At 70.5% G+C, this 53598-nt stretch carries 60 protein-coding genes and 1 pseudogene (1 of these 61 only partly in view); 48 read left to right on the top strand and 13 right to left on the bottom strand.

Features of this window, described 5'->3' with window-relative positions; all coding sequences use genetic code 11:
• From rplX to glmM, 24 genes are all read left to right on the top strand, one after another.
• Window positions 1-273, top strand: the 3' portion of a protein-coding gene (gene rplX, locus ACZ4UB_RS25420; protein ID WP_330332032.1) for a 50S ribosomal protein L24. It extends 51 nt beyond the left edge of the window; 273 of the gene's 324 nt are visible here — the last part of the coding sequence; the start codon falls outside the window, past its left edge; the stop codon is at window positions 271-273.
• A complete protein-coding gene (rplE, locus tag ACZ4UB_RS25415) occupies window positions 273-824 on the top strand; it encodes a 50S ribosomal protein L5 (protein WP_030388859.1) in 552 nt (183 codons plus the stop codon). The genes rplX and rplE overlap by 1 nt, the downstream gene beginning before the upstream one ends.
• Before the next feature lie 5 nt (window positions 825-829).
• Complete coding sequence (locus ACZ4UB_RS25410) at window positions 830-1015, top strand: type Z 30S ribosomal protein S14 (RefSeq protein ID WP_003956452.1); 186 nt, start codon at window positions 830-832, stop codon at window positions 1013-1015.
• Between the two features lie 223 nt (window positions 1016-1238).
• A complete protein-coding gene (gene rpsH, locus ACZ4UB_RS25405; RefSeq protein ID WP_007265911.1) occupies window positions 1239-1637 on the top strand; it encodes a 30S ribosomal protein S8 in 399 nt (132 codons plus the stop codon).
• Window positions 1638-1657: 20 nt separating this feature from the next.
• The gene (rplF, locus tag ACZ4UB_RS25400) at window positions 1658-2197 is read left to right on the top strand and encodes a 50S ribosomal protein L6 (RefSeq protein ID WP_354383003.1); all 540 of its coding nucleotides are present in this window, start codon (window positions 1658-1660) and stop codon (window positions 2195-2197) included.
• 2 nt (window positions 2198-2199) lie between these two features.
• Window positions 2200-2583 (top strand): 50S ribosomal protein L18, encoded by a 384-nt coding sequence (gene rplR, locus ACZ4UB_RS25395; protein ID WP_030026334.1) that lies wholly within the window; start codon window positions 2200-2202, stop codon window positions 2581-2583.
• A 42-nt stretch (window positions 2584-2625) separates the two neighbouring features.
• The gene (gene rpsE / locus ACZ4UB_RS25390) at window positions 2626-3231 is read left to right on the top strand and encodes a 30S ribosomal protein S5 (RefSeq protein ID WP_354383004.1); all 606 of its coding nucleotides are present in this window, start codon (window positions 2626-2628) and stop codon (window positions 3229-3231) included.
• Window positions 3231-3413, top strand: a complete 183-nt coding sequence (gene rpmD / locus ACZ4UB_RS25385) for a 50S ribosomal protein L30 (protein ID WP_053682614.1) — start codon at window positions 3231-3233, stop codon at window positions 3411-3413. Before rpsE ends, rpmD begins: the two co-directional genes overlap by 1 nt.
• Window position 3414: 1 nt before the next feature.
• On the top strand, window positions 3415-3870 hold the full coding sequence (gene rplO / locus ACZ4UB_RS25380) for a 50S ribosomal protein L15 (protein WP_053682613.1): 456 nt from the start codon (window positions 3415-3417) through the stop codon (window positions 3868-3870).
• A 186-nt stretch (window positions 3871-4056) separates the two neighbouring features.
• Window positions 4057-5370, top strand: coding sequence for a preprotein translocase subunit SecY (secY, locus tag ACZ4UB_RS25375; RefSeq protein ID WP_468073437.1), 1314 nt, complete (start codon window positions 4057-4059; stop codon window positions 5368-5370).
• On the top strand, window positions 5370-6017 hold the full coding sequence (locus ACZ4UB_RS25370; protein WP_354383006.1) for an adenylate kinase: 648 nt from the start codon (window positions 5370-5372) through the stop codon (window positions 6015-6017). The genes secY and ACZ4UB_RS25370 overlap by 1 nt, the downstream gene beginning before the upstream one ends.
• Window positions 6018-6179: 162 nt before the next feature.
• Window positions 6180-7031 carry a type I methionyl aminopeptidase gene (map, locus tag ACZ4UB_RS25365; RefSeq protein WP_330332037.1) on the top strand — a complete coding sequence of 284 codons (852 nt, stop codon included), beginning with the start codon at window positions 6180-6182 and terminating at the stop codon, window positions 7029-7031.
• A 253-nt stretch (window positions 7032-7284) separates the two neighbouring features.
• A complete protein-coding gene (infA, locus tag ACZ4UB_RS25360; protein ID WP_003956442.1) occupies window positions 7285-7506 on the top strand; it encodes a translation initiation factor IF-1 in 222 nt (73 codons plus the stop codon).
• 73 nt (window positions 7507-7579) lie between these two features.
• Window positions 7580-7693: a 50S ribosomal protein L36 gene (gene rpmJ, locus ACZ4UB_RS25355; protein WP_003956441.1), complete on the top strand. Its 114-nt coding sequence runs from the start codon at window positions 7580-7582 to the stop codon at window positions 7691-7693.
• Between the two features lie 199 nt (window positions 7694-7892).
• Window positions 7893-8273, top strand: coding sequence for a 30S ribosomal protein S13 (gene rpsM / locus ACZ4UB_RS25350; RefSeq protein WP_008739674.1), 381 nt, complete (start codon window positions 7893-7895; stop codon window positions 8271-8273).
• Window positions 8274-8339: 66 nt separating this feature from the next.
• A complete protein-coding gene (rpsK, locus tag ACZ4UB_RS25345; protein WP_006376016.1) occupies window positions 8340-8744 on the top strand; it encodes a 30S ribosomal protein S11 in 405 nt (134 codons plus the stop codon).
• Window positions 8745-8880: 136 nt separating this feature from the next.
• Entirely contained in the window at window positions 8881-9903 is a 1023-nt protein-coding gene (locus ACZ4UB_RS25340) for a DNA-directed RNA polymerase subunit alpha (RefSeq protein ID WP_283521070.1), read from the top strand.
• Window positions 9904-9985: 82 nt separating this feature from the next.
• Window positions 9986-10459: a 50S ribosomal protein L17 gene (gene rplQ, locus ACZ4UB_RS25335; protein WP_354383007.1), complete on the top strand. Its 474-nt coding sequence runs from the start codon at window positions 9986-9988 to the stop codon at window positions 10457-10459.
• Window positions 10460-10569: 110 nt separating this feature from the next.
• On the top strand, window positions 10570-11421 hold the full coding sequence (truA, locus tag ACZ4UB_RS25330; protein WP_354383008.1) for a tRNA pseudouridine(38-40) synthase TruA: 852 nt from the start codon (window positions 10570-10572) through the stop codon (window positions 11419-11421).
• Between the two features lie 33 nt (window positions 11422-11454).
• On the top strand, window positions 11455-13083 hold the full coding sequence (locus ACZ4UB_RS25325; RefSeq protein WP_354383009.1) for an ATP-binding cassette domain-containing protein: 1629 nt from the start codon (window positions 11455-11457) through the stop codon (window positions 13081-13083).
• 67 nt (window positions 13084-13150) lie between these two features.
• A complete protein-coding gene (locus ACZ4UB_RS25320; RefSeq protein WP_468073434.1) occupies window positions 13151-14398 on the top strand; it encodes a glycosyltransferase family 87 protein in 1248 nt (415 codons plus the stop codon).
• Window positions 14399-14635: 237 nt separating this feature from the next.
• Window positions 14636-15079, top strand: coding sequence for a 50S ribosomal protein L13 (gene rplM, locus ACZ4UB_RS25315; protein WP_354383011.1), 444 nt, complete (start codon window positions 14636-14638; stop codon window positions 15077-15079).
• Window positions 15080-15123: 44 nt separating this feature from the next.
• Window positions 15124-15645, top strand: coding sequence for a 30S ribosomal protein S9 (rpsI, locus tag ACZ4UB_RS25310; protein ID WP_330332043.1), 522 nt, complete (start codon window positions 15124-15126; stop codon window positions 15643-15645).
• A 135-nt stretch (window positions 15646-15780) separates the two neighbouring features.
• The gene (gene glmM, locus ACZ4UB_RS25305) at window positions 15781-17139 is read left to right on the top strand and encodes a phosphoglucosamine mutase (RefSeq protein WP_467963972.1); all 1359 of its coding nucleotides are present in this window, start codon (window positions 15781-15783) and stop codon (window positions 17137-17139) included.
• 6 nt (window positions 17140-17145) lie between these two features.
• Here glmM and ACZ4UB_RS25300 read toward each other — a convergent pair whose 3' ends face one another.
• A complete protein-coding gene (locus ACZ4UB_RS25300) occupies window positions 17146-18120 on the bottom strand; it encodes a DUF389 domain-containing protein (protein ID WP_468073432.1) in 975 nt (324 codons plus the stop codon).
• Between the two features lie 38 nt (window positions 18121-18158).
• Entirely contained in the window at window positions 18159-19262 is a 1104-nt protein-coding gene (gene coaA, locus ACZ4UB_RS25295; protein WP_468073430.1) for a type I pantothenate kinase, read from the bottom strand.
• A 289-nt stretch (window positions 19263-19551) separates the two neighbouring features.
• Between coaA and ACZ4UB_RS25290 the strand changes: the two genes are divergently transcribed.
• The 8 genes from ACZ4UB_RS25290 (at window position 19552) to ACZ4UB_RS25255 (ending at window position 27956) form a co-directional block, all read left to right on the top strand.
• Window positions 19552-20337, top strand: a complete 786-nt coding sequence (locus ACZ4UB_RS25290; protein ID WP_468073428.1) for a hypothetical protein — start codon at window positions 19552-19554, stop codon at window positions 20335-20337.
• A gap of 150 nt (window positions 20338-20487) precedes the next feature.
• On the top strand, window positions 20488-22338 hold the full coding sequence (gene glmS, locus ACZ4UB_RS25285) for a glutamine--fructose-6-phosphate transaminase (isomerizing) (RefSeq protein ID WP_468073426.1): 1851 nt from the start codon (window positions 20488-20490) through the stop codon (window positions 22336-22338).
• A gap of 19 nt (window positions 22339-22357) precedes the next feature.
• Window positions 22358-22726, top strand: coding sequence for a holo-ACP synthase (locus tag ACZ4UB_RS25280; RefSeq protein ID WP_468073424.1), 369 nt, complete (start codon window positions 22358-22360; stop codon window positions 22724-22726).
• A gap of 57 nt (window positions 22727-22783) precedes the next feature.
• Window positions 22784-24211: an NAD(P)H-hydrate epimerase gene (locus ACZ4UB_RS25275; protein WP_468073422.1), complete on the top strand. Its 1428-nt coding sequence runs from the start codon at window positions 22784-22786 to the stop codon at window positions 24209-24211.
• A gap of 420 nt (window positions 24212-24631) precedes the next feature.
• Window positions 24632-25771: an alanine racemase gene (gene alr / locus ACZ4UB_RS25270; RefSeq protein ID WP_468073420.1), complete on the top strand. Its 1140-nt coding sequence runs from the start codon at window positions 24632-24634 to the stop codon at window positions 25769-25771.
• Window positions 25772-25858: 87 nt separating this feature from the next.
• The gene (locus ACZ4UB_RS25265; RefSeq protein ID WP_468073418.1) at window positions 25859-27031 is read left to right on the top strand and encodes an alpha/beta fold hydrolase; all 1173 of its coding nucleotides are present in this window, start codon (window positions 25859-25861) and stop codon (window positions 27029-27031) included.
• The gene (tsaE, locus tag ACZ4UB_RS25260; RefSeq protein ID WP_354383021.1) at window positions 26991-27536 is read left to right on the top strand and encodes a tRNA (adenosine(37)-N6)-threonylcarbamoyltransferase complex ATPase subunit type 1 TsaE; all 546 of its coding nucleotides are present in this window, start codon (window positions 26991-26993) and stop codon (window positions 27534-27536) included. The genes ACZ4UB_RS25265 and tsaE overlap by 41 nt, the downstream gene beginning before the upstream one ends.
• Window positions 27537-27764: 228 nt before the next feature.
• Complete coding sequence (locus tag ACZ4UB_RS25255) at window positions 27765-27956, top strand: hypothetical protein (RefSeq protein WP_468073416.1); 192 nt, start codon at window positions 27765-27767, stop codon at window positions 27954-27956.
• 65 nt (window positions 27957-28021) lie between these two features.
• On the opposite strand, the gene ACZ4UB_RS25250 is transcribed toward ACZ4UB_RS25255, so the two are convergent.
• Complete coding sequence (locus tag ACZ4UB_RS25250) at window positions 28022-28582, bottom strand: hypothetical protein (RefSeq protein ID WP_468073414.1); 561 nt, start codon at window positions 28580-28582, stop codon at window positions 28022-28024.
• A 116-nt stretch (window positions 28583-28698) separates the two neighbouring features.
• Here ACZ4UB_RS25250 and tsaB point away from each other — a divergent pair, with 116 nt between their 5' ends.
• Genes tsaB through ACZ4UB_RS25230 form a run of 4 tightly spaced genes read left to right on the top strand, consistent with a single transcriptional unit; the run spans window position 28699 to window position 31307 of the window.
• Window positions 28699-29361: a tRNA (adenosine(37)-N6)-threonylcarbamoyltransferase complex dimerization subunit type 1 TsaB gene (tsaB, locus tag ACZ4UB_RS25245; protein WP_468073412.1), complete on the top strand. Its 663-nt coding sequence runs from the start codon at window positions 28699-28701 to the stop codon at window positions 29359-29361.
• Window positions 29362-29405: 44 nt separating this feature from the next.
• On the top strand, window positions 29406-29900 hold the full coding sequence (gene rimI / locus ACZ4UB_RS25240) for a ribosomal protein S18-alanine N-acetyltransferase (protein ID WP_468073553.1): 495 nt from the start codon (window positions 29406-29408) through the stop codon (window positions 29898-29900).
• Window positions 29893-31032, top strand: coding sequence for a tRNA (adenosine(37)-N6)-threonylcarbamoyltransferase complex transferase subunit TsaD (gene tsaD / locus ACZ4UB_RS25235; protein WP_468073410.1), 1140 nt, complete (start codon window positions 29893-29895; stop codon window positions 31030-31032). The genes rimI and tsaD overlap by 8 nt, the downstream gene beginning before the upstream one ends.
• Window positions 31029-31307, top strand: coding sequence for a hypothetical protein (locus tag ACZ4UB_RS25230; RefSeq protein ID WP_468073408.1), 279 nt, complete (start codon window positions 31029-31031; stop codon window positions 31305-31307). The genes tsaD and ACZ4UB_RS25230 overlap by 4 nt, the downstream gene beginning before the upstream one ends.
• A gap of 156 nt (window positions 31308-31463) precedes the next feature.
• On the opposite strand, the pseudogene ACZ4UB_RS25225 reads toward ACZ4UB_RS25230, so the two are convergent.
• A pseudogene (locus tag ACZ4UB_RS25225) lies at window positions 31464-31550 on the bottom strand (IS200/IS605 family transposase); the annotation flags it as partial.
• A gap of 126 nt (window positions 31551-31676) precedes the next feature.
• On the opposite strand from ACZ4UB_RS25225, the gene ACZ4UB_RS25220 reads away from it, so the two are divergent.
• Window positions 31677-32837: an RNA-guided endonuclease InsQ/TnpB family protein gene (locus ACZ4UB_RS25220; RefSeq protein WP_468073406.1), complete on the top strand. Its 1161-nt coding sequence runs from the start codon at window positions 31677-31679 to the stop codon at window positions 32835-32837.
• A gap of 139 nt (window positions 32838-32976) precedes the next feature.
• On the top strand, window positions 32977-33720 hold the full coding sequence (locus ACZ4UB_RS25215; protein WP_468073404.1) for a hypothetical protein: 744 nt from the start codon (window positions 32977-32979) through the stop codon (window positions 33718-33720).
• Here the strand turns inward: ACZ4UB_RS25215 and ACZ4UB_RS25210 are convergent.
• A complete protein-coding gene (locus ACZ4UB_RS25210; protein ID WP_468073402.1) occupies window positions 33644-34834 on the bottom strand; it encodes a THUMP-like domain-containing protein in 1191 nt (396 codons plus the stop codon). The two genes, ACZ4UB_RS25215 and ACZ4UB_RS25210, sit on opposite strands and share 77 nt — an antisense overlap.
• Before the next feature lie 136 nt (window positions 34835-34970).
• Here ACZ4UB_RS25210 and ACZ4UB_RS25205 point away from each other — a divergent pair, with 136 nt between their 5' ends.
• From ACZ4UB_RS25205 to ACZ4UB_RS25195, 3 genes are all read left to right on the top strand, one after another.
• Complete coding sequence (locus ACZ4UB_RS25205; RefSeq protein ID WP_354383029.1) at window positions 34971-35864, top strand: polysaccharide deacetylase family protein; 894 nt, start codon at window positions 34971-34973, stop codon at window positions 35862-35864.
• A complete protein-coding gene (locus ACZ4UB_RS25200) occupies window positions 35861-36757 on the top strand; it encodes a polysaccharide deacetylase family protein (protein ID WP_468073400.1) in 897 nt (298 codons plus the stop codon). The genes ACZ4UB_RS25205 and ACZ4UB_RS25200 overlap by 4 nt, the downstream gene beginning before the upstream one ends.
• Window positions 36758-36834: 77 nt before the next feature.
• The gene (locus ACZ4UB_RS25195) at window positions 36835-37617 is read left to right on the top strand and encodes a GNAT family N-acetyltransferase (protein WP_468073398.1); all 783 of its coding nucleotides are present in this window, start codon (window positions 36835-36837) and stop codon (window positions 37615-37617) included.
• Between the two features lie 19 nt (window positions 37618-37636).
• On the opposite strand, the gene ACZ4UB_RS25190 is transcribed toward ACZ4UB_RS25195, so the two are convergent.
• From ACZ4UB_RS25190 to ACZ4UB_RS25175, 4 genes are all read right to left on the bottom strand, one after another.
• Window positions 37637-39025, bottom strand: coding sequence for an FtsW/RodA/SpoVE family cell cycle protein (locus tag ACZ4UB_RS25190; protein WP_468073396.1), 1389 nt, complete (start codon window positions 39023-39025; stop codon window positions 37637-37639).
• A complete protein-coding gene (locus ACZ4UB_RS25185; protein WP_468073394.1) occupies window positions 39013-40245 on the bottom strand; it encodes an LCP family protein in 1233 nt (410 codons plus the stop codon). Before ACZ4UB_RS25185 ends, ACZ4UB_RS25190 begins: the two co-directional genes overlap by 13 nt.
• An 83-nt stretch (window positions 40246-40328) precedes the next feature.
• A complete protein-coding gene (locus ACZ4UB_RS25180; RefSeq protein WP_468073392.1) occupies window positions 40329-41690 on the bottom strand; it encodes a sensor histidine kinase in 1362 nt (453 codons plus the stop codon).
• The gene (locus tag ACZ4UB_RS25175; protein WP_354383035.1) at window positions 41683-42375 is read right to left on the bottom strand and encodes a response regulator transcription factor; all 693 of its coding nucleotides are present in this window, start codon (window positions 42373-42375) and stop codon (window positions 41683-41685) included. Before ACZ4UB_RS25175 ends, ACZ4UB_RS25180 begins: the two co-directional genes overlap by 8 nt.
• A gap of 222 nt (window positions 42376-42597) precedes the next feature.
• Here ACZ4UB_RS25175 and groES point away from each other — a divergent pair, with 222 nt between their 5' ends.
• Together groES and groL are read left to right on the top strand one after the other, a co-directional pair.
• Window positions 42598-42906: a co-chaperone GroES gene (groES, locus tag ACZ4UB_RS25170; protein WP_008739621.1), complete on the top strand. Its 309-nt coding sequence runs from the start codon at window positions 42598-42600 to the stop codon at window positions 42904-42906.
• A gap of 133 nt (window positions 42907-43039) precedes the next feature.
• A complete protein-coding gene (gene groL / locus ACZ4UB_RS25165; RefSeq protein WP_468073389.1) occupies window positions 43040-44665 on the top strand; it encodes a chaperonin GroEL in 1626 nt (541 codons plus the stop codon).
• Between the two features lie 88 nt (window positions 44666-44753).
• Here groL and ACZ4UB_RS25160 read toward each other — a convergent pair whose 3' ends face one another.
• The 3 genes from ACZ4UB_RS25160 to ACZ4UB_RS25150 form a co-directional block, all read right to left on the bottom strand.
• Window positions 44754-45443 carry an ester cyclase gene (locus ACZ4UB_RS25160; RefSeq protein WP_468073387.1) on the bottom strand — a complete coding sequence of 230 codons (690 nt, stop codon included), beginning with the start codon at window positions 45441-45443 and terminating at the stop codon, window positions 44754-44756.
• Window positions 45444-45518: 75 nt separating this feature from the next.
• Entirely contained in the window at window positions 45519-46292 is a 774-nt protein-coding gene (locus tag ACZ4UB_RS25155) for an SDR family NAD(P)-dependent oxidoreductase (RefSeq protein ID WP_468073385.1), read from the bottom strand.
• 70 nt (window positions 46293-46362) lie between these two features.
• Complete coding sequence (locus tag ACZ4UB_RS25150; protein WP_468073383.1) at window positions 46363-47052, bottom strand: MOSC domain-containing protein; 690 nt, start codon at window positions 47050-47052, stop codon at window positions 46363-46365.
• A 79-nt stretch (window positions 47053-47131) separates the two neighbouring features.
• On the opposite strand from ACZ4UB_RS25150, the gene ACZ4UB_RS25145 reads away from it, so the two are divergent.
• Window positions 47132-48037 (top strand): LysR family transcriptional regulator, encoded by a 906-nt coding sequence (locus ACZ4UB_RS25145; RefSeq protein WP_468073381.1) that lies wholly within the window; start codon window positions 47132-47134, stop codon window positions 48035-48037.
• A 158-nt stretch (window positions 48038-48195) separates the two neighbouring features.
• On the opposite strand, the gene ACZ4UB_RS25140 is transcribed toward ACZ4UB_RS25145, so the two are convergent.
• A complete protein-coding gene (locus tag ACZ4UB_RS25140; RefSeq protein WP_354383041.1) occupies window positions 48196-48537 on the bottom strand; it encodes a WhiB family transcriptional regulator in 342 nt (113 codons plus the stop codon).
• Between the two features lie 379 nt (window positions 48538-48916).
• On the opposite strand from ACZ4UB_RS25140, the gene ACZ4UB_RS25135 reads away from it, so the two are divergent.
• The 4 genes from ACZ4UB_RS25135 (at window position 48917) to ACZ4UB_RS25120 (ending at window position 53486) form a co-directional block, all read left to right on the top strand.
• Window positions 48917-49528, top strand: a complete 612-nt coding sequence (locus ACZ4UB_RS25135; protein ID WP_003948568.1) for a response regulator transcription factor — start codon at window positions 48917-48919, stop codon at window positions 49526-49528.
• 359 nt (window positions 49529-49887) lie between these two features.
• Window positions 49888-50517 (top strand): sigma-70 family RNA polymerase sigma factor, encoded by a 630-nt coding sequence (locus tag ACZ4UB_RS25130; RefSeq protein WP_330332074.1) that lies wholly within the window; start codon window positions 49888-49890, stop codon window positions 50515-50517.
• A gap of 176 nt (window positions 50518-50693) precedes the next feature.
• Window positions 50694-52199, top strand: a complete 1506-nt coding sequence (gene guaB / locus ACZ4UB_RS25125; protein ID WP_468073379.1) for an IMP dehydrogenase — start codon at window positions 50694-50696, stop codon at window positions 52197-52199.
• A 162-nt stretch (window positions 52200-52361) separates the two neighbouring features.
• On the top strand, window positions 52362-53486 hold the full coding sequence (locus tag ACZ4UB_RS25120) for a GuaB3 family IMP dehydrogenase-related protein (RefSeq protein ID WP_330332076.1): 1125 nt from the start codon (window positions 52362-52364) through the stop codon (window positions 53484-53486).
• The last annotated feature ends 112 nt before the right edge of the window (window positions 53487-53598 follow it).

Genomic DNA, 53598 nt, shown 5'->3' with positions numbered 1-53598 from the left:
GGCAAGCAGGGCAAGGTCATCGTGGCCATCCCTACTGAGAACCGCGTCCTGGTCGAGGGTGTCAACCGGGTCAAGAAGCACACCAAGGCCGGCCAGACCGCTGGTGGCTCGCAGACCGGTGGCATCGTGATCACCGAGGCGCCGATCCACGTCAGCAACGTTCAGCTGGTCGTGGAGAAGGACGGCCAGAAGGTCGTCACCCGCGTCGGCTACCGCTTCGACGACGAGGGCAACAAGATCCGCGTTGCCAAGCGGACGGGTGAGGACATCTGATGGCTACCACTCCGCGTCTCAAGACGAAGTACCGCGAGGACATCGCGGGCAAGCTGCGTGAGGAGTTCTCCTACGAGAACGTCATGCAGATCCCCGGCCTCGTCAAGATCGTCGTGAACATGGGTGTCGGCGACGCCGCCCGTGACTCGAAGCTGATCGACGGTGCCATCAAGGACCTGACGACGATCACCGGTCAGAAGCCGGCCGTCACGAAGGCCCGCAAGTCCATCGCGCAGTTCAAGCTGCGCGAGGGTCAGCCGATCGGCTGCCACGTCACCCTCCGTGGTGACCGCATGTGGGAGTTCCTGGACCGTACGCTGTCGCTCGCGCTGCCGCGTATCCGTGACTTCCGTGGTCTGTCGCCGAAGCAGTTCGACGGCCGTGGCAACTACACCTTCGGTCTCACGGAGCAGGTCATGTTCCACGAGATCGACCAGGACAAGATCGACCGTACCCGGGGTATGGACATCACCGTGGTCACCACGGCGACCAACGACGACGAGGGCCGCGCCCTCCTTCGTCACCTCGGCTTCCCCTTCAAGGAGGCGTAAGCGAGATGGCGAAGAAGGCTCTCATCGCGAAGGCTGCCCGTAAGCCCAAGTTCGGTGTGCGTGCGTACACCCGCTGCCAGCGCTGCGGTCGTCCCCACTCCGTGTACCGCAAGTTCGGCCTGTGCCGCGTGTGCCTTCGTGAGATGGCTCACCGTGGCGAGCTGCCGGGCGTGACCAAGAGCTCCTGGTAATTCCCTCTCGTCCTTAGGGACTTGGGAATCACCAGAGACTCTCGGTAAGCACCTGGCCGGTGGGTGCCCCGCTCCGCATGCCGTAGGCTTGTGGGGTTGGGCGCCCGCCGTCCATAACGACTTACTACGCCGTAGGTCCCCGCACCGCACCCGTCCCGCCACTGAGTGGGGAGAGGGATGGCGCATACAGGAAACCCCGGCGAGAGAGGCCGAAGGCCGATTCATGACCATGACTGACCCGATCGCAGACATGTTGACTCGTCTGCGTAACGCTAACTCGGCGTACCACGACACCGTCGTGATGCCGCACAGCAAGATCAAGTCGCACATCGCGGAGATCCTCAAGCAAGAGGGTTTCATCACCGGCTGGAAGGTCGAGGACGCCGAGGTCGGCAAGAACCTCGTCCTCGAGCTGAAGTTCGGGCCGAACCGTGAGCGCTCCATCGCGGGCATCAAGCGGATCTCGAAGCCCGGTCTGCGCGTGTACGCGAAGTCCACCAACCTGCCCAAGGTGCTCGGCGGCCTGGGCGTGGCGATCATCTCCACGTCCCACGGTCTGCTCACCGGCCAGCAGGCAGGCAAGAAGGGCGTAGGTGGGGAAGTCCTCGCCTACGTCTGGTAGTCGGGAACGGAGGAAAAGCAATGTCGCGAATCGGCAAGCTCCCCATCCAGGTTCCCGCCGGTGTGGACGTCACCATCGATGGCAGCACGGTTGCCGTGAAGGGCCCCAAGGGCACCCTCACCCACACCGTCGCCGCGCCCATCGGTGTCGTTAAGGGCGAGGACGGTGTCCTCACCGTCACGCGCCCCAACGACGAGCGTCAGAACAAGGCCCTGCACGGCCTGTCCCGCACGCTGGTGGCGAACATGATCACCGGCGTGACCGCGGGTTACGTCAAGGCGCTCGAGATCAGCGGTGTCGGTTACCGCGTCGCCGCGAAGGGCTCCAACCTGGAGTTCCAGCTTGGTTACAGCCACCCGATCCTGATCGAGGCGCCCGAGGGCATCTCCTTCAAGGTCGAGTCGCCCACCAAGTTCACGGTCGAGGGCATCGACAAGCAGAAGGTCGGCGAGGTCGCCGCCAACATCCGCAAGCTGCGGAAGCCCGACCCGTACAAGGCCAAGGGTGTCAAGTACGCCGGCGAAGTCATCCGCCGCAAGGTCGGAAAGGCTGGTAAGTAGCCATGGCATACGGTGTGAAGATCGCCAAGGGCGACGCGTACAAGCGCGCTGCCAAGGCTCGCCGCCACATCCGCATCCGCAAGAACGTCTCGGGTACGGCGGAGCGTCCGCGCCTCGTCGTGACGCGTTCCAACCGCAACATCGTTGCTCAGGTCATCGACGACCTCCAGGGTCACACCCTGGCGTCCGCGTCGACCCTGGACGCTTCGATCCGCGGTGGCGAAGGCGACAAGAGCGCTCAGGCCCAGGCTGTCGGCGCGCTCGTCGCCGAGCGTGCCAAGGCTGCGGGTGTCGAGACCGTCGTGTTCGACCGCGGTGGCAACCGATACGCCGGGCGCATTGCCGCTCTGGCTGACGCCGCCCGCGAAGCCGGGCTGAAGTTCTAAGCCCCGGTTCCGGGACTGGACGTAACAGAGAGAGGTAATCCAATGGCTGGACCCCAGCGCCGCGGAAGCGGTGCCGGTGGCGGCGAGCGGCGGGACCGGAAGGGTCGCGACGGTGGCCCTGCCGCCGAGAAGACCGCTTACGTTGAGCGCGTTGTCGCGATCAACCGCGTCGCCAAGGTTGTCAAGGGTGGTCGCCGCTTCAGCTTCACCGCGCTGGTCGTGGTGGGCGACGGTGACGGCACTGTAGGTGTCGGTTACGGCAAGGCCAAGGAAGTTCCCGCGGCCATCGCCAAGGGCGTCGAGGAAGCCAAGAAGAGCTTCTTCAAGGTCCCGCGTATCCAGGGCACCATCCCGCACCCGATCCAGGGCGAGAAGGCGGCCGGCGTTGTCCTGCTGAAGCCTGCTTCCCCCGGTACCGGTGTTATCGCCGGTGGCCCGGTGCGCGCCGTTCTGGAGTGCGCCGGCGTTCACGACATCCTGTCGAAGTCGCTCGGCTCCGACAACGCGATCAACATCGTGCACGCGACCGTTGCAGCGCTCAAGGGCCTGCAGCGTCCCGAGGAGATCGCGGCTCGCCGTGGTCTGCCGCTCGAGGACGTCGCCCCGGCGGCTCTCCTTCGTGCGCGTGCTGCGGGAGCGGGTGCGTAATGGCCCGTCTCAAGATCACGCAGACGAAGTCGTACATCGGCAGCAAGCAGAACCACCGCGACACGCTGCGTTCGCTCGGGCTCAAGCGCCTGAACGACGTCGTCGTCAAGGAGGACCGCCCCGAGTTCCGCGGAATGGTGCAGACCGTCCGCCACCTCGTGACGGTTGAGGAGGTTGACTAAGATGGCTGAAAACAGCCCGCTGAAGGCCCACAACCTCCGTCCCGCCCCCGGCGCCAAGACCGCGAAGACCCGTGTCGGTCGTGGTGAGGCGTCGAAGGGTAAGACGGCCGGTCGTGGTACGAAGGGCCAGAAGGCCCGTTACCAGATCCCGCAGCGCTTCGAGGGCGGGCAGATGCCCCTCCACATGCGCCTGCCGAAGCTCAAGGGCTTCAAGAACCCGTTCCGCACCGAGTTCCAGGTCGTGAACCTGGACAAGCTCGGCGCTCTCTACCCCGAGGGTGGAGAAGTCACGGTGGCCGACCTGGTCGCCAAGGGCGCGGTTCGCAAGAACAGCCTCGTCAAGGTCCTGGGCCAGGGCGAGATCTCCGTGGCGCTGCAGGTTTCGGTTGACGCCGTCTCCGGCTCCGCCAAGGAGAAGATCGCTGCCGCTGGCGGCACCGTCACCGAGCTCGTCTAAGACGAACCCAGTGATTTATAGCTAGAAACCCGACCGGGGATGCCTCACATATGGGGCATCCCCGGTTGGTCGTTCCTAGGCGGGCCTTCTCGCCGGTATGGTGGCCTGCACCTTTGCTTTGTCGTATTCGTCGATCCCTCAGACCGTCACCTCTGACGCAGTAGCGCGGGGGTCGCAGGAGGCACCGTGCTCACCGCGTTCGCCCGGGCGTTCAAGACGCCCGACCTGCGCAAGAAGCTGCTCTTCACGCTCGGCATCATCGTGCTGTTCCGGCTCGGGTCCCACATCCCGGTACCCGGCGTGAGCTACAAGAACGTTCAGATCTGTGTCGAGGCCGCGGGCAGCAGTAACAGCCTCTTCGGCCTCGTCAACATGTTCAGCGGCGGTGCGCTGCTGCAGATCACGATCTTCGCGCTCGGCATCATGCCGTACATCACGGCGAGCATCATCCTGCAGCTGCTGACCGTGGTCATCCCGAAGCTGGAGAACCTCAAAAAAGAGGGTCAGTCCGGCACGGCGAAGATCACTCAGTACACGCGCTATCTGACGGTCGCGCTCGCGATCCTCCAAGGCACCGGCCTCGTCGCCACCGCCAAGAGCGGCGCCCTGTTCCAGGGCTGCCAGGTCGCCAGCAAGATCGTCCCGGACCGCTCGATCTTCACCATGATCGTCATGGTGATCACCATGACCGCCGGTACCTGCGTCGTCATGTGGCTCGGTGAGCTCATCACCGACCGCGGCATCGGCAACGGCATGTCGATCCTCATGTTCATCTCGATCGCCGCGGGCTTCGTCAGCGCCCTGTGGACCATCAAGCTCCAGGGCAAGATCGCCGGTGGCTGGGTCGAGTTCGGCGTGGTCATCCTGGTCGGCCTCGCGATGGTGGCCCTCGTGGTCTTCGTGGAGCAGGCCCAGCGCCGGATCCCGGTGCAGTACGCGAAGCGCATGATCGGGCGTCGTGCCTACGGCGGCACCTCGACCTACATCCCGCTCAAGGTGAACCAGGCGGGCGTCATCCCCGTCATCTTCGCCTCGTCGCTGCTCTACATCCCGGCCCTGATCGTCCAGTTCAGCGGCTCGAAGGCGGGCTGGGCCACCTGGATCCAGCAGCACTTCGTCAAGGGCGACCACCCGTACTACATCGCTGCCTACTTCCTCCTGATCGTGTTCTTCGCATTCTTCTATGTGGCGATCTCGTTCAACCCCGAGGAAGTTGCAGACAACATGAAGAAGTATGGTGGGTTCATCCCGGGCATCCGGGCAGGCCGACCCACTGCCGAGTACCTGAGCTACGTGCTCAACCGGATCACCTGGCCGGGGTCGCTGTACCTGGGACTCATCGCTCTTGTGCCGACGATGGCGTTGGCCGGCTTCGGCGCGAACCAGAACTTCCCGTTCGGCGGGACGAGCATCCTGATCATCGTGGGTGTGGGTCTGGAGACCGTGAAGCAGATCGAGAGCCAGCTCCAGCAGCGCAATTACGAAGGGTTCCTCCGCTGATGCGTATCGTCCTCGTCGGACCTCCTGGTGCGGGCAAGGGAACGCAGGCCACCGTGCTTGCCGAGACCCTGTCCATCCCGCACATCTCCACGGGCGACCTGTTCCGCGCGAACATCAGCCAGAAGACCGAGCTGGGCCAGCGCGCCCAGGCCTACATGTCGAAGGGCGACCTCGTTCCCGACGAGGTCACGATCGACATGGCCAAGGACCGGATGGAGCAGCCGGACGCCGCGAACGGCTTCCTGCTCGACGGCTTCCCGCGCAACGTCTCCCAGGCCGAGGCGCTGGACGTGATCCTCAAGGCGCAGGGCATCAAGCTCGACGCCGTCCTCGACCTGGAGGTCGAGGAGGACGAGGTCGTGAAGCGGATCGCCGGTCGTCGGACCTGCCGCAACGACAACAAGCACATCTTCCACGTCGACTACGCCCCGCCGAAGGTCGAGGGCGTGTGCGACGTGTGCGGTGGCGAGCTCTACCTGCGCGAGGACGACTCCGAGGCCACGGTGCGCAACCGCCTCGACGTCTACCACACGCAGACCGAGCCGATCATCGACTTCTACAAGGCCCAGGGCCTGCTCGTGACGATCCCCGCCCTCGGCGAGGTCAAGGACGTCACGCAGCGCGCGATGGACGCCCTGAAGAAGTAGCTCCGCCTCTTTGCCGTACCGGCCGTGGTGTCCCCTGGGGCGCCGCGGCCGTCTGCGTGACGGTCTTCGCGACGTGAGCCAATAATTGAGGAACCACAGCGGAGATCAACCACCTCCGCGAGAGCGGCGGCGGTTCAGCCGCAAAAGAGGGAAGGCACGTTCATGGTCCAGCTGAAGACCCCCGAGCAGATCGCGAAGATGCGGGAGGCCGGACTGGTCGTCGCCGCCATTCACGCCGCCACCCGTGAGGCGGCCGTGCCGGGCGCCACGACGCGGGACCTGGACATGGTCGCGCGCAAGGTGATCGCCGACGCCGGAGCGAAGTCGAACTTCCTCGGCTACGGCGGGTTCCCCGCGACCATCTGCACCTCGGTCAACGAGGTCGTCGTCCACGGCATCCCGGACGACAAGACCGTCCTCAAGGACGGCGACATCATCTCGATCGACGCGGGCGCGATCATCGACGGCTGGCACGGCGACGCCGCCTACACCGCCTTCGTGGGCACCGGGCACGCGCCGGAGCTGGTGGAGCTGTCCCGGGTGACCGAGGAGTCGATGTGGGCGGGCATCGCCGCCATGAAGCTCGGCAACCGCCTGGTGGACATCTCCAAGGCGATCGAGACGTACATCAAGCGCCAGCCGCGGCCGACCACCGGTGAGCACAGCCTCGGCAAGTTCGGGATCATCGAGGACTACGGCGGCCACGGCATCGGGTCCGAGATGCACATGGACCCCCACCTGCTGAACTACGTCTCGCGCAAGCGGGGCAAGGGGATCAAGCTGGTCCCGGGCGTCTGCCTGGCGATCGAGCCCATGGTCTCCCTGGGCACCGCCCAGACGGAGGTCCTGGCGGACGACTGGACCGTCATCACGACCGACGGCACCTGGTCCTCCCACTGGGAGCACTCCATCGCCCTGACCGAGGCCGGCCCCATCGTCTTGACCTCGCCGGACTGCGGCAAGGCGAAGCTGGCGGAGTACGGGGTCACGACCGCCCCGGACCCCCTCGGCTAGGCAGCGCCCGGCCCCGGCACCCCCTTCGGCGGACGGAGTCCGTCCGGAAATGGTGCTGCGGCAAGGCGAAGCTGGCGGAGTACGGGGTTGCCACGGCTCCGGACCCCCTCGGTTAATGATCTACACTTCGGGGCAAACTTTCCGGATTCGTCTTTCTGGGTGCCCTGACGTAGACTGACTCGTCGGCTCTCGTGCACTTCCATGCCTGCATGGGCGCGAGACCGATCAAGGTAGCCGATTCGAAAGGCGAAGCGTGGCCAAGAAGCAAGGTGCCATCGAAATCGAGGGCACCGTGATCGAGTCCCTCCCGAACGCCATGTTCAAGGTGGAACTCCAGAACGGTCACAAAGTCCTCGCGCACATCAGCGGCAAGATGCGCATGCACTACATCCGCATCCTCCCTGATGACCGGGTCGTCGTGGAGCTGTCTCCGTACGACCTGACGCGTGGCCGGATCGTCTACCGATACAAGTAGATCTTGTCCTCACTCCTGCCTGGGCATCCGTCCCGGTGCGGGTGGTGGCACTGACCCGGAGAACCTCACCAACATGAAGGTCAAGCCGAGCGTCAAGAAGATCTGCGACAAGTGCAAGGTGATCCGCCGTCACGGTCGGGTCATGGTCATCTGCGACAACCTGCGCCACAAGCAGCGCCAGGGCTGACGCACGCCGACCGACCTGCCTTCCGCAGTTCTTCGCGCGACGTAAGAAAACGTACATACGCAGAACCCGCCCAGCCCTGAGAGGGGCCGGCGGCACCTCCGGCGGGGGCCGGGGACTCGGCCGTACCACCACCCATCAGGTGTGGTCGGCGGTCGGGAGTGGTTCTGCGGAAGACCCCCGAACACACAGGAGCCATTGAATGGCACGCGTTTCCGGTGTTGACATCCCGCGCGAAAAGCGTGTGGAGATCGCACTTACCTACGTCTTCGGTGTCGGTCGCACCCGGTCCAAGGAAATCCTTGCGGCCACCGGTGTGAACCCCGACACCCGCGTTCGTGACCTGGCCGAAGAGGACCTGGTCAAGATCCGCGAGTACGTGGACGCCAACCTCCGCACCGAGGGTGACCTCCGCCGCGAGATCCAGGCTGACATCCGCCGCAAGGTCGAGATCCAGTGCTACCAGGGTATCCGCCACCGTCGTGGCCTGCCCGTGCACGGTCAGCGCACCAGCACGAACGCTCGTACCCGCAAGGGCCCGCGTCGCGCGATCGCCGGTAAGAAGAAGCCGGGCAAGAAGTAGTCCTCAGCCGGACGCTTACTCAGCGGTCTTCGCTGTAGGACCGACCACCTCCCGTAGGAGATTTAGATGCCCCCCAAGGGTCGTCAGGGCGCTGCCAAGAAGGTGCGCCGCAAGGAAAAGAAGAACGTCGCTCATGGGCACGCCCACATCAAGAGCACGTTCAACAACACCATCGTTTCGATCACGGACCCCGCGGGCAACGTGATCTCTTGGGCCTCCGCCGGCCACGTCGGCTTCAAGGGCTCGCGCAAGTCCACCCCCTTCGCCGCGCAGATGGCCGCTGAGTCGGCCGCCCGTCGCGCGCAGGAGCACGGCATGCGCAAGGTCGACGTCTTCGTCAAGGGTCCGGGCTCCGGCCGCGAGACCGCGATCCGCTCCCTCCAGGCCACTGGCCTCGAGGTCGGCTCGATCCAGGACGTCACCCCCACCCCGCACAACGGTTGCCGCCCGCCGAAGCGCCGCCGCGTCTGACGCAGCGACGCCTGTGCGTCTTTGAGTGTCCGGGCGGTACGAACCCCTCACGGGGGACGTGCCGCCCGTACCCTTGCTGTACGTAGTGCCCGTAGGACGTCAAATAGTGGGCGTCCACGACTGAAGGAACACACACATGCTTATCGCTCAGCGTCCGTCGCTGACCGAAGAGGTCGTCGACGAGTACCGCTCGCGGTTCGTGATCGAGCCGCTCGAGCCGGGCTTCGGTTACACCCTCGGCAACTCGCTCCGCCGTACGCTCCTGTCCTCGATCCCGGGTGCCGCTGTCACCAGCATCCGCGTGGACGGCGTCCTGCACGAGTTCACCACCGTGCCGGGTGTCAAGGAAGACGTCACCGACCTCATCCTCAACATCAAGCAGCTGGTCGTCTCCTCGGAGCACGACGAGCCCGTCGTGATGTACCTGCGCAAGCAGGGTCCCGGCCTGGTCACCGCCGCCGACATCGCGCCCCCGGCCGGCGTCGAGGTGCACAACCCGGACCTGGTCCTCGCCACGCTCAACGGCAAGGGCAAGCTGGAGATGGAGCTGACCGTCGAGCGCGGTCGCGGCTACGTCTCCGCCGTCCAGAACAAGCAGGTCGGCCAGGAGATCGGTCGCATCCCGATCGACTCCATCTACAGCCCCGTGCTGAAGGTCACCTACAAGGTCGAGGCGACCCGAGTCGAGCAGCGCACCGACTTCGACAAGCTCATCGTCGACGTCGAGACCAAGCAGGCCATGCGCCCGCGCGACGCCATGGCGTCCGCCGGTAAGACCCTGGTCGAGCTGTTCGGTCTGGCCCGCGAGCTCAACATCGACGCCGAGGGCATCGACATGGGCCCCTCGCCGACGGACGCGGCCCTGGCCGCCGATCTGGCGCTGCCGATCGAGGAGCTCGAGCTCACGGTCCGCTCGTACAACTGCCTCAAGCGCGAGGGCATCCACTCGGTGGGCGAGCTCGTGGCCCGCTCCGAGGCGGACCTGCTCGACATCCGCAACTTCGGTGCGAAGTCGATCGACGAGGTCAAGGCGAAGCTCGCCGGCATGGGCCTGGCCCTCAAGGACAGCCCGCCCGGATTCGACCCGACCGCCGCCGCCGACGCCTTCGGCGCCGACGACGACGCGGACGCCGGTTTCGTCGAGACCGAGCAGTACTAAGAGAACTTTCCCGGGGCGTCCGCCCCGGGGGAACTGTCACCGGTACCTGACACGGCCGGTGCAGATATGAAGGAGTCAGACCATGCCGCGTCCCGCAAAGGGTGCCCGTCTGGGCGGCAGCGCCGCGCACGAGAAGCACCTCCTCGCGAACCTCGCGAAGGCGCTCTTCGAGCACGGCCGCATCACCACCACCGAGGCCAAGGCCCGTCGCCTGCGTCCCTACGCCGAGCGTCTGGTGACCAAGGCGAAGAAGGGCGACATCCACAACCGTCGCCTGGTGCTGCAGACGATCACGGACAAGAGCATCGTGCACACGCTCTTCACCGAGATCGCCCCGCGCTACGAGAACCGCCCCGGTGGTTACACGCGCATCACCAAGATCGGCAACCGTCGTGGCGACAACGCCCCGATGGCGGTCATCGAGCTGGTCGAGGCCCTGACCGTGGCGCAGGTCGCCACCGGTGAGGCCGAGGCCGCCACGAAGCGCGCGGTCAAGGAGGCGGAGGCCAAGGCCGAGGCCGTCGAGACCCCCGCCGAGGAGACCAAGGAGGCCTGATCCTCCGGGATCTCGCTTGCTTGAACGGCTCTGAACGGGCCCGCCCCTACCCGGGGCGGGCCCGTTCTGCATTTCGTTGGAAAGACGCAGCAGCTGAGAGGATCGGTCACGTGAGTGACGAGGTGGAGCCCGGGCACGTCCGGGTGCGGCTGGACCTGAGCTACGACGGCAAGGACTTCTCCGGCTGGGCGAAGCAGCGGACGCTGCGGACCGTGCAGGGCGAGCTGGAGTCGGCCCTGACGACCGTCATGCGGCTGCCCGACCCGGTCGAGCTGACCGTGGCCGGGCGGACGGACGCGGGCGTCCACGCGCGCGGTCAGGTCGCCCAGTTCGACGTGGCCGAAGAGGTGTGGGCCGAGCACCACGACAAGCTGCTGCGCCGGCTCGCGGGTCGGCTGCCGCACGACATCCGGGTGTGGAAGGTCGCCGAGGCCCCCGCCGGCTTCAACGCGCGCTTCTCGGCGATCTGGCGCCGGTACGCCTACCGCGTGGCCGACCACACGGCCGGGGTGGACCCGCTGCGCCGCGGGCACGTGCTGTGGCACTCCTGGCCGCTGGACGTCGACGCCATGAACGAGGCCGCGCGGCCGCTGCTCGGCGAGCACGACTTCGCCGCCTACTGCAAGAAGCGCGAGGGCGCGACGACCATCCGTACGCTCCAGCAGCTCAGCTGGGTGCGGGACGCGGAGGGGATCGTCACCGCGACCGTGCGCGCCGACGCCTTCTGCCACAACATGGTGCGCTCCCTCGTGGGGGCGCTGCTGCACGTCGGCGACGGGCACCGGCCGGTGGAGTGGCCGGGGCGGGTGCTGGAGGCCGCGGTGCGCGATTCCTCCGTGCACGTCGTACGTCCGCACGGGCTGACCCTCGAAGAGGTCGGCTACCCGGCGGACGAGCTGCTCGCGGCGCGCAGCAAGGAGGCGCGCAACGTGCGGACGCTGCCGGGGTCGGGCTGCTGCTAATCCGTTTGGGCGGATCGTGGGCGGACCGGGACAATGCCCGACATGGGACATCTCGAAGCGAGTCATCTGGAGTACTACCTTCCCGACGGGCGGGTCCTGCTTCCCGACGTCTCCTTCCGGGTGGGGGAGGGCTCCGTGGTCGCCCTGGTCGGGGCGAACGGGGCCGGCAAGACCACCCTGCTGAAGCTGATCTCCGGTGAGCTCCAGCCGCACGGCGGCGGGGTCGTCGTCACCGGCGGGCTCGGCGTGATGTCGCAGTTCGTCGGCTCGGTCCGGGACGAGACCACCGTCCGTGACCTGCTGGTCTCGGTGGCGCAGCCGCGGATCCGGGAGGCGGCGAAGGCCGTCGACCGGGCCGAGCACCTGATCCTGACCGTCGACGACGAGGCCGCGCAGATGGCCTACGCGCAGGCGCTGAGCGACTGGGCGGACGTCCAGGGCTACGAGGCGGAGACCCTGTGGGACGTCTGCACGATGGCCGCGCTGTCGATCCCGTACGACAGCGCGCAGTTCCGCGAGGTGCGCACGCTGTCGGGCGGTGAGCAGAAGCGGCTCGTGCTGGAGGCGCTGCTGCGCGGTCCGGACGAGGTGCTGCTCCTCGACGAGCCGGACAACTACCTGGACGTGCCGGGCAAGCGGTGGCTGGAGGAGCAGCTGAAGGCCACCCGCAAGACGGTGCTGTTCGTGTCGCACGACCGGGAGCTGCTGACCCGGGCCGCCGAGAAGATCGTCAGCCTGGAGGCGAGCCCGATGGGCTCGGACGTCTGGGTGCACGGCGCCGGCTTCGACACCTACCACGACGCCCGCAAGGAGCGCTTCGCGCGCTTCGAGGAGCTCAAGCGGCGTTGGGACGAGGAGCACGCGCGGCTGAAGGCCCTGGTGCTGCGCCTGCGCAACCAGGCCGCGAGCAGCCCCGACATGGCCTCGCGCTACCGGGCGATGCAGACCCGCTTCCAGAAGTTCGAGGAGGCCGGACCGCCGCCGGAGCCGCCGCGGGAGCAGGACATCAAGATGCGGCTCAAGGGCGGCCGGACCGGCGTGCGCGCGGTCACGGTGGAGAACCTGGAGCTGACCGGCCTGATGAAGCCGTTCTCGCTGGAGGTCTTCTACGGCGAGCGGGTCGCGGTGCTGGGCTCGAACGGTTCGGGCAAGTCGCACTTCCTGCGGCTGCTGGCGGGCGAGGACGTCAAGCACACGGGGACGTGGAAGCTGGGCGCGCGGGTGGTCCCGGGCCACTTCGCGCAGACGCACGCGCACCCGGAGCTCTTCGGCCGCACCCTGGTCGACATCCTCTGGACGGAGGCGGCGAAGCCGCTGGGCCAGGCGATGGGCGCGCTGCGCCGCTACGAGCTGGAGCGCCAGGGCGAGCAGCCCTTCGAGAAGCTCTCCGGCGGGCAGCAGGCCCGCTTCCAGATCCTCCTCCTGGAGCTGGCGGGCACCACGGCGCTGCTGCTGGACGAGCCGACGGACAACCTGGACCTGGAGTCCGCGGAGGCGCTCCAGGACGGCCTGGAGAGCTACGACGGCACTGTGCTGTGCGTCACGCACGACCGCTGGTTCGCCCGTACTTTTGACCGTTATTTGGTCTTCGGTTCGGACGGTGTTGTACGGGAGACTCAGGAACCCGTATGGGACGAACGTAGGGTCGACCGGAAGCGCTGAGGGGGAAGACCGCCCCCGTGCGAGTCGAGGGGGAGGCGTTGTGGGCCTGCGGCCTAGCATCTGGCTCATGAAGTGGGACAAGTGGGGCTCCGCGAACCGGGCCGTCGACTGGCTGCTGCGGCCGGCGCCGCGGTCGTGGAAGGCCGTCTCCCTGACCGTCGTGCTGGGAATCGCCCTGTCGATGAGCCTGAAGGACAACTGGGGCTCGGACAACGCCTTCGTGGTGAAGGCCGCGGACACCCTGCTGTCGGGGGGTTCCCCGTACGAGGACAAGCGCTTCCTGTACCTGCCCAGCGCGGTGCTGATGGCGGTGCCGGAGGCGCTGCTGCCGATGCCGGTGCTGCGCTGGGTGCTGCCGCTGGTGATGTCGGGGCTGCTGGCGCTGGGCTGGTGGGCGGCGCTGAAGCTGTTCTCGGTGCCGCTGCGCTCCCGCTTCGCGGTGGGCGGTTTCGCGCTCTTCGCCATCGGTTACAAGCCGTATGCGAACCTGGTGATGATCGGGAACTGGACGGCGATCTCGGCCGCCGCCCTACCGCTCGCGCTGCTCCTCGCGCACCGCAGGTCGTGGGGGGCGGCCGGGCTGGTGGTGGGCCTCGCCATCGCGTGCAAGCCGATGCTGGTGCCGGTGGGGCTGTTGTTCCTGCTGGCGCGGCAGTGGCGGGGGCTCGCGATCGCGGTGCTGGTGCCGCTGGGGCTCTCGCTGACGGGGGCGCTGATGATGCCGAGCCCGAGCCTGTTCTTCACCAAGACGCTGCCCTTCCTGCTCCAGGGGCAGGACGCCTACGCGCTGCCCTGGGACGCCTCGCCGATCGCCGTGCTGCCGCGGCTGGGGGTGCCGCAGCCGGTGGCGGTGCTGGTGGCGTTCGCGGGGGCGCTCGGCGGGCTCTGGGCGGTCTGGTGCAGGTGGCGCCGTACGGACGACCGGGACACCGGTCAGATGCGGCTGGCGGAGACGGGCTGCATGGTGATGCTCGCCGCATTCCTGGTGTCGCGGCCGTCCTTCGACCACTACCTGCTGGTGGTGCTCCCGCTGCTGCTGGCGTCGGTGGTGCGGGAGGACTCCATGGTGCGTTCTCCCTGGTTCTGGGTGGGTATCGGGCCCCAGGTCGCGGGGGTGCCGTGGCCCGCGGAGCTGGAGCACAAGAGGCGCGCCTTCAAGGACTTCTTCACCCTGGGCGTACTGGCGGTCACGCTCATGCGGAGGTGCACGGCTCCGACTCGGGTTAACCTGGACGACGTACGAACGGCAGGAGCCGTGCCCGGTCGCGCTCGCGCCGACGAGCCTGCGGATGCAGGAGCTCGTTCGGCGTTTTGACCCGTCCGGGGCATCACGGGTATCCTGCTGGTTCGTTATGCGTATTGGCTTGTTCATTCTCACGTGAAAGGGCCCTTACGCCGGTCCACCGGGCCGATGACCAGCGGTACACACGGGTTGCGTCCCCGTTGTGGACCAGGGCTGTCGTGATCGTCCGTGGTGGCCTTGTCAGGACCCGTTCCCAAGGTCTCACGCCATATGGGAATACCCATCACTGAAGAAGCGAAGGCTACGACCGTGCGTACGTACAGCCCCAAGCCCGGCGACATCTCGCGCGTCTGGCACGTCATCGACGCCCGGGACATTGTCCTCGGCCGTCTGGCGACCCAGGCCGCGAACCTGCTCCGCGGCAAGCACAAGCCGACTTACGCCCCCCACATGGACATGGGCGACTTCGTCATCATCATCAACGCCGACAAGGTTCACCTGTCCGGCAACAAGGCGACCCAGAAGATGGCGTACCGCCACTCTGGCTTCCCGGGCGGTCTCCGTTCGGTCCGCTACGACGACCTCCTGGCGAACAACCCGGAGAAGGCCGTCGAGAAGGCCGTCAAGGGCATGATCCCCAAGAACACCCTGGGCCGCCAGATGCTCTCGAAGCTGAAGGTCTACTCGGGCGAGGTGCACCCCCACGCTGCCCAGCAGCCGGTGCCGTTCGAGATCACCCAGGTCGCGCAGTAGTTCCGGCCACACCCCCTAAGACGTAGAAAATTCTGAGGAGCATCGTGGCCGAGACCACCACCGAGACTGTCATCGACGAAGAGTTCGAGGGCGCTGTCGAGGAGTACACCACCGAGTCTGCGGACGTCCCGGAGGGTGACTACACCTCCGAGTCGCTCGCCGGCCGTTTCGGCGACCCGCAGCCGGCTGCCGGCCTGGGCCGTCGCAAGAACGCCATCGCCCGCGTCCGGATCGTTCCGGGCACCGGCAAGTGGAAGATCAACGGTCGCACCCTTGAGGACTACTTCCCCAACAAGGTGCACCAGCAGGAAGTCAACGAGCCCTTCAAGGTGCTCGAGCTCGACAACCGCTACGACGTCATCGCCCGCATCTCGGGTGGCGGCGTTTCCGGTCAGGCCGGCGCCCTGCGCCTTGGCGTGGCCCGTGCGCTGAACGAGGCGGACGTGGACAACAACCGCGCCGCGCTCAAGAAGGCCGGCTTCCTCTCGCGTGACGACCGTGCGGTCGAGCGCAAGAAGGCCGGTCTCAAGAAGGCCCGTAAGGCCCCGCAGTACAGCAAGCGTTAATCTGCGCCTGCTGGTCTGCACGATCCCGCCCCGGCGGCACACTCTGTGCTGTCGGGGCGGTTCGTTTACCGCCACAAGCGGCAAATACCTGTCACAAGCGGTCACTGCGCGCAACGCGAAACCTCGGAGGACAACATGGGACGACTCTTCGGCACAGACGGTGTACGCGGTGTCGCCAATGCGGATCTGACGGCCGAGCTCGCGCTCGGCCTCTCCGTCGCGGCAGCCCATGTCCTCGCGGAAGCGGGCACCTTCGAGGGACACCGCGCGACCGCCGTCGTCGGCCGGGACCCCCGGGCCTCGGGCGAGTTCCTGGAGGCCGCGGTCGTCGCCGGCCTCGCGAGCGCGGGCGTGGACGTCCTGCGCGTCGGTGTGCTGCCCACCCCGGCGGTGGCGTATCTCACCGGGGCGCTGGGCGCCGACCTCGGCGTGATGCTCTCCGCCAGTCACAACGCCATGCCCGACAACGGCGTCAAGTTCTTCGCGCGCGGCGGCCACAAGCTCGCCGACGAGCTGGAGGACCGGATCGAGTCCGTCTACGACGAGCACCGCACCGGCGCTCCCTGGGACCGGCCCACCGGCTCCGGCGTCGGCCGCGTCTCCGACTACACCGAGGGCTTCGACCGCTACGTCGCCCACCTGATCGGCGTCCTGCCGAACCGCCTGGACGGGCTCAAGGTCGTCCTGGACGAGGCCCACGGCGCGGCCGCCCACGTCTCGCCCGAGGCCTTCACCCGCGCGGGCGCCGAGATCATCACGATCGGCACCGAGCCCAACGGCCTCAACATCAACGACGGCTGCGGCTCCACCCACCTCGGCCTGCTCAAGGCGGCCGTGGTCGAGCACGGCGCGGACCTCGGCATCGCGCACGACGGCGACGCCGACCGCTGCCTGGCCGTGGACGCCGAGGGCAACGAGGTCGACGGGGACCAGATCCTCGCCGTCCTGGCGCTGGCCATGCGCGAGGCGGGCCACCTGCGGGAGAACACCGTGGTCGCCACCGTGATGTCGAACCTCGGCTTCAAGCTGGCGATGGAGGGCGAGGGCATCCAGGTCGTGCAGACCGGTGTCGGCGACCGCTACGTGTTGGAGTCGATGAAGGAGCACGGCTACGCGCTCGGCGGCGAGCAGTCCGGCCACGTGATCATCCTCGACCACGCCACCACCGGCGACGGCACCCTGACGGGCCTGATGCTGGCCGCCCGGGTCGCGGCGACCGGTCGGAGCCTGGCCGAGCTGGCCGGGGTGATGCGGCGGCTGCCGCAGGTCCTGGTCAACGTCCCCGACGTGGACCGCACGCGGGTCGGCACCTCCGCCGAGCTGGCCGCCGCGGTGGCCGAGGCCGAGCGCGAACTGGGCACCACCGGCCGGGTGCTCCTGCGTCCGTCCGGTACGGAGCCGCTCGTTCGGGTGATGGTGGAGGCCGCCGACATCGAGCAGGCGCGCGCGATCGCGGGCCGCCTCGCCGACGTCGTGAAGTCCGCCCTGGGCTAGGACGCCCTAGTTCTTCCGCCGCGCACTTCCTGATGGCGCACCCGGCGACCGGAGCATCCGGCCCTGCTGGGTGCGCCACAGCAGTTTCTGGGCGGTGAGGGTCAGCGTGCCCGCGACCATGATCCCGGCGAGGTTCAGCAGCAGCTGCTCGGCGGAGCCCCACATCTGGGCGAACTCGCCGTAGCCGAGGGCCACCGCGGCGTTCGCCGCCGCCGGGACGGTGGTCACCGAGATCGCGACCCCGACCAGCGCGCCCGACTTCGCCGAGGTCAGGGACAGGACGCCGGCGATGCCCGCGAGCACCGCGACCACGAAGGAGAACGGGTCCGGCTGCCAGATGAAGCTGGTGTTCGGGCGCGGATTTTCGAGCATGGCGCGGTCGAACTGGCCCAGCGCGTCCATGGTCAGGCTGAAGAGGGTCGTGGCGGCCATCGCGACCGCGAAGCCCACGAGCAGGGCGATCAGGGACCGGGCGGCCAGTCGGGGAGCCCGCTGCACCAGGCCCGTGCACACCCCGGCGAGCGGGCCGAACTCCGGGCCCACCGCCATCGCGCCCACGATCAGGATCGCGTTGTCCAGGACCACGCCGCAGGCCGCGATCATCGTCGCGAGGGCGAGGAAGGCCAGGTAGGTGATGGAGAGGGTGGACTCCTCGTGGGTCGCCTCGGTCAACTGCTCCCAGATCACCGCGTCGGCGCCCTCGCCCGGGGCCTCCTCCTCGGCCCGGTCGGCGCTGCGCGAGAGGGTCAGGTCGATCCCCTCGACCGTGATCGAGCCGACGTCGTCGAGGCCGAGCGCGCGCAGCTCGGCGAGCAGTTCGTCCGCCGACTCCCGGGCCACGTCGCACAGGACCACGTCACCGGGCGGATCGAGGGCGGCGCCCGTCAGTACGGCCAGGTGGGTGGTCCCGACCGTCCGTCGGGCGAGCGCGACCACCTCGTCGGTGAGGCGGGCCGGAGCGATCATCCGTACGTGCAGCATCCCGGCAGGTTAGCGGGCGGGCCACCGGTCCGATGGGCTCAGAGCTTGCGGAGGCTGAGCTTCTGCACCTTGTGGTCGGGGCCCTTGCGGACGACGAGGGTGGCGCGGCCGCGGGTGGGGGCGACGTTCTCCAGCAGGTTGGGCCGGTTGATCGTCCGCCACATGGTCCGCGCGTAGTCCAGCGCCTCCTCCTCGGAGACCTGGGTGTACTTGCGGAAGTAGGAGAAAGGATTCTGGAAGGCGGTCTCGCGCAGCTTGCGGAAGCGGCCCAGGTACCAGCGCTCGATGTCCTCGGGGCGCGCGTCCACGTAGACGCTGAAGTCGAAGTAGTCGGCGAGGGCGACCCGGGTGCGGCCGTCCTTGCCGGGCAGCGCGGGCTGCAGGACGTTCAGGCCCTCGACGATCAGGATGTCGGGGCGGCGCACGACGAGCTGCTCGCCCGGGACGATGTCGTAGATGAGGTGCGAGTAGACCGGGGCCGTGACCTCGTCCTTGCCGGCCTTGATGTCGGCGACGAAACGGGTGAGGGCGCGGCGGTCGTAGGACTCGGGGAAACCCTTGCGGGCGGTCAGGCCGCGGCGCTGGAGCTCCTTCATCGGGTAGAGGAAGCCGTCCGTGGTGACCAGCTCGACGCGCGGGTGCTCGGGCCAGCGGGCGAGCAGCGCCTGGAGCAGACGGGCCACGGTGGACTTGCCGACGGCTACCGAACCGGCCACCCCTATGACGAAGGGCGTGCCCCGCTGGGCGCCGTGGCCGTTGCCCGCGTCGCCGAGGAAGGTGTTCAGGGTGCCGCGCAGGTTGCTGGTGGCGCCGACGTACAGGTTGAGCAGCCGCGAGAGCGGCAGGTAGACGTCGCGGACCTCGTCCAGGTCGATCACGTCCCCGAGGCCGCGCAGCCGCTCCAGCTCGTCCGCGGTGAGCGGCAACGGGGTGCGCTCGCGCAGGGCGCTCCACTCGGCCCGGGTGAGGTCGAGGTACGGCGAGGCGTCCGTCCGGCGGTGCGAGGGCCGCTCGTGCCGGTCCGACCGGTTGGCGTGCTCCGTCGCGGTACCGGGGGCCGGACAGCCCGCCGGGTCCGCAGCGGGGGCGGCGGCGGGGTCCGCGCCGGGGGCCGTGGTGCTTCGTGGCGGCGAAGTGATCACAACGCCATTGTCGGGGGTCCGGGGCCGTTGTGGGTGGTGTGGTCGGTCACGTGAGCGCCGATCTTGGCCGGTTGCCACCGAATCGACCGTGGCTCCAGGGGTCGGGGCGCCGGGGCGGTGGAGGTACGGGTCGAGAAGCCCGCCGGAGTCGGTCAGGTCCGGGTGGGTCTCGCCGTGATCACGATTCCGGCCGCGGTCGGATATTGCAGTACGCCTGTGCGAATTTACTCGTAGATTACTCGGGCTGCACCTGCCGCAGTGATCATTTGAGTCATAGGGGAGATTCATCGTGCGTTCCACCCTCGTCCGCCGTTCCGTGCTGACCGCTTCCGCCGTGTCGCTGGCGCTGCTCGTCACCGCCTGCGGATCGGACAAGGCGGCGAAGGACGAGTCGAAGGACGGCGGTGCCACCTCGGCCGCCCCCTCCGCGCCGGCCGCCGACCCGGCCGCCAAGGCGAAGACGGCCGCCGAGCTGAAGGCGCTCCTGGTCACCCAGGCCGACCTCGCGGAGCACGTCGTCAAGGAGGCCACGGCGACCGAGCTCCAGGAGGCCGCCGCGGCCTACGCGACCACCAAGACCGAGTGCCAGCCGCTGGCCCTGGTGATGGCGGGCAGCGGTCCGGGCAAGGCCGCGGCCAACGTCGCGGCCAAGGTCGCCGGCAAGCCGAAGGCCCCCGCTGCGGACGCCTCCGCCGAGGAGAAGCTCAAGGCCATCACGGACGCCTTCAAGGTGACGGCCACGATGGACGCCCTCAACTCCTACGAGGGCAAGGGTGCCCAGGAAGCCTTCGCCGCGGTGAAGGCGGCGGGCACGGCGTGCGCCGCGGGTTACCCCGGGGCCGCGGAGGCCGACACGGGCAAGGTCACCAAGATCGCCCCGGGCCCCGCGGTGACCGCCGGTGACGAGGCCGTGTCCTTCACCGTCGAGCGGGAGCTGGATGGGGAGAAGAACCCCACCCAGCTCGTCGTGGTCCGCAAGGGCAACACCCTCGCGGCGCTCTACACGATCTCGTTCGGCGGGAGCGGCGAGACGGCGAAGGTCGTCGTCGACACGCAGGTCAAGAAGCTCGGCTGAGCCGTCCCGTGATCCCGGCCGCCCGGCGGCCGTACGGCGTCACACCCGCTCCGGCGCTTTCGCCGGGGCGGGTTTTTCGTCCGGTTCGGGTCCCGGTTCGTCCGGTTCGGGTCCCGGAATGCGCGCCGGCCGCGGCGTAGGGTGCCGCCTATGTGCGGAATCGTGGGTTACGTGGGAGCGCAATCTGCGCTCGATGTGGTCATCGCCGGACTCAAGCGGTTGGAGTACCGGGGGTACGACTCGGCGGGTGTCGCCGTGCTCGCCGACGGGGGCCTCGCCTCCGTCAAGAAGGCCGGCAAGCTGGTCAATCTGGAGAAGGAACTGGTCGGGCACCCGGTGCCGGCCGGTTCCACGGGACTCGGGCACACCCGGTGGGCGACCCACGGCGGGCCCACCGACCTCAACGCCCATCCGCACCTGGACAACGCCGGGCGCGTGGCCGTCGTGCACAACGGCATCATCGAGAACTTCGCCGCGCTGCGGGCCGAACTGACGGAGCGTGGGCACCGGCTGGAGTCCGAGACGGACACCGAGGTGGTCGCCCACCTGCTGGCCGAACGGTTCGCCGAGGCGGACGGCGACCTGGCCGAGGCCATGCGGCGCGTGTGCCGGCTGCTGGAGGGCGCCTTCACCCTGGTCGCGGTGCACGCGGACGCCCCGGACGTGGTGGTCGGCGCGCGCCGGAACTCCCCGCTGGTGGTGGGCGTCGGAGAGGGCGAGAACTTCCTCGCCTCGGACGTGGCCGCCTTCATCGCCCACACCCGGTCCGCGATCGAGCTGGGGCAGGACCAGGTCGTCGAGCTGCGCCGCGACGGGGTCTCGGTGACCAACTTCGACGGCTCGGCCGCCTCCGTGCGCGCCTATCACGTCGACTGGGACGCCTCGGCCGCGGAGAAGGGCGGCTACGACTACTTCATGCTCAAGGAGATCGCCGAGCAGCCGAAGGCCGTCGCCGACACCCTCCTCGGCCGGATCGACGCGAGCGGCTCGCTCACCCTGGACGAGGTCCGCATCCCCGCCTCCGTCCTGCGCGAGGTCGACAAGGTCGTCATCGTGGCCTGCGGTACGGCGTACCACGCGGGCATGATCGCGAAGCTGGCCATCGAGCACTGGACGCGGATCCCGTGCGAGACGGAGCTGGCGAGCGAGTTCCGCTACCGGGACCCGATCCTCGACCAGCGCACCCTCGTCATCGCCATCTCCCAGTCCGGCGAGACGATGGACACGCTGATGGCGCTGCGCCACGCCCGGGAGCAGGGCGCGAAGGTGCTGGCCATCTGCAACACGAACGGGTCGACGATCCCCCGCGAGTCCGACGCCGTCCTGTACACGCACGCCGGGCCGGAGGTGGCCGTCGCCTCGACGAAGGCGTTCTTGACCCAACTGGTCGCCTGCTACCTGGTCGCGCTGTACCTCGGCCAGGTGCGCGGCACGAAGTGGGGCGACGAGATCCGTGCGGTGATCCGTGAACTGTCCGACATCGCGGGCGCGGTGGACGCCGTACTGGAGACCATGGAGCCGGTCCGCAAGCTCGCCCGCTCGCTCGCGGACAAGAACACGGTGCTCTTCCTCGGGCGGCACGTCGGCTACCCGGTGGCGCTGGAGGGCGCGCTCAAGCTCAAGGAGCTGGCGTACATGCACGCCGAGGGCTTCGCGGCGGGTGAGCTCAAGCACGGGCCGATCGCGCTGATCGAGGAGGACGTGCCGGTGGTGGTCGTGGTGCCGTCGCCGAAGGGCCGTTCGGTGCTCCACGACAAGATCGTGTCGAACATCCAGGAGATCCGGGCCCGCGGGGCGCGCACGATCGTGATCGCGGAGGAGGGCGACGAGGCGGTGGTCCCGTACGCCGACCACCTGATCCGGATCCCGGCCACGCCGACGCTGCTCCAGCCGCTGGTGGCGACGGTGCCCTTGCAGGTGTTCGCGTGCGAGCTGGCGACGGCGCGGGGCAATGAGGTGGACCAGCCGCGTAACCTCGCCAAGTCCGTGACGGTGGAGTGAGCGAAGCGAGTTCGTAGAAGTGATCATCGGTGTGGGGATCGACGTGGCCGCGATCGACAGGTTCGCGGCGTCGCTGGAGCGCACGCCCAGGCTGGCGCAACGGCTCTTCGTCGAGGCGGAGTTGAACCTGCCGAGCGGCGAGCGGCGCGGGGCCGCCTCGCTCGCCGCCCGGTTCGCCGCGAAGGAGGCCCTGGCCAAGGCGCTCGGCGCGCCCGCCGGGATGCTCTGGACCGATGCCGAGGTGTACGTCGAGCCGACCGGGCAGCCGCGGCTGCGGGTGTCCGGGACGGTGGCGGCGCGGGCCCAAGCGCTCGGCGTGCGCTCCTTGCACGTCTCGCTCAGCCACGACGCGGGGGTGGCCTCGGCCGTCGTGATCGCCGAGGCGTGATCGGCGGGGCGTGGTCGGCGGGGCGTGGTCGCCGGGGGGATCGGGCACGCTGGTGCCATGCGTACTGCTTACAGCGTGGAGACCGTACGGGCCGCCGAGCACGAGCTGATGGCGCGGCTGCCCGAAGGGGCCCTGATGCGGCGGGCGGCCGCGGGACTGGCCGCCGTCTGCGCCGGACTGCTCGGGCGGGTGTACGGGGCGCGCGTGGCGCTGCTCGTGGGGACCGGGGACAACGGCGGTGACGCCCTCTACGCGGGCGCGCGCCTGGCGCGCAGGGGCGCGGGGGTGACGGCCGTGCTCCTGGACCCCGAGCGGGCGCACGCGGGCGGACTGGCCGCGCTGCGGGCCGCCGGGGGGCGGCAGGCCGAGCGCGTGCCGGAGCGGGTGGACCTGGTCGTGGACGGGCTGCTGGGCATCGGCGGGCGCGGGGGGCTGCGTCCGGCGGCGGCCGCGCTGGTGGCGCAGGTGCCGCCGGGCGCGCGGGTGGTCGCGGTGGACCTGCCGAGCGGGGTGGACGCGGACACCGGAGAGGTCGCGGGGGCGGCCGTACGGGCCGACGTCACCGTGACGTTCGGGGCGTACAAGCCGGGGCTGCTGATCGATCCCGGGGCCGAGCGGGCCGGGGTGGTGCGGTTGGTGGAGATCGGGCTGACGCTGCCGGACACCGCCGTGGCGCAGGCCCTCCAGCACGCCGACGTGGGCGCGCTGCTGCCCGTACCCACGGCGGAGAGCGACAAGTACCGGCGCGGGGTCGTGGGCGTCGTCGCCGGGTCGGAGCAGTATCCGGGCGCGGCGGTGCTGTCCGTGGCGGGCGCGCTGCGGGGCGGGGCGGGGGCCGTGCGGTACGTCGGGCCCGCGCGGGCGGCGGAGATGGTGCTGGCGCGGTACCCCGAGACGCTGGTCGGGCGCGGCCGGGTGCAGTCCTGGGTGGTGGGACCGGGGCTGGGCTCCGGGCGCGAGGGCGAGGTCGCGGAGCTGCTGGCGGGGGCGGCGGCGGACGGGGTGGCGGTGCTGGTGGACGCGGACGGGTTGCGGGGGCTGGACCCCGGGGTGCTGCGGGCGCACCCGCGGCCGGTGCTGCTGACCCCGCACGCGGGGGAGGCGGCGGCGCTGCTGGGGGTGGGGCGTGCGGAGGTGGAGGGGGCGCGGTTGGCTTCCGTGCGGGAGCTCGCGGGGCGGTACGGGGTCGGGGTGTTGCTCAAGGGGTCCACGACGTTGGTGGCGGGGCCGGGTTCTGGGGCGGGGCCGGTTCGGGTGAATGCCACCGGGACGCCCTGGTTGGCCACCGCGGGCAGTGGTGACGTGCTGTCGGGGGTGGCGGGGGCCTTGTTGGCGGCGGGGCTGGGGGCGGTGGACGCGGGGGCGGTGGCGGCGTACCTGCACGGGCTGGCGGGGCGGCGGGCGGCCGGTGGTGCGCCTGTGCTCGCGCACGGCGTTGCGGAGGCCCTGCCGGATGCTTGGCGCGACGCCTGCGCTCCGGCCTGAGGCCACACCGCTTTTGGCGCCGGGTCCTCAAACGCCGGACGGGCTGGGGTGGTGACGGGGGCGGCCGATCCAGCCTCGCCGGCGTTTGAGGCGCACCCCGGAGGGGTGTTGCGGGCCGGGCATGTTGCTGCGGGTGCGTGGGGCCTCCGGCGGGTCCTCAAGCGCCGGACGGGCTGGGGGCGCGGGCCACGGTCGTGCCGGGGACCCGCACGAGGGTCTCCTCGGCTCGCGGCTGCGGGGGGTCGGAGGGGGCGTCCAGTGGGGACCGCTCGTCCTTGCGGGGACCCTCCTGCGGGTCCCCGTCCCGACCGCGACCCGCGCCGGGGGGTCGGAGGCCGTCCGGGCCGGGGACCTGGTCAAGGTGTGGGCTCCTTGGGTGCTTGAGCGGCGCGCTGGTGGGGTTCTGAGACACTTGCGGCGATGAACGAGACACCGCCGCGCGTACACGCCGAGATCGATCTTGACGCCGTACGGGGGAACGTGCGCGCATTGCGCGACCGGGCACCCCGGGCCCAGCTGATGGCCGTCGTCAAGTCGGACGCCTATGGTCACGGGGCCGTGGCCTGTGCCAGGGCTGCCCAGGAGGCGGGCGCGACCTGGCTCGGTACGGCCACCCCGCAGGAGGCCTTCGCCCTGCGCGACGCGGGCATCGAGGGCCGGATCATGTGCTGGCTGTGGACCCCCGGCGGCCCCTGGCAGGAGGCCGTCGAGCGCGACGTGGACGTCGCCGTGAGCGGGCTGTGGGCCCTGGAAGAGGTACGGGCGGCCGCCCGCGCCGCCGGGCGCACGGCCAGGATCCAGCTCAAGGCCGACACCGGCCTCGGCCGCAATGGCTGCCAGCCCGCCGACTGGGCCGAACTGGTCGGCGCCGCCGTCGCCGCCGAGGCCGAGGGCACCGTCGAGGTCACCGGCCTGTGGTCGCACTTCGCGTGTGCCGACGAGCCCGGCCACCCCTCCATCCAGCTCCAGCTGACCACCTTCCGCGAGATGGTCGGATACGCCGAGAAGGAGGGCCTGGACCCCGAGGTCCGGCACATCGCCAACTCCCCGGCCACGCTCACGCTCCCCGAGAGCCACTTCGACCTGGTGCGCTGCGGGATCGCGGTCTACGGCGTCTCCCCGGCCCCGGAGCTGGGCACCTCCGCCCAGCTCGGACTGCGCCCCGCGATGACGCTCAAGGCGTCCGTCGCGCTGGTCAAGGACGTGCCCGGCGGCCACGGCGTCAGCTACGGCCACCACTACACGACGCCGTGCGACACGCGGCTCGCCCTGATCCCGGCCGGGTACGCCGACGGCGTCCCGCGGCACGCCTCGGGCACCGGCCCGGTGCTGGTCGGCGGCGCGGTGCGGACGGTGGCCGGGCGGGTGGCCATGGATCAGTTCGTGGTGGACCTCGGGCCCGGCGCGGACGTGCGCTCCGGCGACGAGGCCGTCCTCTTCGGCCCGGGCGACGCGGGCGAGCCGACCGCCGAGGACTGGGCGCGGGCGGCGGGGACGATCGCCTACGAGATCGTCACGCGGATCGGGTCCCGGGTGCCCCGGGTGCATCTCCATGTCTGATCCGATGATCCGTACGGGTGGTTCCTGTGGCAGGCTGAAGAACTGTTTGTCCGGTACGTCTGGGTTTCATGGCTGAGTGAGGTCGGCGTGAGCGAGAACTGGCGAAAGGCGGGCTGGGCGGGCGCCGCGATCGGCGTCGTGGCGGCGGGTGCGGCGGCCGGAGTGGCCGTCGAGCGGCTCACGGTCGGCCGCGGGATCCGGGCGAAGGCGCGCCTCGCGCTCGACGCGTCGGGCCCCTACGGCACCCTGCGCGGCACCGAGGGCACGTGCCGCGCCGAGGACGGCACCCTGCTCCACTACGAGAGCGACGAGCTCCCCGAGGACGGCGCCAAGCGCCGCCGCCTGCGCCGCAAGCCCGCTCCGGCCGCTACCGTCGTCTTCTGCCACGGCTACTGCCTCGCCCAGGACTCCTGGCACTTCCAGCGCGCCGCGCTGCGCGGCGTGGTCCGCGCCGTGTACTGGGACCAGCGCAGCCACGGCCGTTCGGGGCGCGGACTCGCGCAGGCCGACGGGGAACCGGTCAGCATCGACCAGCTCGGCCGCGACCTGAAGGCCGTCATCGACGCCGCTGCCCCCGAGGGCCCGCTGGTCCTCGTCGGGCACTCCATGGGTGGCATGACGATCATGGCGCTGGCGGCCCAGTACCCCGAGCTGGTGCGCGACCGGGTGGTCGGCGTGGCGCTCGTGGGCACCTCCAGCGGCCGGCTCGGCGAGGTGACGTACGGGCTCCCCTCGGTCGGGATCAGCGCGGTGCGCCGGGTGCTTCCGGGGGTGCTGCGCGCGCTGTGCTCGCAGGTCGAGCTGGTGGAGAAGGGGCGCCGGGCCACCGCGGACCTCTTCGCGGGCATGATCAAGCGGTACTCGTTCGGCTCGCCGGACGTGGACCCGGACGTGGCGCGCTTCGCCGAGCGGCTGATCGAGGCGACCCCGATCGACGTGGTCGCCGAGTTCTTCCCGGCGATCATGCTGCACGACAAGACGGCCGCCCTCCAGCACTTCGCGGACCTCCCGGTCACCGTGGTCGCCGGGGACCGCGACATGATCACCCCGCCCGAGCACAGCGTGGCCATCGCCGCCGAGCTGCCGGACGCGGAGCTGGTGGTCCTGGAGGAGACCGGCCACCTGATGATGCTGGAGCGCCCGGAGACCGTCACCGCACTGCTGAGCGACCTCCTCGCGCGCACGGGTGCGGTCCCGGCAGCGACTAACGTTGGCGGGCATGGAAGCACCGCTGCAAGCACCGCACGACCGGGCGGCTGAGACCGCGACCGGCCGGGCCCTGCTCACCATCGATTCCCCCGACGCCATGCGGGACCTGGGCCGCGAGCTCGCCGCCCTGCTGCGCCCCGGTGACCTGGTCCTGCTGACCGGTGAGCTCGGCGCGGGGAAGACCACTCTGACCCGGGGGCTCGGCGAGGGCCTCGGCGTGCGCGGGGCCGTGACCTCGCCGACCTTCGTGATCGCCCGGGTGCACCCGTCGCTGGGCGACGGTCCGGCGCTGGTCCACGTGGACGCGTACCGGCTCGGCGGCGGGCTGGACGAGATGGAGGACCTGGACCTCGACGTCTCGCTGCCCGAGTCCGTGGTCGTCGTCGAATGGGGCGACGGCAAGGTGGAGGAGCTCTCCGACGACCGGTTGCACGTGGTGATCGCGCGCGCGGTCGGCCACGAGGAGGTCCTCGACGACGTGCGCCAGGTGTCCGTGTACGGGGTGGGTGCGCGGTGGGCGGACGCCGGCATCGCCGCCTTGGCCGACGGGTCATAGCGCCGGCAGGTCCTCGCGGCCCGGTCCGTGCGTCCCTTCGGGGCGTGCGGGCCGGGCCGTTCGCGTACGGGCGGCTGGACGTTCCGACAACGTTCCGACAACGTTCCGACAGGTGCCGACAAGGTGTCGGTAAAATGTTGCGTCGAAGGGGGGCGGCGTGATGACATGGTACCGAGAGCTGGTTAGGTATACCTAACTTCGACGTCGGTCGAGCGCCAGGAGGCAGCCATGTCGGCAGCAGAGCGTGTTCCCCGCCCGTCCGGGGCGTCCGCGGCCGCGCCCGGGCCCTCGATGGGGGCGCTGCTCGCGTCGTGTCTCGCCGCCACCGCCGTGTCGACCCCACCCGCGCGGCCGGCCGCACCCGCGTCCGCACCCGCGCCCGTACGCAGGCAGGCCGCTCCGGAGTCCGAAGCGGCCTGAGCCGTGCGTCGTGTCACCCGTTCGGGTCAATTCGGCGGTCCTCCCGTAGGAGCCGCGCGCGGTACCTACGGGACGACGTTGACCCGCGTGCCGATCGTGGCGAAGTTCCACATCGCGTCGCCGTCGGCGCGCGTCATGCGGATGCCACCGGTCTTCTTGGTCGGGTCCGGCTCCGGCGTCGCGCCGTCCTTGCGGGCGCTGAAACCGATCACGACCCCGTCGGTGGTCGTGAACCGCACGATGTGCTCGATCGCCGCGCCGTCGGATCCGGTGACCGCGCCCTGGCGCGTGTCGACCGAGTAGCTGCCGGTCTTGGGGTGCACCGTGCTCGGCATCACCGAGTAGGTCTTCGTCTCCACGCCGTCCCCGCCCACCAGCCACACCCGCTTCTGGGACAGGGAGTAGACGACGCGCACGCCCTTGCCCGAATCGGCCGGAACCGGCCCCGGCTTGCCCGGTGCCTCGGGTGTGGTGGACTGGCTCGGCGCGGTGGAGGGGGCCGGCTGCTGGGCGGCCTGCGCCGGGCGGGCCGGAGCGCTCGCCGAAGCCTGGTAGCCGAGGAAACCGACCGTTGCCAGTGCCGCGGCGGTGAGCCCGGCCACGATTCCCGAGCTGCTGCGTGCCACCTTGCTCCACCTCTCCGCTGCCTTCGGGTCCTGGTACACCCGCGCTGACGGTAGCAGCCGGGGTGCCGCTCGACCGGCCGCGAGGGGCTCGGGCCGCGGAGTCGTAGGCTGTTCGCGTGCTCTTGCTCGCTGTAGATACCGCCACGCCCGCCGTCACCGTCGCCCTGCACGACGGTGAGTCCGTCGTCGCCGAGGCCCACCAGGTCGACGCCCGCCGCCACGGGGAGCTGTTGCTGCCCTCCGTGGACAAGGTCCTCGCCGAAGCCGGGCTGAAGCTCGACGCGGTGACCGGCATCGTCGTCGGCGTGGGCCCCGGCCCGTACACCGGGCTGCGCGTCGGCCTCGTCACCGCCGCCACCTTCGCCTCCGTCCTCGGCGTGCCGGTGCACGGTCTGTGCACCCTGGACGGGCTGGCCTACGCCGTCCGCGACGCCGGGATCGAGGGCCCCTTCGCGGTGGCCACCGACGCCCGCCGCAAGGAGGTGTACTGGGCCCGCTACGAGGACCCGCGCACCCGGGTCACCGAGCCGGCCGTGGACCGCCCGGCCGACATCGCCGAGCAACTCGCCGGGCTGCCCGTGGTGGGCGCGGGCGCGCTGCTCTACCCCGACCACTTCCCGGACGCGCGCGGCCCCGAGCACCAGTCGGCCGGCGCGCTGGCCGCCCTGGCCGCGGAGCGGCTCGCGGCGGGGGCGGAGTTCCTCCCGCCGACCCCGCTGTACCTGCGCCGCCCCGACGCCCAGGTGCCCAAGAACTACAAGGTGGTCACGCCCCAGTGACGGCCCCGACCGCGCCGCCCGCCCCGGCCGTCCAGCTGCGCGAGATGCGCTGGTGGGACATCGGGTCCGTGCTGGAGCTGGAGCACGAGCTCTTCCCCGAGGACGCCTGGTCCGCGGGGATGTTCTGGTCCGAGCTCGCGCACGCCCGCGGGCCGCTGGCCACCCGCCGCTACGTGGTCGCCGAGGAGGCGGACGGCGGCCGCCTGGTCGGCTACGCCGGGCTCGCCGCCGTCGGCGACCTGGGCGACGTACAGACCATCGCGGCGGCCCGCGATCAGTGGGGGACCGGGCTCGGCGCCCGGCTGCTCACCGATCTGCTCGGCGCCGCCACCGCCTTCGAATGCGCCGAAGTGCTGCTGGAGGTGCGGGTGGACAACACCCGCGCCCAGCGGCTCTACGAGCGCTTCGGCTTCGAGCCGATCGGCTTCCGGCGCGGTTACTACCAGCCCGGCAACATCGACGCGCTCGTGATGCGACTTTCCGATCCCGCACGTTCCGTCCCCGCGGACGGCCCAGTTCAAGGTGAATCCCATGGCTGACGAACCGCTCGTCCTCGGCATCGAGACGTCCTGCGACGAGACCGGCGTCGGCGTGGTGCGCGGCACCACGCTCCTCGCCGACGCGATCGCCTCCAGCGTCGACGAGCACGCGCGCTTCGGCGGGGTCGTGCCCGAGGTGGCCTCGCGCGCCCACCTGGAAGCGATGGTCCCGACCATCGAGCGCGCCCTGAAGGAGGCCGGGGTCAGCGCCCGCGACCTCGACGGCATCGCCGTGACCGCGGGCCCCGGTCTGGCCGGGGCGCTGCTGGTCGGCGTATCGGCGGCGAAGGCCTACGCCTACGCGCTCGGCAAGCCGCTCTACGGCGTGAACCACCTGGCCTCCCACATCTGCGTGGACCAGCTGGAGCACGGGCCGCTGCCGGAGCCCACGATGGCCCTGCTGGTCTCCGGCGGGCACTCCTCGCTGCTGCTGGCCCCGGACATCACCAGTGACGTACGGCCGCTGGGCGCGACCATCGACGACGCGGCGGGCGAGGCCTTCGACAAGATCGCGCGGGTGCTCCAGCTGGGCTTCCCGGGCGGTCCGGTCATCGACCGGCTCGCGCGCGAGGGCGACCCGAAGGCGATCAACTTCCCGCGCGGGCTGACCGGGCCGCGCGACGCGGCGTACGACTTCTCCTTCTCCGGGCTCAAGACCGCCGTGGCGCGCTGGATCGAGGCGAAGCGCAAGGCCGGGGAGGACGTGCCGGTGCGCGACGTGGCCGCGTCCTTCCAGGAGGCCGTGGTGGACGTGCTGACGCGCAAGGCGATCCGCGCCTGCAAGGACGAGGGCGTCGACCACCTGATGATCGGCGGCGGCGTGGCGGCCAACTCGCGGTTGCGCTCGCTGGCGCAGGAGCGCTGCGACGACGCCGGGATCGTGCTGCGGGTGCCGCGGCCGAAGCTGTGCACGGACAACGGCGCGATGGTGGCGGCGCTGGGCGCGGAGATGGTCAAGCGGAACCGGCCGGCCTCGGACTGGGACCTCTCGGCGGACTCCTCGCTGCCGGTGACCGACCCGCACGTGCCCGGTACGTCGCACGGGCACGGTGACGGGGACGGCCACGGCCACGCGCACGCACACGATCACGATCACGTGCACGAGCTGAGCAAGGACAACCTGTACTCATGAGCACCATCGTGGCCGTGATGTGGGAGGCCCGGGCCGCCGACGGCCGGGGCAACGAGCTGCTGGAATGGGCCCGTTCGCAGGTGCTCGCCCGGGAACCGGTGCGCCGCGAGGTGTTCCGGGCCCCGCAGGACCGGGTCCTGGTCATCACCTGGTGGGAGGCGGGCGCCGGTGCGGGCGAGGGCGCGGACGCGCTCCCCGAACTGCCCGAGCCGGCCGCCGACCTGATCGCCCGGCCGGTGCACCGGTGGCGCTTCGAGTCCGTGGAGCTGACCTGAGGGCGGCCCGGGGCTGACCCGGGGCCGGAGCGCTCCGCGCTGCCGCTATCCGAGTTCTGGCGCGGTACTCCTCCCTTCATGGCGGAGGTGAAGCGCACCCTTGGCTTGGATGCGCGAAGCGCCGGAGATCGCTTCGCTCCTGTCGTGAGGGTCAGTTCATGCGGGCCGGTTCTGCTGCTCGATGTACTGACGGACGATTGAGAGCGGGGCTCCGCCGGCTGATCCGGCGAAGTAGGAGCCGGATCAGAGTGACGCTTTTGTGCCGGTACTTGGTCACGAAAACCAAGTGGGTGCATGAGAAACGTGCAATGTCGACCAGTGCGAATGTTCGTGCAGTCGGCCATAAACCACATATGTATGGTGATCGGCGTGAAGCTCAGGTACCAGTTCCGTGCGTACCCGAGCGTCCCGCAGAGGACCGAGCTTGCGAGGGCGTTCGGATGCGCCCGCGTCGTGTGGAACGACGCGTTGCGCATCCGTCAGGACGCCTACACGAAGGATGGTTCGTCTCCCTCGATCGTGAGCCTTGCCAAGGAGCTCATCACCGAGGCCAAGAAAACGGAGGAGAGGGCATGGCTGGCCGACGTGTCAGCGGTCGTGCTCCAGTCCTCCCTGCGGGATCTCCAGACGGCTTACAGCAACTTCTTCGCGTCGAAGAACGGCACCCGTAAGGGCCCGAAGATGGGGCCGCCGCGCTTCAAGAAGAAGACCAGTCGTCAGTCCGTGAGGTTCACCAAAGCCGCCCGCTTCTCCATCACCGGCGAGGGCAGACTCCGTCTCCCCAAGATCGGTGATGTGGAAGTCCGCTGGTCAAGGCGGCTTCCCTCCGATCCGTCGTCCGTGACGGTGATCAAGGATTCGGCCGGACGGTACTTCGTATCGTTCGTCGTCGAAACCGAGGAGAAGCCGCTCCCCGAGCTGGACGTGGAGGACACGGATACCGGCATCGACCTGGGTCTGTCCACGTATGCGGTTCTGCGGGGCCGAAAGATCAACACGCCGAAGTTCTTCCGCCGTCAGGAGAGCAAGCTCCGGCGTGCCCAGCGCAAGCTTTCCCGTTGTGAGAAGGGTTCCGGCAACCGGCGCAAAGCCAAGCTGGCCGTAGCGAAGATCCATGCACGCGTCGCTGACCAGCGACGCGATTTCATCGAGCAGGAAACCACCCGCATCACGCGCGAGAGCCAAGCCGTGTACGTGGAAGACCTGAACGTGAAGGCCATGGGCCACCGCAAGGGCAAGCGAGCCAAGTCCGTACACGATCAAGCCTTGGGGCAGTTCACCCGCACCTTGGAAGCCAAGTGCGCCCGCTATGGGCGGACGTTCGTGAAGGTGTCCCGCTGGTTCCCCAGCACCCAACTGTGCTCCGCTCCCGGATGTGGCGCCCTCACCGGCCCCAGAGGGCTCGAAGGGCTCAAGATCCGCCGCTGGACATGCGACTGCGGAGCCGTGCACGACCGGGACGAAAACGCTGAGACCAATCTCCGGCGTGAAGGACGACGCATCGTGGCCGAGGGACTCCCGGACACGTAAAATGCCTGCGGAGCCTGTGTAGGACCCGGCACGCCGGGCAACGGGCGATGAAACAGGAACCACCTACGACCACCGCTCAACAGCGGCGGCCCGGTGGGAATTTCCCCCATTTACGGGGGAGAGAGTTAACGTCATGCGCATGCCCCGTCGTGACCTGCCGCCACCGCCGCCTCCCGCGCACCTGCGCGCATGGTTGGACCCCCACGCCGTCCGGGCCGACCGGGCCCGCTATCTGGGGGAGTTGGAGCGGCTGAGCCTGGGCACGGGGCGGCTGCTGCTGCTCTGGGCGGTCAGCGCCGTTTTCGCCCTCGGCTGGTCCTTCGTCGGCATGGCGCTGATGGCCTTCGAAGAGGGCGGCCTGACCGAGCAGTTCGTCGGCGTCGTCTTCCTGGTCCTGGGCGTGGGGGTCCTCGTACCGGCCGGCTTCTGGTTCGTGTGGGGCGCCAAGCGGGACCGCCGGGTGCGCCAACTGCTCTCCGCGTGGGCCGAGTCGGACCGCGATCCGGCCAATGACGCCCGCCTGCGCCTGCCCGGGCGGAGCCTGGCGTGGCTGCTGTCCTCGCTGGTCCTGTGCGCGCTCGGGCTGTGGGTGACCTTCGGGAGCGCGAGCGCCGCCCGACCCGGCTCGGAGACCTACGGCGAGGTGGCCTCCGTGATGGGCCTCGGGATGATCCTGTGGATCACCGGGCTGTTGGGCGCGGGCAAGGCGGCCGCGCACTACCGGTGGGCCCTGCGGGCCTTCCGCCCGCCGCGGCGCCCGCCGGCCGCACCGCCCGGGGCCGCGGCGCCCGGGAGCGCCGCCGCCGTCAGTCCCGGGGTGTCGGTACCGGGGCAGGAGCGCCGATCAGCATCGAAGGAGCGCCCGCCACTCGGGTCAGGATGACCGTCGCGGAGTTCGGGCCCTGCGGCTTGACCTTCTTGCGCAGCTCCTCCGGTTCGATCGCGGAGCCGCGCTTCTTGACGGTCAGGATCCCCACCCCGCGCTCGCGCAGCAGGGCCTTGAGCTTCTTGAGGCCGAAGGGCAGCACGTCGGTGATCTCGTAGGCGGTGGCGTACGGCGTCGCGCGCAGCTCGTCGGCGGTGATGTAGGCGATGGTCGGGTCGATCAACCGCCCGCCGAGCTGCGCGGCGACCTCGGCGACCAGGTGGGCGCGGATGACCGCGCCGTCCGGCTCGTACAGGTAGCGGCCCACCGGTCCGGCGTCCGGGTCGGGCAGCGGGTCCTCGGTGCGCAGCGTGCGCGGTCCGGGGAGCAGGGTCGCGCGGACGGCGCCGGGCGAGGTCCCGAACCAGAGCACGGCCTCCTTCACGTCCCCTCCGTCGGAGATCCACTCGGCCTCGGCCTCGGCCGGGACGGCCTCGTGCGGGATCCCGGGGGCGATCTTGATGGCCGCGTACTTCGCCGCACGGGCGGTCTCCACGGCCCAGGACAGCGGCGGCGAGTACCCCTCGGGGTCGAAGATCCGCCCGCGTCCGCCGCGGCGCGCCGGGTCGAGGAAGACGGCGTCGTAGCCGGCGGTGTCGACCTCGGTGACATCGGCTTCCACGACCTCGATCAGGTCGGCCAGCCCCAGCGCCTCGGCGTTCGCGCGGGCGACGGCGACGGTCAGCGGGTCCCGGTCCACGGCGAGCACCCGGATCCCGGCGCGGGCCAGCGCCAGCGCGTCCCCGCCGATGCCGCAGCACAGGTCGGCGACCGACCGTACGCCGAGTGCGGCGATCCGCTCGGCGCGGTACGTCGCCACGGCCGCGCGGGTGGCCATCTCGCCGCCGCCGGGCGTGAAGTACATCCGGTACGCGTCCTCGGCCCCGAACTTCACCACCGCGCGCTGGCGCAGCCGGGCCTGCCCGAGGGCGGCGGAGACCAGCTCGGCGGGGTGTTCGCGGCGCAGCCGGGTGGCCACGGCCAGCTCCTGGGCCGGGTCGTAGTCGCGCAGCGAGTCGAGCAGGGCGCGGCCCTCGGGGGCGAGCAGGGCGGCGAAGTCTTCGGGGTTCACCGCTTCATTGTCGGACAGTTTGGGCCACTCGATGGATCGTCCGCCGCCGGTCGCGGTGTCGCCGCGGGAGGGCGGGGGCCGGGTGCCAGGATGCGCAGCTATGCAGCTAGTAGGAAAAAACGGAAATAACGCGCGTATGGGTCACCGAGTCGCGGGCACGCGCGGCCGGTACGGGGTGGCGCTGGCCGCGCTGCTGGTCGCCGCCCTCGGGACGGCCTGCGGCTCGACCGGGTCCGCCCCCGCGGTGAAGGACAAGAAGGCGGAGACGGGCCGCAGCGGCGCCCAGGGCCCCGCGGTCAGCGCCCAGCAGCTCCAGCAGGCACGGGCCCTCGCCGCCAAGAAGTGGGGGCTGGCCCAGGCGCCGCTCGCCGCGCCCGCGGCGCCGAAGACCAAGCCGGAGATCACCTTCCGCAAGGGCTTCGAGGTGGAGGACGGCGACGAGCTCCCGCCGGTCTTCACGACCGTGCCCACCGAGGACAAGGTCGTCTTCCTGACGATCGACGACGGCGCCGAGAAGGACCCCGAGTTCCTGAAGATGATGCAGGAACTGAAGCTCCCGTACACGGCGTTCCTCAGCGACTACCTGGTGCGCGACAACTACGCGTACTTCAAGCAGATGCAGTCCGAGGGCGTCTCGATCAACAACCACACGCTCAACCACCGCTACCTGCCCGCCCTCTCCTACGAGAAGCAGCGCCAGGAGATCTGCGGCATGCAGGACACCATCCAGAAGGAGTTCGGCAAGCGGCCGACCCTCTTCCGCCCGCCGTACGGCAACTACAACCAGGACACGCTGCGCGCGGCGAAGTCGTGCGGGGTGAAGTCCGTTCCGATCTGGAACGCGGAGGCGTTCACGGACAGAATGGACTATCGGGAAGAGGACAAGGACCTGCACCCCGGCGACATCATCCTCACGCACTTCCGGGGGCGGGAGGACTGGAAGGGCACGATGCCTGACATGATCCGCCAGGTGATGAAGACCGTCACGGCGAAGGGATACGCCGTGGCCCGCTTGGAGGATTACTTGTGAGCATCGCGCGCCGGTTGACGGCCGGAACGCTGGCGGCCGGCGCGCTCGCGCTGTCCCTGTCGGGGTGCGGGAACAGCGTGGACCCCATCGAGCGCCTCGGCCGCAAGACGGCCGAGGCCTCGCAGGGCGCGACGGACGGTACGGGCCCGGGCGGCGGCAGCGCCAAGCCGTCCGCGGCCCCCTCCGCGAGCGCCTCCGCGAACGACGCCCACAAGCGGTGGGGCCTGGCCAAGCCGCTGGAATTCGCGGCGAAGCCCGCGCAGAAGCCGCAGCTGCCGAAGGCCGGGCCGGGCAAGATACCCGTGGTGAACCGGATACCCGTGCCCGCCGGGGAGAAGACCGTCTTCCTGACCTTCGACGACGGCGCGGAGAAGAACCCCGAGTTCCTGAAGATGGCGGCCGACCTCAAGCTGCCGATCAGCATGTTCCTGACGGACAACATCGCCTCGTCGGACTACGGGCACTTCCAGTCGCTGCGCGACAACGGCTCGCGCAGCACGATAAACAACCACACGCTGACCCACCCGAACCTGCGCACGCTGTCCTTCGCGGCGCAGAAGAAGGAGATATGCGGCCAGCAGGAACGCCTGGAGAAGCGCTTCGGCGCCAAACCGCCCCTCTTGCGCCCGCCGTACGGCAACTACAACGACGACACCCTGCGCGCCGCCTCCGAGTGCGGGCTCTCGTACGTGGTCCTGTGGCAGGCGTCGATGCAGATCAACAACTTCCAGTACGCCGAGGGCGACGCCCTGAAGCCGGGCGACATCGTCCTGGCCCACTTCCGCGGCCCGGCCGAGCTGAAGGGCTCGACGGAGATCGAGATGACGACCCGGATGCTCCAGCGCATACAGGAGCAGGGCTACAAGATCGGGCGCCTGGAGGACTACCTCTGATCCGCCCGCGGCGCGGCCTCGGGGCCGGGGTCGAAAAGGGCGGGCCGGCGCGGGCGGGAGCTGGTTAGGGTGCGGTCATGAGCGGACCCGTACCCGAAACGCAGCAGATCACGGCCTTCATGTCCGCTTTCGCCCGCAGGCAGGCGGAGCGCACGGTCGACCTGGCCGGCGGGTTCGCGGCGCTCGACGACACCTTCCACCACTCCCGGGCCGACAACCAGGTCGTCATCGACGACCCCGCCGCCCTGGATCCCGAGGCGCTCCCCGCCCTCGCCGACGAGGCGCTCGGGCACCTGCCCTTCCGGCTGGTCAGCGTCCTGGACGAGGCGGTCGGAGCCGCCGCGGCCCCCTCCATGGTCCGGGCCGGCTACACCCACCTGACCCTGGTCGTCCTGCGGCACACCGGACCGGTGCCGGCCGCCGCCGGGGTGCCCGCCGCCGGGGAGGTGGACCTGGCCGCCTTCCGCGAGCCGCTCGCCCGCCGCTGGCGCGGGTTCCTCCCGACGGTCGACGCGGCGGTGCTGGACCAGCTCGTGGCCCGGCGCCGAGCCAGGCTGCGGGGCGCCGCCGACGTGCGCTTCCTGGGCGCCCGTACCGCCGAGGGGGACGTGGCCGCCTGGTGCGACCTCTACCTCGACCCGGCCTCGGGCACCGCGCAGATCGAGGACCTGATGACCGACGGGGCGCGGCTGGGCCGCGGCCACGGCGACGCCGTCCTCACCGCGGCCCTGCGCGCGGCCGCCGACGCCGGCTGCGGCACGCGCTTCCTCACCGCCGACGAGGCCGACTGGCCCCGGCACTGGTACGCGCGCCGGGGCTTCGTCCAGGTGGGCCGGGTGCACGTCTTCGACCGCGGCTGAACCGCGGCCGACCGAGGAGCTACGCCGCCAACGTGGCCGGTGGCTCCGACATCGGCCGGGAGTCCGCCTCCCGCTGGCGTTCCGCGCTGTCGCTGATCCGGATCAGCAGCCCGATCATGATCCAGTTGGCCAGCAGCGACGAACCGCCGCTCGCCAGGAACGGCAGCGCCTTGCCGGTGAGCGGGATCAGCCCGGTCACCCCGCCCGCCACCACGAACACCTGGAGCGCCAGCGCGGACGCCAGACCGACCGCCAGCAGCTTGCCGAAGGGGTCGCGGGCGCCGAGCGCCATCCGCAGCCCCCGCTGGGCCAGCAGCCCGTAGATGAGCAGCACCGCCATCACCCCGGCCAGGCCCAGCTCCTCGCCGACCGTGGTCAGGATGAAGTCGCTGCGCCCCGCGAAGCTGATCAGCTCGGGATGGCCCATGCCCAGCCCGGTCCCCGAGACCCCGCCCGTGCCGAAGCTGAACAGCGCCTGCGCCGACTGGTCGGAGGTGATGCCCGGCGGCCGCGGGTTCTGGTAGTACGACAGCGGGTCCAGCCAGGCGGCGACACGGCCCTTCACGTGCGGCTCGGTCGAGCCCACGACGAAGGCGCCGACAGCCGCCATGAGGCCGCCGCAGACGATCCAGCTGGTGCGCTCGGTGGCGACGTAGAGCATCACCACGAAGACGCCGAAGAAGATCAGCGAGGTGCCGAGGTCGCGCTCGAAGACCAGCACCAGCAGCGAGACCAGCCACACCGTGATGATCGGGCCGAGCTGGCGCATCGGCGGCAGCCGCATGCCCAGGAACTTGCGGCCGGCCAGGGCCAGGGTGTCGCGGTGCAGCACCAGGTAGCCCGCGAAGAACACCGCGATCATGATCTTCACGAACTCGCCGGGCTGGAGCGACATCCCGAAGAGGATGATCCAGCGCTTGGCGCCGTACTTGTCCGCGCCGAAGAACGCCGGCGCGATGAGCAGCACCAGCGAGACGACCATCGTGATGTAGATGAAGCGCTGGAGCAGCCGGTGGTCGCGCAGCAGCGCCACCACCCCCAGACAGGCCGCGACGCCGATCACCGACCACACCAGCTGGCCCTGCGCGACCGCCGGGGAGTTGTACCGCTCCAGGTACGCCTGGTCCAGCCGGTGCAGCAGCACCAGCCCCAGCCCGGTCAGCAGCATCGCCAGCGGCAGGATCAGCGGATCGGCGTAGGCGGCGAACCGGCGCACGCCGAGGTGCCCCACCAGCGAGAGCAGCGTCATGCTGATCGCGAAGCCGGTGAGGTTGGCGGGCAGCTCGCCGTTCATCGCCAGGTTCGCGCTCGCGTGTCCGAAGACGGTGATGACGACGACCAGGACCAGCAGCAGGGCTTCCGTACGACGGCGGGCGCCCGACGTCGTACTCGCGTTCAGTCCACGCACGGGATGCCGCCGCCGTCGATGGCGGGCTTCCTCTCGTCCGTGGTCGGCGGGGGCGCGGCCGGCGGGGTCGAGCCCGAGCTCCCGGCACCCGGTGACGAGGCAGCGCCACCCGGTGCACTCGGGCTCGCGGTCGCCCTGGGCCCTATCTGCTCGGCAATGAGGCGCTTTATCTTCATATCGTCTACGACGTTGATGTCGGTCCCATGGTTGCTTCCGAACCTCTCGATCGGCAGTGTCGTGAATTCCACATTGCCGCCGGACAGGTTCTTCGCCTGCTTCACGAAGGACATCAGGTCCCAGCCCTCGTCGGTCACCACGTCCTGCTTGGCCGTGTTGATCAGCTTGAGTAGTTTCACCGGATCCGTAAAGGTCCCCGCGTCGTTCAGTTTCTTCGTCGCCCCGGCCAGGAACGCCTGCTGGCGCCGCGTCCGGTCCAGGTCGCCCCCGTCCAGACCCATCCGCTGGCGCACGAAGGCCAGGGACTGCTGCCCGTTCAGGGTCTGCCGCCCGGCCGGGAAGTCAGCGCCGGAGTTCTTGTCCTTGACCGCCTTGTTCAGACACACCGGTACGCCGCCCAGCGCGTCCGCCACGTGGTAGAAACCGGCCAGGTTCAACTCGGCGAAGTGGTCGATCGGCACGCCCAGGAAGGCCCGCACCGTGTCCAGCGAGGCCTTGCGCCCCGCCTCGCGCCCCTCCCGCTCCAGCTGCCGGCTGTCCTTGACCCCCTGGCCGGACAACTGCTCCTCGCGCTTCGCCTTCGCCCGCCCGTAGGCCTCCTTGATCTTCTGCTTGCCCGTGTCCCCGGGCACCCCGTGCATCGTCACGAAGTCGTCGCGCGGGATGGAGAAGGCCTTCGCCTTGCCGCCGTCGGCGGGCACGTGCAGGAGGATCAGGGTGTTCGTGTTGTAGCCGCCGATGTCGGAACTGCCGGCGTGCAGCTTGTCGAGGACCGAGTCGGGCAGCGGCTCGCCGTTCTGGTCCCGGCGGCTGTCCAGCCCCATCAACAGGATGTTCAGGTCCCCGGCCTGCGACTTCTCGGCGCCCTTCAACGCCTTGGAGCTGCCGATGCTGCCCGCCAGGTCGTCGTAGAGGTACCAGCCCGTGGCCCCCGCCAGCACGGCCAGCGCGCAGCCGGTGACCAGCAGCGCGCGCCCGATCCGCCGGTGCGGCCCCCGTGCCCCCCGGGCGCCCTGACCCGTCTTCCTGCGATGCGCACTCATGCCATCCGATGCTGGGGGCAGCTCGCTGAAGGAAACCTGAGGGTCCTGAAGACCCTTTCAGGACCCGGCGTCAGGACCCGGCGTCAGGACCCGGCCGGCAGCCGCAGCACCAGGCGCGCCCCGCCGCCCTCCGCGGGGGCCGCCGCGCTCACCTCGCCGCCGTGCGAGCGGGCGACCTCCCGGGCGATGGCCAGGCCCAGCCCGGTGCCGCCGCTGGCCCGGCCCCGGTCCGGGTCCAGCCGGACGAACCGCTCGAAGACCCGGTCCCGGTCCGCCTCCGGGATCCCCGGACCGTCGTCGGTGACCTCCAGCACGTTCCAGCCACCGCGCGCGTACGCCCGTACGACCACCTCGGTACGGGCGTGCCGCAGCGCGTTGTCCACCAGGTTGGCCAGCGCCCGCTCCAGCCGCGCCGGATCCCCGACCGCCGGTACGGGCGCCCCCGCGACCACCCGCAGCCGCACCCGCGGCGCGCGCCGGCGGGCCGCGTCCTCCGCGGCCAGCAGCGCCAGGTCCACCGGTTCGGTGCGCGGCGCCGGCCGCCCGTCGAGCCGGGCCAGCAGCAGCAGGTCGGCCGCGATCCGCTGGAGCCGCTCGGTGTCGGCCAGGGCGGCCGCGACCGACTTCCGGTCGGGCTCCTCCAGCGCCACCTCCAGCCGGGACCGCACGGCGGCCAGCGGATTGCGCAGCTCGTGCGAGGCGTCGGCGGTGAACTGGCGCTGGCGCGCGTCCGAGCGCTCCAGCCGGTCCAGGGTGTCGTTCACGGTCCGGGCCAGGCGCGCGATCTCGTCCGCCCCGCCCGGATCGGGCACCCGCCGGTCCAGCTCGCTCGCGGTGACCGAGGCCAGGGCGTCGCCGATCGCGGTGACCGGGCGCAGCGCGAGCCCCGCCACCCACCAGGCGAGCGCGGCGGCGAAGGCGATCAGCGGGGGCGCGCCGCCCAGCATCCCGTAGGCGACGGAACGGGTGGCGCCGTCCACGTCCCCGAGGACGGTCATCGCGTAGACGTAGTGCGGCGCCCCGGCCGCGCCGGCCCCGGCCGGCCCGGGGGAGCGGACCACGACCACCGCGCGCCGCTCACCGCTCCCGGGGGCGGGCGGCGGCAGGACGGTCGCGCGCGAATCCGCCCCGGCGGCCGGGCGCAGCCCCGCCAGCTCGGCGGGCAGTCGCCCCGGATCCCCGCTGGCGGCGGTCACCGCGCCCGCCGAGTCGAGGACGAGCACCAGGTCCACCCCGCTCTCGGGGGCCGGCAGCCGCCCCGCGGGCAGGGTCCGGGTGTCGAGCTGGGCCGCCACCTTGCGGGCGGCCAGCTCGGTGCGGCCGTTGGTGTTGTCCATGAGGTTGGCGCGCAGCAGGCCGTAGAGCCAGATCCCGCCCACGGCCAGGACGGCCGTCATCGCGAGCGCGGCGGCGAGGGCCGCGCGGGCCCGGACGCTGCTAACCACCGTCGGGGGCCATCCGGTAGCCGGTGCCGTGGACGGTGCGGATGGAGCGGCGCCCGAAGGGGGCGTCGATCTTCTTGCGCAGCGAGGAGACGTACACCTCGACGATGTTCGGGTCGATGTCCGCGGAGCCGCCGGGGGAGCGCCAGACCTCGTCCAGGATCTCCTGCTTGGCCACGGCCCGTCCCGGGTGCTCCATCAGGCAGGCCAGCACGCCCAACTCGCGGGCGGTCAGCTCGATGTCCTGGGTGCCCCGGCGGCAGCGGCGGGCCTCGGGGTCGAGGAAGAGGTCGCCGGCCTGGAGGGTGGTGGAGCGCCCGGGCGCCCCGGCCCGCCGGGCCAGCGCCCGGACGCGGGCGCCCAGGACGACGAAGGAGAACGGCTTGGTCAGGTAGTCGTCGGCGCCGGAGTCCAGGCCCTCGGCCTCGTCGTACTCGCCGTCCTTGGCGGTGAGCATCAGCACCGGGGTGGCGTCGCCGTGGGCGCGCATCCGCGTGCAGATCTCGTACCCGCTGAGTCCGGGCAGCATCAGGTCCAGCAGGACCACGTCGTAGGGGCCGCCGCTGAGCGCGAGCTCCAGGCCGCGGTGGCCGTCGTGCGCGACCTCGACCCAGTGGCCCTCGGCGGACAGGCCGCGCCGCAGGGACTCGGCCAGCCCCTCTTCGTCTTCGACCACGAGAATGCGCACGTCCCAAGCGTCACACACCGGGCCGGGACAACACCGGACGCGAGAAATTGGCACTCCGCTTGACCGAGTGCTAATCGCCGGAATAGTCTCGGGCCTGGCACTCGCCACTGGTGAGTGCCAACACAGCGACAGGCAGGTCCGGCACCCGCGACGACGGAACCACCTGGTCGCCACCCCAAAAACAGTTAACCCCGTGAGATCTCCGAAGGGGGAGACCGGATCGTGACGACCACCAGCTCCAAGGTTGCCATCAAGCCGCTTGAGGACCGCATCGTGGTCCAGCCGCTCGACGCCGAGCAGACCACGGCTTCCGGCCTGGTCATCCCGGACACCGCGAAGGAGAAGCCCCAGGAGGGCGTCGTCCTCGCCGTGGGTCCGGGTCGCTTCGAGGACGGCCAGCGTCTTCCGCTGGACGTCACCGTCGGCGACGTCGTCCTGTACAGCAAGTACGGCGGCACCGAAGTGAAGTACAACGGCGAGGAGTACCTCGTCCTCTCGGCCCGCGACGTGCTCGCGATCGTCGAGAAGTAAGTCACTTCTCCAGTTTTGCTTTGAGCTACGCCCCTGGTCACCCCTGCTGATGCCGGGCGGCGAGGGGCGTAGTTCGTTCAAGGCGGTCGCGGTGAGCGGCCGGGGATCGCAACGAGAGGGCTGAACCGCTCCCATGCCGAAGATTCTTAAGTTTGACGAGGACGCCCGTCGCGCTCTGGAGCGCGGCGTCAACAAGCTTGCCGACACGGTCAAGGTGACGATCGGCCCCAAGGGCCGCAACGTCGTCATCGACAAGAAGTTCGGCGCCCCCACCATCACCAACGACGGTGTCACCATCGCGCGTGAGGTCGAGCTCGACGACCCGTACGAGAACCTGGGCGCCCAGCTGGTGAAGGAGGTGGCGACCAAGACCAACGACATCGCGGGTGACGGCACCACCACCGCCACCGTGCTGGCCCAGGCGCTGGTCCGCGAGGGTCTGCGCAACGTCGCCGCCGGCGCCTCCCCGGCCGCCCTGAAGAAGGGCATCGACGCGGCGGTCAAGGCCGTCTCCGCCGAGCTGCTGGAGACCGCCCGCCCGATCGAGGACAAGTCCGACATCGCCGCCGTGGCCGCGCTCTCCGCGCAGGACGCCCAGGTCGGCGAGCTCATCGCCGAGGCGATGGACAAGGTCGGCAAGGACGGTGTCATCACCGTCGAGGAGTCCAACACCTTCGGCCTGGAGCTGGAGTTCACCGAGGGCATGGCCTTCGACAAGGGCTACCTCTCCCCGTACATGGTGTCCGACCAGGAGCGTATGGAGGCCGTCCTCGAGGACCCCTACATCCTGATCAACCAGGGCAAGATCTCGTCCATCCAGGACCTGCTGCCGCTGCTGGAGAAGGTCATCCAGGCGGGCGCCTCCAAGCCGCTGCTGATCATCGCCGAGGACGTCGAGGGCGAGGCGCTCTCCACCCTCGTCGTCAACAAGATCCGTGGCACCTTCAACGCCGTGGCCGTCAAGGCCCCCGGCTTCGGTGACCGCCGCAAGGCGATGCTCCAGGACATGGCCGCCCTCACCGGCGCCACCGTCATCGCCGAAGAGGTCGGCCTCAAGCTCGACCAGGCCGGTCTGGACGTGCTGGGCTCCGCCCGCCGCGTCACGATCACCAAGGACGACACGGTCATCGTCGACGGTGGCGGCAGCCACGACGACGTCCTGGGCCGCGTCAACCAGATCAAGGCCGAGATCGAGTCCACGGACTCGGACTGGGACCGCGAGAAGCTGCAGGAGCGCCTGGCGAAGCTCGCCGGTGGCGTCTGCGTCATCAAGGTCGGCGCCGCCACCGAGGTGGAGCTCAAGGAGAAGAAGCACCGCCTCGAGGACGCCATCTCGGCGACCCGCGCCGCGGTCGAGGAGGGCATCGTCTCCGGCGGTGGCTCCGCGCTCGTCCACGCCGTCAAGGTCCTGGAGGGCAACCTCGGCCTGACCGGCGACGAGGCCACCGGTGTCGCGGTCGTCCGCCGCGCCGCCGTCGAGCCGCTGCGCTGGATCGCGGAGAACGCGGGCCTCGAGGGCTACGTCATCACCGCGAAGGTCGCCGAGCTCGACAAGGGCCAGGGCTTCAACGCCGCCACCGGCGAGTACGGCGACCTGGTCAAGGCCGGCGTCATCGACCCGGTCAAGGTCACCCGCTCCGCCCTGGAGAACGCCGCCTCCATCGCCTCCCTGCTGCTCACGACCGAGACCCTGGTCGTCGAGAAGCCGGCCGAGGACGAGGGCGACGCCGGTCACGGCGGCCACGGCCACAGCCACTGACCTGGTCGGTAGCGCGCCGGTCCGCCGGCGCGCCCGCCCACGGGCACATGGGAAAGCCCCGTTCCGTCGGAACGGGGCTTTCTCCGTCTCACATGCCCAGCTGGCGCATCAGTCCCGGTGCGTCGTAGTACCACCAGTCCTCCGCGATCTGACCGTTCTCGAGCCGGATCGTCGTACAACCCGACATCGTGACGTCCTTGCCGGTCGGTGCGATCCCCATGAACTCGCCGCGGTGGGTGCCGCGCCAGTCCCACAGGGTGGTGACGCAGTCCCCCTCGGCGATCTGGCGCGTCCTGTCGAAGGTGAAGTCGAAGGCGTCGCGCCACATGCCGATCGTGCGGCGCATGCCGTCCCGGCCGTTGCCCAGGCCCTCGGTGTCCATCATGTCGTGACTGATGAAGCCGACCGCCACGCACTCGTCGATGACGTCGAAGTCGCCCTTGACGGCGACGTCCTCGAAGATCCGGTTCGCGACGAGCTTGTTGAGGTACTCGTCGCGCACCACGTCGAGGTTCATGAACTTGGGCATGCCGTCGCAGAGGGCCACCATCTCCTGGAACATCCGGTCCGTCTCCGGGAGTTGAGAGTTCCTCATGGCCTCCTCGTAGGAGGGGAATTCGACCAGGTCCACGTAGTGGGTGCCCGAGTCGCGGTCCCTGCCGATCAGGGTGTGGGTGACCGTGCGCCTGCCGGCGGTCTGTTCCGCGTAGCGGTCGATGAGTGCGTTCATCTCGTCGAACCGCTTCGTCTCGTAATCGATTACCTGTACGAATGTCATCGCGTCGCCTCCCAGCGGGAACGGGACACGTCCAGTTTAAGGAGGATTGCGCTAATTGGGTGGTTTACCCGCCAGTCACTGGGGGCCGTACTTGCGGCCCGTACGCGAGGACACCCCACCCAGGAGCCCGCGCGGGGCCAGCTTCACCACGCTCATCAGCGCCTTGTAGCGGGGGTCCGGGATCGACACCGTCCGCCCGCGCGCCAGGTCGGCCAGCGCTTCGGCGACCAGTTTGTCCGCGTCCAGCCACATCCAGTTGGGGATGTTGTCGGTGCCCATCCCGGCCCGCTCGTGGAATTCCGTACGGACGAAGCCCGGGCACAGGGCCATCAGCCGGACCCCGGAGTCCGCCAGGTCCTTCGCCGCGCCCTGGGTGAACTGCACGACCCAGGCCTTGCTCGCCCCGTACGTCCCGCGCGGCAGGAAGGCGGCCACCGAGGCCACGTTGACCACGCCGCCGCGGCCGCGCGTGCGCATCGACGCGGTCGCCGCCGAGGTCAGCCGCAGGACGGCCTCGATGTGCACCTTGATCATGGTCAGCTCGTCGGCCATCGGTACCTCCAGGTACCGGCCCTTGTTGCCGAAGCCCGCGTTGTTGACCAGCAGGTCCACCGGGTGCTTGAGGTCGGCCAAGCGCTGCTCGACCGCCGTGATGCCCTCCTCCGTGGAGAGGTCGGCGCTCAGCACCTCGGCCTCGATGCCGTGCCGGTCGTGCAGCTCGGTCGCCTGCTCGCCGAGTCGCTTGGTGTCGCGCGCCACCAACACCAGGTTGTGCCCCTGGGCGGCGAGCTTGCGGGCGAAGGCGGCGCCGATGCCCGCCGTGGATCCTGTGATCAACGCAGTCGTCATAGGCGCAACCTAGCGCCGCGACCGCGAATGTCCACCGGGTGCCCGGCGCCGGCGCCGGCCGTGGGGCCCGTCAGACCCGCGCGCCGCCGGCCCCGGTGCCGTACTTCGCCACGTACGCGCGGATCGCGTCCCGCGCCTTGGGCTCCAGCGCGTCACCCGCCGCCAGCGCCCGCGGGAGCAGCGCGCGCTCGGTGGTGAAGGCGCGGAACCAGAAGCCGACGCTCACCTCGTGGTCCGGCCGGTGGACGACCTCGATCGGGTCGCCCGGGGAGACCGAGCCCTCCTCGATCACCCGCAGGTACGCGCCCGGGCGGACCTCCCGGGTGAAGCGCTTGACCCAGCTCTCCTCCTCCAGGAACCCCTGGAAGGTCCGGCACGGGATCCGGGCGGAGGCCACTTCGAGGACCAGGTCCGCGCCGACCCGCCACCGCTCGCCCACCCGCGCACCGGTGACGTCGAGCCCCGCGGTGGTGAAGTTCTCGCCGAAGATCCCGCCGGGCAGCGTCCGGCCCAACTCGCCCTCCCACCAGTCCAGGTCCTCGCGCGCGTACGCGTAGACCGCCTGGTGCTCGCCGCCGTGGTGGCGCAGGTCGCAGACGGCGTCGCCCTCGACCCCGCTGGCGCCGGTGCCCTTGGGGCCGGGCGCGAAGACGCGCAGCGGCCCGGCCACCGGCCGCTTGTCGCTGCCGGTCAGGCCGCCCTCGGCGTCGGTGTAGTCGACGACCGCCGCGCGGCCCACATTGAGGGATATCAGCTCCATGGGGGCACGCTAACCGAGCACCCTCAAAGCCGTCCATGATTATTGGCGGCGGCTCCAAAGCAAGGCTTATGCTCGGAGGGTGATCGAGGCACGTCATCTCCGAGTCCTGCGCGCCGTGGCCGGTACGGGTTCCTTCTCCGCCGCCGCCCGCGAACTGGGCTGTACCCAGCCCGCCGTCTCCCAGCAGATGAAGGCACTGGAACAGTCCGCGGGCACCCCCCTGCTCATCCGGGCCGGCCGCGAGACGCGGCTGACCCAGGCGGGGGAGGCGCTGGTGCGCCACGCGGCGGGCATCCTCGCCGGGCTGACCGCGGCCGAGGAGGAGGTCGCGGCCATCGCCGGCCTGCGCGCGGGCCGGGTCCGGCTGGTCTCCTTCCCCAGCGGCAGCTCCACGCTGGTGCCGACCGCGCTGGCCGCGATGCGCGCCGAGCACCCCGGCACCCGGATCTCGCTGGTCGAGGCGGAGCCGCCGCGCTCGGTGGAGATGCTGCGCGAGGGCGACTGCGACGTGGCGCTGGCCTTCCGCTACGCGGGCGCCGCGCCGGACGGGACGGCGGCCGAGTGGGACGACCTGGTCGTCCGCCCGCTGCTCACGGACCGGCTGGTCGGGCTGGTGCCCGAGGGGCACCGGCTGGCGGGCGCGGCCCGGGTGGGCATGGCGGAACTGGCCGAGGAGCCCTGGATCGCGGGCTGCCCGCGCTGTCGCCGCCATCTGGTCGAGGTCTGCGAGGCCGCGGGATTCACCCCGCGGATCGACTTCGCCACCGACGACTACCCGGCCGTGGTCGGCCTGGTGGGCGCGGGGCTGGGCGTGGCGGTGCTGCCCGAGCTGGCGGTGGAGTCCGTACGGGCCAAGGGCGTGGCCGCGCTGGTGCTGGAGCCGGCCGTGGAGCGGGAGGTCGTGGCGCTCACGCTGGCGGACCTGGCCCGGGTCCCCGCGGTGGCGGCGACCCTGGACCAGTTGGAGCGGGCCGCCACCCGCTGACGGTCGTACGGTCGTACGCCCGGACGGGTGACGGCCCGGTGATGGCGGTCGTGCCGACGGCGGTCGGCGGACCCCCGACGGAATCCACGAAATCGAAGAAACGTTCCTTCGGGCGTTTCCTCCGGTCCAGGTGGACCGGGGTGGTTCGGAGGGGTGACTCAGTGCCTGACGGTCGGCCCCGTCACGGCGGCCCCCGTCACGCTGGTGGCCGGGATGAGGCGGTGCCGGGCCCGCCCCATCAGCTCTTCGCGTTCGTCCTCGGTCAGGCCGCCCCACACCCCGTAGGGCTCGCGGACGGCGAGTGCGTGCGCTGCGCATTCCGAACGCACCGGGCATCGCATGCAGACCTCTTTAGCCGAGGTCTCGCGCGCGCTCCTGGCCGCGCCCCGCTCGCCTTCCGGGTGGAAGAAGAGGGAGCTGTCGACCCCGCGGCAGGCGGCGAGCAGCTGCCAGTCCCACAGGTCGGCGTTCGGTCCGGGGAGGCGGGAGAAATCTGCCATGGGTAGTCCTCTTGGTGCCGGTACTGAGGCGGGTGTGGTCCATGTCTCCACATCTACTGTCGTAGTAGATGTAAATATGACTCATTGGGAATCTAGCCTCAGACACATGCCAAACGGAAGGAAAGCCGCCAAATAGGGCATAGCTCCAGATGGAGGACACGCGGCTCGTGGCTCCCACGCCGTGTTCGGTACCTCACGTAGAGTGCCGAAGGTGTCCGTCCGACCCGTAACTCTTTCGAGTGACCGTCGTTGAGAGTGTGAAGGCGGTTGAACCAAGAAGTTCTCGGACAGGTGTCCGGGAGCATCGACCGCAACGGTGACGATACGTACCAGCCTGGAGGCTCAAGGTGACGCGCATCAGCAGCTGCGGAGGGCGGTCATGACATCCGTCCTCGTCTGCGACGACTCCCCGCTTGCCCGAGAGGCGCTCCGTCGTGCGGTTGCCACCGTGCCCGGCGTCGAGCGTGTGACGACGGCTGCCAACGGCGAGGAAGTCCTCCGCCGCTGGGGTGCCGACCGCTCCGATCTGATTCTGATGGATGTACGGATGCCGGGCCTGGGCGGTGTCGAGACCGTCCGACGGCTGCTCTCGGCCGACCCGGGCGCCCGCATCATCATGCTGACGGTCGCCGAGGACCTGGACGGGGTGGCCCTCGCGGTCGCCGCCGGCGCCCGGGGCTATCTGCACAAGGACGCCTCGCGCGCCGAACTGCGGGCCACGGTCACCCAGGCGCTCGCCGACCCGACCTGGCGGCTCGCCCCCCGGCGGCTGCGCTCGGCCGAGATGGGCGCCGCGCCCACGCTCACCGCGCGCGAGATCCAGGTCCTGGAGGGCATGAGCCACGGCCGGTCCAACGCGGAGATCGGGCGCGAGCTCTTCCTCTCCGAGGACACGGTCAAGACCCACGCCCGCAGGCTGTTCAAGAAGCTCGGCGCCTCGGACCGCGCGCACGCGGTGGCACTCGGCTTCCGCTGGGGCCTGGTCCGCTAGCAGCTGTCAGCCGTCCTCCGGCCCGGTCCCGTCGGTACGTCCCCGGTCGCGCCCCGCCCGTCAGCGCGGGGCGCGAGGCGCCGCACCGATCGGGGTCGCGCGATCGGGTCGAGTCGCATGCGGTGCGGACCCGGGATTCGCGAGGCACAATCCGGGGGACGTGTCGCTTCGGGCGCGATGCCGCATCCTTGATGGTGTGGCCGCGCTTTCGGAGCTGTGGCCTCGGGGACCGGGACCATTCGGCCGAGCGGGAGGGGAGGGCACGGGCAATGACTTCAGGTGCACCCGCTCATAACGCTTCGATGCACAACACGGGCCGTGGCGGCGCGAACGCTCCGGCGCCAAGGCACCATGGATTGATGCGCGACGACGAGGCCGAGGGGTCCACCGCGGCCACGGGCCCGACCGGCACCGCCAATGGCGGCAGCGCCGGGGCCGTCGGCGCGCTCGTACGCCGTGCCGTCGAGGGCGACGGCCAGGCCACCCACGACCTGCTCGCCTTCGTGCACCCCCTCGCCATCCGCTACTGCCGCACCCGGCTCTCGCGGCTGCCCGGTGATGCCCGCCACTTCGTCGAGGACCTGGCGCAGGAGGTCTGCGTCGCCGTCCTGATGGCGCTGCCGCGCTACCGCGACACCGGCCGGCCCTTCGAGGCGTTCGTCTTCGCGATCGCCGCGCACAAGGTCGCCGACCTGCAGCGGGCCGCCATGCGGCACCCCGGCAGCACGGCCGTGCCCTCCGACGAGATGCCGGAGCGGCCGGACGACTCGCTCGGCCCCGAGGAGCGGGCGCTGCTCAGCAGCGACGCGGCCTGGGCCAAGAAGCTGCTGGCCAATCTGCCCGAGAACCAGCGCGAGCTGCTGGTGCTGCGGGTGGCCGTCGGGCTGACGGCGGAGGAAACCGGCCAGATGCTCGGGATGTCCCCGGGTGCGGTCCGCGTCGCCCAGCACCGCGCGCTCAGCAGGCTGCGCGCCCTCGCCGAGCAGTAGGGCGCCGGGCGCTCCCGCGTCGTTCCCGTAGACCGCCGCGGCGCCCCGCCCTAAGCTCGATGAAAAGTCCGTAGGAAGCTACGAATCTTTCCGTCGATCTTGGTCGTGGAATGAGACGCCCCGGGATCCCGTTAGCATGGACATCCGCGCTGAGCAAGACCATCTGGGAAGGTGTCATGACTGTCAACGCCGATGGAGTGCCCGACAAATTCGCCACGCTGGGGCTCACTTACGACGATGTGCTGCTCCTGCCGGGCGTGTCGGACATGGCGCCTGACCAGATCGACACCTCCTCCCTCATTTCGCGGAACGTGCGGGTCAACGTCCCGCTGCTGTCCGCCGCGATGGACAAGGTCACCGAGTCCCGCATGGCCATCGCCATGGCCCGCCAGGGCGGCGTCGGCGTGCTGCACCGCAACCTCTCCATCGCCGACCAGGCCAATCAGGTGGACCTGGTCAAGCGCTCCGAGTCCGGCATGGTCACCGACCCGATCACGGTGCACCCCGACGCGACCCTGCGCGAGGCCGACGAGCTGTGCGCGAAGTTCCGCATCAGCGGCGTCCCGGTCACGGACCCGGCGGGCAAGCTGCTCGGCATCGTCACCAACCGCGACATGGCCTTCGAGTCGGACCGCGCCCGCCAGGTGCGCGAGGTCATGACCCCGATGCCGCTGGTCACCGGCAAGGTCGGCATCAGCGGCGTCGACGCCATGGAGCTGCTGCGCCGCCACAAGATCGAGAAGCTTCCGCTGGTCGACGAGGCGGGCATCCTCAAGGGCCTCATCACGGTCAAGGACTTCGTCAAGGCCGAGAAGTACCCGAACGCCGCCAAGGACAAGGACGGTCGCCTGCTGGTCGGCGCGGCCGTCGGCGTCGCGGGCGACGCCTACGAGCGCGCCCAGGCCCTGATCGAGGCGGGCGCCGACTTCATCGTCGTCGACACCGCCCACGGCCACTCCCGCCTCGTCGGCGACATGGTCTCCAAGATCAAGTCGAACTCGACGGTCGACGTCATCGGCGGCAACATCGCCACCCGCGACGGCGCCCAGGCGCTCATCGACGCCGGCTGCGACGGCATCAAGGTCGGCGTCGGCCCCGGCTCGATCTGCACCACCCGCGTGGTCGCCGGCATCGGCGTCCCGCAGGTCACCGCGATCTACGAGGCCTCCCTCGCCGCCAAGGCCGCGGGCGTCCCGGTCATCGGCGACGGCGGCCTGCAGTACTCCGGCGACATCGCGAAGGCCCTGGTCGCGGGCGCCGACACGGTGATGCTCGGTTCGCTGCTCGCCGGCTGCGAGGAGTCCCCGGGCGAGCTGCTCTTCATCAACGGCAAGCAGTTCAAGTCGTACCGCGGCATGGGCTCGCTCGGCGCGATGCAGTCCCGCGGCGACCGCAAGTCCTTCTCCAAGGACCGCTACTTCCAGGAGGGCGTCGGCGGCGACGACAAGCTGATCCCCGAGGGCATCGAGGGGCAGGTGCCGTACCGCGGCCCGCTCTCCGCCGTCGTGCACCAGCTGGTCGGCGGCCTGCGCCAGTCGATGTTCTACGTCGGCGGCCGCACGGTGCCGGAGCTCCAGGACCGGGGCCGTTTCGTCCGGATCACCTCGGCGGGGCTCAAGGAGAGCCACCCGCACGACATCCAGATGACCGTGGAAGCGCCGAACTACTCCCGCAAGGGCTGAGCGGGGCGACAGCGTGCTGGGGGCGGGTCCGCGCGGCGGACCCGCCCCCTTGCCGTGCGCCCGTAGCGTGCCCGTCCGCCGTCCGTACAGCGGTCACCGAAACGCGGCCCGCCGCCCGTCGGGGATACTGGACGGGCAGACCCAGAGGAAAGGCCACCACACGTGACTGAGATCGAGATCGGGCGCGGCAAGCGCGGCCGCAGGGCGTACGCGTTCGATGACATCGCCATCGTCCCCAGCCGCCGTACGCGAGACCCGAAGGAGGTCTCGATCGCCTGGCAGATCGACGCCTACCGCTTCGAGCTTCCGTTCCTGGCCGCTCCGATGGACTCGGTGGTCTCCCCGCAGACCGCCATCCGCATCGGCGAGCTGGGCGGTCTGGGTGTGCTGAACCTCGAGGGTCTGTGGACCCGGTACGAGGACCCGCAGCCGCTGCTCGACGAGATCGCCGCGCTGGACGAGGAGTCGGCCACCCGCCGCCTCCAGGAGATCTACCAGGCGCCGATCCAGGCCGACCTGATCAAGCAGCGCATCAAGGAGGTGCGCGACTCCGGTGTGGTCACCGCCGCCGCGCTCTCCCCGCAGCGCACCGCCGAGTTCTCCAAGGCGGTCGTGGACGCGGGCGTCGACATCTTCGTGATCCGCGGCACCACGGTCTCCGCCGAGCACGTCTCCGGCGCCGCCGAACCGCTGAACCTGAAGCAGTTCATCTACGAGCTGGACGTCCCGGTGATCGTCGGCGGCTGCGCCACCTACACCGCGGCCCTGCACCTGATGCGCACCGGCGCGGCCGGCGTGCTGGTGGGCTTCGGCGGCGGCGCCGCGCACACCACCCGCAACGTGCTGGGCATCCAGGTCCCGATGGCGACCGCCGTCGCCGACGTGGCCGCGGCCCGCCGCGACTACATGGACGAGTCCGGCGGCCGCTACGTGCACGTCATCGCCGACGGCGGCGTGGGCTGGTCCGGTGACATCCCGAAGGCCGTCGCCTGCGGCGCCGACGCGGTCATGATGGGCTCCCCGCTCGCCCGTGCCACGGACGCGCCCGGCAAGGGCCACCACTGGGGCATGGAGGCCGTCCACGAGGACGTGCCGCGCGGCAAGAAGGTCGACCTGGGCACCGTCGGCACCACCGAGGAGATCCTCACCGGCCCGTCGCACTCCCCGGACGGTTCGATGAACATCTTCGGCGCCCTGCGCCGCTCGATGGCCACCACGGGCTACAGCGAGCTGAAGGAATTCCAGCGCGTCGAGGTCACCGTCGCGGACTCCCAGCACCGCCGCTGACATCGCGGACCGAACGCCGCGGGGGGGGGGGGGGGGGGGGGGGGGGGGGGGGGGGGGGGGGTGGGGGGGTGTGGGGGGGGGGGGGGGGGAACCCGAGGAACGGAAACAAGGA

This window comes from Streptomyces sp. NPDC028419, assembly GCF_055565515.1.
The sequence above is the reverse complement of the archived record's forward strand: the minus strand, read 5'-3'. Positions and strand labels throughout refer to the sequence as shown.

What these genes read in the sequence shown, in the direction of transcription:
- map (WP_330332037.1), top strand. Translation starts at nt 6,180, where the DNA reads ATGGTCCAGCTGAAGACCCCCGAGCAGATCGCGAAGATGCGGGAGGCC.
- glmM (WP_467963972.1), top strand. Translation starts at nt 15,781, where the DNA reads ATGGGACGACTCTTCGGCACAGACGGTGTACGCGGTGTCGCCAATGCG.
- glmS (WP_468073426.1), top strand. Translation starts at nt 20,488, where the DNA reads ATGTGCGGAATCGTGGGTTACGTGGGAGCGCAATCTGCGCTCGATGTG.
- groL (WP_468073389.1), top strand. Translation starts at nt 43,040, where the DNA reads ATGCCGAAGATTCTTAAGTTTGACGAGGACGCCCGTCGCGCTCTGGAG.
- ACZ4UB_RS25160 (WP_468073387.1), bottom strand. Translation starts at nt 45,443, where the DNA reads ATGACATTCGTACAGGTAATCGATTACGAGACGAAGCGGTTCGACGAG.
- alr (WP_468073420.1), top strand. Translation starts at nt 24,632, where the DNA reads ATGAACGAGACACCGCCGCGCGTACACGCCGAGATCGATCTTGACGCC.
- ACZ4UB_RS25140 (WP_354383041.1), bottom strand. Translation starts at nt 48,537, where the DNA reads ATGGCAGATTTCTCCCGCCTCCCCGGACCGAACGCCGACCTGTGGGAC.
- ACZ4UB_RS25230 (WP_468073408.1), top strand. Translation starts at nt 31,029, where the DNA reads ATGAGCACCATCGTGGCCGTGATGTGGGAGGCCCGGGCCGCCGACGGC.
- rpsM (WP_008739674.1), top strand. Translation starts at nt 7,893, where the DNA reads ATGGCACGCGTTTCCGGTGTTGACATCCCGCGCGAAAAGCGTGTGGAG.
- rpsE (WP_354383004.1), top strand. Translation starts at nt 2,626, where the DNA reads ATGGCTGGACCCCAGCGCCGCGGAAGCGGTGCCGGTGGCGGCGAGCGG.
- ACZ4UB_RS25155 (WP_468073385.1), bottom strand. Translation starts at nt 46,292, where the DNA reads ATGACGACTGCGTTGATCACAGGATCCACGGCGGGCATCGGCGCCGCC.
- rplF (WP_354383003.1), top strand. Translation starts at nt 1,658, where the DNA reads ATGTCGCGAATCGGCAAGCTCCCCATCCAGGTTCCCGCCGGTGTGGAC.
- guaB (WP_468073379.1), top strand. Translation starts at nt 50,694, where the DNA reads ATGACTGTCAACGCCGATGGAGTGCCCGACAAATTCGCCACGCTGGGG.
- tsaD (WP_468073410.1), top strand. Translation starts at nt 29,893, where the DNA reads ATGGCTGACGAACCGCTCGTCCTCGGCATCGAGACGTCCTGCGACGAG.
- ACZ4UB_RS25150 (WP_468073383.1), bottom strand. Translation starts at nt 47,052, where the DNA reads ATGGAGCTGATATCCCTCAATGTGGGCCGCGCGGCGGTCGTCGACTAC.
- rplE (WP_030388859.1), top strand. Translation starts at nt 273, where the DNA reads ATGGCTACCACTCCGCGTCTCAAGACGAAGTACCGCGAGGACATCGCG.
- rplQ (WP_354383007.1), top strand. Translation starts at nt 9,986, where the DNA reads ATGCCGCGTCCCGCAAAGGGTGCCCGTCTGGGCGGCAGCGCCGCGCAC.
- ACZ4UB_RS25130 (WP_330332074.1), top strand. Translation starts at nt 49,888, where the DNA reads ATGCGCGACGACGAGGCCGAGGGGTCCACCGCGGCCACGGGCCCGACC.
- rplO (WP_053682613.1), top strand. Translation starts at nt 3,415, where the DNA reads ATGGCTGAAAACAGCCCGCTGAAGGCCCACAACCTCCGTCCCGCCCCC.
- ACZ4UB_RS25320 (WP_468073434.1), top strand. Translation starts at nt 13,151, where the DNA reads ATGAAGTGGGACAAGTGGGGCTCCGCGAACCGGGCCGTCGACTGGCTG.
- rpmD (WP_053682614.1), top strand. Translation starts at nt 3,231, where the DNA reads ATGGCCCGTCTCAAGATCACGCAGACGAAGTCGTACATCGGCAGCAAG.
- ACZ4UB_RS25325 (WP_354383009.1), top strand. Translation starts at nt 11,455, where the DNA reads ATGCCCGACATGGGACATCTCGAAGCGAGTCATCTGGAGTACTACCTT.
- ACZ4UB_RS25300 (WP_468073432.1), bottom strand. Translation starts at nt 18,120, where the DNA reads ATGCTGCACGTACGGATGATCGCTCCGGCCCGCCTCACCGACGAGGTG.
- ACZ4UB_RS25410 (WP_003956452.1), top strand. Translation starts at nt 830, where the DNA reads ATGGCGAAGAAGGCTCTCATCGCGAAGGCTGCCCGTAAGCCCAAGTTC.
- rimI (WP_468073553.1), top strand. Translation starts at nt 29,406, where the DNA reads ATGCGCTGGTGGGACATCGGGTCCGTGCTGGAGCTGGAGCACGAGCTC.
- rpsK (WP_006376016.1), top strand. Translation starts at nt 8,340, where the DNA reads ATGCCCCCCAAGGGTCGTCAGGGCGCTGCCAAGAAGGTGCGCCGCAAG.
- ACZ4UB_RS25255 (WP_468073416.1), top strand. Translation starts at nt 27,765, where the DNA reads ATGTCGGCAGCAGAGCGTGTTCCCCGCCCGTCCGGGGCGTCCGCGGCC.
- rpsH (WP_007265911.1), top strand. Translation starts at nt 1,239, where the DNA reads ATGACCATGACTGACCCGATCGCAGACATGTTGACTCGTCTGCGTAAC.
- ACZ4UB_RS25195 (WP_468073398.1), top strand. Translation starts at nt 36,835, where the DNA reads ATGAGCGGACCCGTACCCGAAACGCAGCAGATCACGGCCTTCATGTCC.
- ACZ4UB_RS25205 (WP_354383029.1), top strand. Translation starts at nt 34,971, where the DNA reads ATGGGTCACCGAGTCGCGGGCACGCGCGGCCGGTACGGGGTGGCGCTG.
- ACZ4UB_RS25215 (WP_468073404.1), top strand. Translation starts at nt 32,977, where the DNA reads ATGCCCCGTCGTGACCTGCCGCCACCGCCGCCTCCCGCGCACCTGCGC.
- ACZ4UB_RS25185 (WP_468073394.1), bottom strand. Translation starts at nt 40,245, where the DNA reads ATGAGTGCGCATCGCAGGAAGACGGGTCAGGGCGCCCGGGGGGCACGG.
- ACZ4UB_RS25370 (WP_354383006.1), top strand. Translation starts at nt 5,370, where the DNA reads ATGCGTATCGTCCTCGTCGGACCTCCTGGTGCGGGCAAGGGAACGCAG.
- ACZ4UB_RS25135 (WP_003948568.1), top strand. Translation starts at nt 48,917, where the DNA reads ATGACATCCGTCCTCGTCTGCGACGACTCCCCGCTTGCCCGAGAGGCG.
- ACZ4UB_RS25275 (WP_468073422.1), top strand. Translation starts at nt 22,784, where the DNA reads ATGCGTACTGCTTACAGCGTGGAGACCGTACGGGCCGCCGAGCACGAG.
- tsaE (WP_354383021.1), top strand. Translation starts at nt 26,991, where the DNA reads ATGGAAGCACCGCTGCAAGCACCGCACGACCGGGCGGCTGAGACCGCG.
- ACZ4UB_RS25340 (WP_283521070.1), top strand. Translation starts at nt 8,881, where the DNA reads ATGCTTATCGCTCAGCGTCCGTCGCTGACCGAAGAGGTCGTCGACGAG.
- rpmJ (WP_003956441.1), top strand. Translation starts at nt 7,580, where the DNA reads ATGAAGGTCAAGCCGAGCGTCAAGAAGATCTGCGACAAGTGCAAGGTG.
- rplR (WP_030026334.1), top strand. Translation starts at nt 2,200, where the DNA reads ATGGCATACGGTGTGAAGATCGCCAAGGGCGACGCGTACAAGCGCGCT.